44 protein-coding genes (2 of these 44 cut by a window edge) are annotated in these 57,671 nt (G+C 47.4%); 11 read left to right on the forward strand and 33 right to left on the reverse strand.

Translation table 11 applies throughout. The features are described from left to right. The 5 genes from fcl to V7S65_RS13010 all read right to left on the reverse strand — a co-directional run. Window positions 1-847 carry the 5' portion of a GDP-L-fucose synthase gene (fcl, locus tag V7S65_RS12990; RefSeq protein ID WP_079470289.1) on the reverse strand. Its footprint begins 98 nt before the window's first position, so only the first 847 of its 945 coding nucleotides appear in the window; the start codon lies at window positions 845-847; its stop codon lies off the left edge, out of view. A gap of 25 nt (window positions 848-872) precedes the next feature. Next, the gene (locus V7S65_RS12995; protein ID WP_079470290.1) at window positions 873-1,895 is read right to left on the reverse strand and encodes a mannose-1-phosphate guanylyltransferase; all 1,023 of its coding nucleotides are present in this window, start codon (window positions 1,893-1,895) and stop codon (window positions 873-875) included. Between the two features lie 18 nt (window positions 1,896-1,913). Next, on the reverse strand, window positions 1,914-2,423 hold the full coding sequence (locus V7S65_RS13000; protein ID WP_079470291.1) for a transcription termination/antitermination NusG family protein: 510 nt from the start codon (window positions 2,421-2,423) through the stop codon (window positions 1,914-1,916). 107 nt (window positions 2,424-2,530) lie between these two features. Next, the gene (locus tag V7S65_RS13005) at window positions 2,531-4,882 is read right to left on the reverse strand and encodes a GumC family protein (RefSeq protein WP_336386844.1); all 2,352 of its coding nucleotides are present in this window, start codon (window positions 4,880-4,882) and stop codon (window positions 2,531-2,533) included. Between the two features lie 3 nt (window positions 4,883-4,885). Further along, window positions 4,886-5,620, reverse strand: a complete 735-nt coding sequence (locus V7S65_RS13010) for a polysaccharide biosynthesis/export family protein (RefSeq protein WP_227024486.1) — start codon at window positions 5,618-5,620, stop codon at window positions 4,886-4,888. Here V7S65_RS13010 and V7S65_RS13015 point away from each other — a divergent pair. Next, window positions 5,610-5,789, forward strand: coding sequence for a hypothetical protein (locus V7S65_RS13015; protein ID WP_168771290.1), 180 nt, complete (start codon window positions 5,610-5,612; stop codon window positions 5,787-5,789). The two genes, V7S65_RS13010 and V7S65_RS13015, sit on opposite strands and share 11 nt — an antisense overlap. Window positions 5,790-5,854: 65 nt before the next feature. Here the strand turns inward: V7S65_RS13015 and V7S65_RS13020 are convergent, their stop codons facing one another. Continuing rightward, window positions 5,855-6,541 (reverse strand): response regulator transcription factor, encoded by a 687-nt coding sequence (locus V7S65_RS13020; RefSeq protein ID WP_111577624.1) that lies wholly within the window; start codon window positions 6,539-6,541, stop codon window positions 5,855-5,857. A gap of 335 nt (window positions 6,542-6,876) precedes the next feature. Between V7S65_RS13020 and V7S65_RS13025 the strand changes: the two genes are divergently transcribed. Continuing rightward, on the forward strand, window positions 6,877-7,593 hold the full coding sequence (locus V7S65_RS13025) for a sensor histidine kinase (protein WP_111577625.1): 717 nt from the start codon (window positions 6,877-6,879) through the stop codon (window positions 7,591-7,593). Here the strand turns inward: V7S65_RS13025 and V7S65_RS13030 are convergent. Further along, complete coding sequence (locus V7S65_RS13030) at window positions 7,590-8,690, reverse strand: T9SS type B sorting domain-containing protein (protein WP_336386843.1); 1,101 nt, start codon at window positions 8,688-8,690, stop codon at window positions 7,590-7,592. The genes V7S65_RS13025 and V7S65_RS13030 overlap by 4 nt on opposite strands. 172 nt (window positions 8,691-8,862) lie before the next feature. Here V7S65_RS13030 and V7S65_RS13035 point away from each other — a divergent pair, with 172 nt between their 5' ends. After that, entirely contained in the window at window positions 8,863-9,813 is a 951-nt protein-coding gene (locus V7S65_RS13035; protein WP_111577627.1) for a DUF3829 domain-containing protein, read from the forward strand. 55 nt (window positions 9,814-9,868) lie between these two features. Here the strand turns inward: V7S65_RS13035 and V7S65_RS13040 are convergent, their stop codons facing one another. The 10 genes from V7S65_RS13040 to V7S65_RS13085 form a co-directional block, all read right to left on the reverse strand. After that, on the reverse strand, window positions 9,869-10,969 hold the full coding sequence (locus tag V7S65_RS13040; protein ID WP_336386842.1) for a TlpA disulfide reductase family protein: 1,101 nt from the start codon (window positions 10,967-10,969) through the stop codon (window positions 9,869-9,871). Between the two features lie 21 nt (window positions 10,970-10,990). Continuing rightward, window positions 10,991-12,445 carry a PKD-like family lipoprotein gene (locus V7S65_RS13045; protein ID WP_336386841.1) on the reverse strand — a complete coding sequence of 485 codons (1,455 nt, stop codon included), beginning with the start codon at window positions 12,443-12,445 and terminating at the stop codon, window positions 10,991-10,993. A gap of 36 nt (window positions 12,446-12,481) precedes the next feature. Then, complete coding sequence (locus tag V7S65_RS13050) at window positions 12,482-13,180, reverse strand: DUF4843 domain-containing protein (RefSeq protein WP_079470300.1); 699 nt, start codon at window positions 13,178-13,180, stop codon at window positions 12,482-12,484. 30 nt (window positions 13,181-13,210) lie between these two features. After that, on the reverse strand, window positions 13,211-14,641 hold the full coding sequence (locus V7S65_RS13055) for a RagB/SusD family nutrient uptake outer membrane protein (RefSeq protein WP_336386840.1): 1,431 nt from the start codon (window positions 14,639-14,641) through the stop codon (window positions 13,211-13,213). 18 nt (window positions 14,642-14,659) lie between these two features. Further along, window positions 14,660-18,052 (reverse strand): SusC/RagA family TonB-linked outer membrane protein, encoded by a 3,393-nt coding sequence (locus V7S65_RS13060; RefSeq protein WP_336386839.1) that lies wholly within the window; start codon window positions 18,050-18,052, stop codon window positions 14,660-14,662. Between the two features lie 227 nt (window positions 18,053-18,279). Beyond that, complete coding sequence (locus tag V7S65_RS13065) at window positions 18,280-19,329, reverse strand: FecR family protein (RefSeq protein WP_336386838.1); 1,050 nt, start codon at window positions 19,327-19,329, stop codon at window positions 18,280-18,282. Between the two features lie 111 nt (window positions 19,330-19,440). Further along, entirely contained in the window at window positions 19,441-20,022 is a 582-nt protein-coding gene (locus V7S65_RS13070; RefSeq protein ID WP_079470304.1) for an RNA polymerase sigma factor, read from the reverse strand. A 103-nt stretch (window positions 20,023-20,125) separates the two neighbouring features. Continuing rightward, complete coding sequence (locus V7S65_RS13075) at window positions 20,126-21,073, reverse strand: DUF6607 family protein (protein ID WP_336386837.1); 948 nt, start codon at window positions 21,071-21,073, stop codon at window positions 20,126-20,128. 18 nt (window positions 21,074-21,091) lie between these two features. Then, on the reverse strand, window positions 21,092-21,679 hold the full coding sequence (locus V7S65_RS13080; RefSeq protein WP_336386836.1) for an HmuY family protein: 588 nt from the start codon (window positions 21,677-21,679) through the stop codon (window positions 21,092-21,094). Window positions 21,680-21,690: 11 nt separating this feature from the next. Further along, window positions 21,691-23,775 carry a TonB-dependent receptor plug domain-containing protein gene (locus tag V7S65_RS13085; RefSeq protein WP_336386835.1) on the reverse strand — a complete coding sequence of 695 codons (2,085 nt, stop codon included), beginning with the start codon at window positions 23,773-23,775 and terminating at the stop codon, window positions 21,691-21,693. Window positions 23,776-23,943: 168 nt separating this feature from the next. On the opposite strand from V7S65_RS13085, the gene V7S65_RS13090 reads away from it, so the two are divergent. The 3 genes from V7S65_RS13090 (at window position 23,944) to V7S65_RS13100 (ending at window position 27,375) form a co-directional block, all read left to right on the forward strand. Beyond that, window positions 23,944-24,657: a pirin family protein gene (locus V7S65_RS13090; protein WP_079470307.1), complete on the forward strand. Its 714-nt coding sequence runs from the start codon at window positions 23,944-23,946 to the stop codon at window positions 24,655-24,657. A gap of 140 nt (window positions 24,658-24,797) precedes the next feature. Continuing rightward, window positions 24,798-26,339, forward strand: a complete 1,542-nt coding sequence (locus V7S65_RS13095) for a sensor histidine kinase (RefSeq protein ID WP_111577635.1) — start codon at window positions 24,798-24,800, stop codon at window positions 26,337-26,339. Beyond that, the gene (locus V7S65_RS13100) at window positions 26,317-27,375 is read left to right on the forward strand and encodes a response regulator (RefSeq protein ID WP_336386834.1); all 1,059 of its coding nucleotides are present in this window, start codon (window positions 26,317-26,319) and stop codon (window positions 27,373-27,375) included. Before V7S65_RS13095 ends, V7S65_RS13100 begins: the two co-directional genes overlap by 23 nt. Window positions 27,376-27,378: 3 nt before the next feature. Here the strand turns inward: V7S65_RS13100 and V7S65_RS13105 are convergent, their stop codons facing one another. From V7S65_RS13105 to V7S65_RS13115, 3 genes are all read right to left on the reverse strand, one after another. Then, window positions 27,379-27,759 carry a hypothetical protein gene (locus tag V7S65_RS13105; RefSeq protein WP_079470310.1) on the reverse strand — a complete coding sequence of 127 codons (381 nt, stop codon included), beginning with the start codon at window positions 27,757-27,759 and terminating at the stop codon, window positions 27,379-27,381. An 11-nt stretch (window positions 27,760-27,770) separates the two neighbouring features. Beyond that, entirely contained in the window at window positions 27,771-28,457 is a 687-nt protein-coding gene (locus V7S65_RS13110) for a hypothetical protein (protein WP_133256151.1), read from the reverse strand. A 187-nt stretch (window positions 28,458-28,644) separates the two neighbouring features. Then, the gene (locus V7S65_RS13115; protein ID WP_336386833.1) at window positions 28,645-30,138 is read right to left on the reverse strand and encodes an ArnT family glycosyltransferase; all 1,494 of its coding nucleotides are present in this window, start codon (window positions 30,136-30,138) and stop codon (window positions 28,645-28,647) included. 429 nt (window positions 30,139-30,567) lie between these two features. On the opposite strand from V7S65_RS13115, the gene V7S65_RS13120 reads away from it, so the two are divergent. Genes V7S65_RS13120 through V7S65_RS13130 form a run of 3 tightly spaced genes read left to right on the forward strand, consistent with a single transcriptional unit; the run spans window position 30,568 to window position 35,371 of the window. Further along, window positions 30,568-33,069 carry a cation-translocating P-type ATPase gene (locus V7S65_RS13120; RefSeq protein ID WP_336386832.1) on the forward strand — a complete coding sequence of 834 codons (2,502 nt, stop codon included), beginning with the start codon at window positions 30,568-30,570 and terminating at the stop codon, window positions 33,067-33,069. A 12-nt stretch (window positions 33,070-33,081) separates the two neighbouring features. Further along, on the forward strand, window positions 33,082-34,056 hold the full coding sequence (locus tag V7S65_RS13125; protein ID WP_079470314.1) for a 2-hydroxyacid dehydrogenase: 975 nt from the start codon (window positions 33,082-33,084) through the stop codon (window positions 34,054-34,056). 52 nt (window positions 34,057-34,108) lie between these two features. Next, a complete protein-coding gene (locus V7S65_RS13130; RefSeq protein WP_336386831.1) occupies window positions 34,109-35,371 on the forward strand; it encodes an acetyl-CoA C-acetyltransferase in 1,263 nt (420 codons plus the stop codon). Between the two features lie 7 nt (window positions 35,372-35,378). On the opposite strand, the gene V7S65_RS13135 is transcribed toward V7S65_RS13130, so the two are convergent. The 12 genes from V7S65_RS13135 to V7S65_RS13190 all read right to left on the reverse strand — a co-directional run bounded on the left by V7S65_RS13135 (window position 35,379) and on the right by V7S65_RS13190 (window position 54,559). Next, a complete protein-coding gene (locus tag V7S65_RS13135) occupies window positions 35,379-38,396 on the reverse strand; it encodes a PVC-type heme-binding CxxCH protein (RefSeq protein ID WP_336386830.1) in 3,018 nt (1,005 codons plus the stop codon). Window positions 38,397-38,576: 180 nt separating this feature from the next. Then, a complete protein-coding gene (locus V7S65_RS13140; protein WP_111577641.1) occupies window positions 38,577-39,722 on the reverse strand; it encodes a TlpA disulfide reductase family protein in 1,146 nt (381 codons plus the stop codon). A 102-nt stretch (window positions 39,723-39,824) separates the two neighbouring features. Further along, entirely contained in the window at window positions 39,825-40,775 is a 951-nt protein-coding gene (locus tag V7S65_RS13145; protein ID WP_336386829.1) for a quinone oxidoreductase family protein, read from the reverse strand. Window positions 40,776-40,844: 69 nt separating this feature from the next. Then, complete coding sequence (locus V7S65_RS13150; RefSeq protein ID WP_079470319.1) at window positions 40,845-41,384, reverse strand: Crp/Fnr family transcriptional regulator; 540 nt, start codon at window positions 41,382-41,384, stop codon at window positions 40,845-40,847. Then, window positions 41,381-41,938 carry a DUF1543 domain-containing protein gene (locus tag V7S65_RS13155; protein ID WP_336386828.1) on the reverse strand — a complete coding sequence of 186 codons (558 nt, stop codon included), beginning with the start codon at window positions 41,936-41,938 and terminating at the stop codon, window positions 41,381-41,383. The genes V7S65_RS13150 and V7S65_RS13155 overlap by 4 nt, the downstream gene beginning before the upstream one ends. A gap of 61 nt (window positions 41,939-41,999) precedes the next feature. Next, on the reverse strand, window positions 42,000-44,648 hold the full coding sequence (locus V7S65_RS13160; protein WP_336386827.1) for a GH116 family glycosyl-hydrolase: 2,649 nt from the start codon (window positions 44,646-44,648) through the stop codon (window positions 42,000-42,002). A 247-nt stretch (window positions 44,649-44,895) separates the two neighbouring features. Next, window positions 44,896-46,311, reverse strand: coding sequence for a glycoside hydrolase family 30 protein (locus V7S65_RS13165; protein WP_336386826.1), 1,416 nt, complete (start codon window positions 46,309-46,311; stop codon window positions 44,896-44,898). Window positions 46,312-46,403: 92 nt separating this feature from the next. Beyond that, a complete protein-coding gene (locus V7S65_RS13170; protein ID WP_336386825.1) occupies window positions 46,404-47,966 on the reverse strand; it encodes a RagB/SusD family nutrient uptake outer membrane protein in 1,563 nt (520 codons plus the stop codon). A 21-nt stretch (window positions 47,967-47,987) separates the two neighbouring features. After that, the gene (locus V7S65_RS13175; RefSeq protein WP_336386824.1) at window positions 47,988-51,341 is read right to left on the reverse strand and encodes a SusC/RagA family TonB-linked outer membrane protein; all 3,354 of its coding nucleotides are present in this window, start codon (window positions 51,339-51,341) and stop codon (window positions 47,988-47,990) included. 305 nt (window positions 51,342-51,646) lie between these two features. Then, window positions 51,647-52,819 (reverse strand): FecR domain-containing protein, encoded by a 1,173-nt coding sequence (locus tag V7S65_RS13180; RefSeq protein ID WP_336386823.1) that lies wholly within the window; start codon window positions 52,817-52,819, stop codon window positions 51,647-51,649. An 85-nt stretch (window positions 52,820-52,904) separates the two neighbouring features. After that, a complete protein-coding gene (locus V7S65_RS13185; RefSeq protein WP_079470326.1) occupies window positions 52,905-53,495 on the reverse strand; it encodes an RNA polymerase sigma factor in 591 nt (196 codons plus the stop codon). Window positions 53,496-53,596: 101 nt separating this feature from the next. Continuing rightward, window positions 53,597-54,559: a YheT family hydrolase gene (locus V7S65_RS13190; protein ID WP_111577650.1), complete on the reverse strand. Its 963-nt coding sequence runs from the start codon at window positions 54,557-54,559 to the stop codon at window positions 53,597-53,599. 46 nt (window positions 54,560-54,605) lie between these two features. Between V7S65_RS13190 and V7S65_RS13195 the strand changes: the two genes are divergently transcribed. Further along, window positions 54,606-55,427, forward strand: coding sequence for a helix-turn-helix domain-containing protein (locus tag V7S65_RS13195; RefSeq protein WP_336386822.1), 822 nt, complete (start codon window positions 54,606-54,608; stop codon window positions 55,425-55,427). Window positions 55,428-55,506: 79 nt separating this feature from the next. Further along, entirely contained in the window at window positions 55,507-56,931 is a 1,425-nt protein-coding gene (locus V7S65_RS13200; RefSeq protein ID WP_336386821.1) for an amidohydrolase family protein, read from the forward strand. Between the two features lie 199 nt (window positions 56,932-57,130). Here V7S65_RS13200 and lepB read toward each other — a convergent pair whose 3' ends face one another. Beyond that, window positions 57,131-57,671 carry the 3' end of a signal peptidase I gene (lepB, locus tag V7S65_RS13205; protein ID WP_111577653.1) on the reverse strand. Its footprint extends 647 nt past the window's final position, so 541 of the gene's 1,188 nt are visible here — the last part of the coding sequence; the start codon falls outside the window, past its right edge; its stop codon occupies window positions 57,131-57,133.

Here is a 57,671-nt window from a genome sequence, read left to right on the forward strand (position 1 = left end):
GCAGTTTTGATACATCCATCAGCTTACGCGGCGTGCCGTCAGGTTTGGTAGCATCAAAAATGATTTCTCCTTCATAGCAAACCACTTCCCGGATATATTCTGCCAGTTGTTTAATGGTGAGGTCTTCTCCTATCCCGATGTTCACCGGTTCCTTTTCGCTGTAATGCTGCATGAGGAATACGCAGGCATCTGCCAGGTCATCTGCAAATAAAAATTCCCGTTTAGGCATCCCCGTGCCCCATACGGTTACCGATGGCTTCTGATTCACTTTCGCTTCATGAAAACGGCGGATCAGCGCCGGTAATACGTGTGCATTTTCCGGGTGATAATTATCGCCGATGCCAAACAGGTTAGTGGGCATTACGCTGGTAAAGTTGCAGCCATACTGATCGCGGTAAGCTTCGCATAATTTGATGCCGGCTATTTTTGCAATCGCGTAAGGTTCGTTGGTTTGTTCCAGTAAACCTGTCAGTAAGAAGCTTTCTTTGATAGGCTGCGGCGCCATGCGCGGGTAAATGCAGGAACTCCCCAGGAACTGCAACTTGGTAACGTTGTGTTTCCATGCCGAATGAATTACATTGGCGGCAATCATGAGATTATCGTACAGGAACTCCGCGCGGTAAGTATTATTAGCGTGTATGCCGCCTACTTTGGCAGCTGCCAGGAATACATAGGCCGGCTTTTCTTTCGCAAAAAATTCGTCCACTGCTGCAGCGTTCCGTAAATCCAGACTGCCGGATGTGCGGGTAATAATGTTCTGGTAACCTAATGTTTCCAGTCTCCTTTTAATAGCACTTCCTACCATTCCGCGGTGGCCGGCTACATATATAAGATCGTTTGCCTCCATACGTGTTGATTGATTGTGTTTATGTTTAGAGCAGTTCCGGGCGGTTTTCCCTCACCCATTGATGCAGTTGTTTAATATCCTGTCCGCTTCCTTTTTGCATGATCAGCAGTGCGCTTTCCGTGTTCACCACTACCATATTTTCCACGCCCACCAGTGCCACCAGTTTATCTTTCCCGATCACCATACTTTTATGGGGATCGCTTTGAATAAATACCGCCTGGTGATTCCTGTACTGGTAATGTTGTGAAAGTGCGTCTGCCAGTGCTTCATAGCTGCCTACATCGCTCCAGTCCATTTTGCTTGGCACTACTTTTACGATGCTGCTCTTTTCCAGCACCGCGTAGTCGATGCTGTCTGATGGAATGGCTTCCATGCTTTCTTTCGACAGCACGCCGGTTTGTTTCCATTCTTCCGCGGCGATGGCAGCAGCTTCGTAGATAGCAGGTGCATGTTTCTGCAGTTCCTGCAGCATGATGCGTGCTTTGCAACAGAAGATGCCGCTGTTCCAGAGAAATCCTCCGGCGGCCAGCATGGCTTCTGCCACGGGGCGGTCGGGTTTTTCCACAAAGCGGAGCACATCATGACCGGAGTAGCTGATGTAGCCGAAACCCGTATCCGGGCGTGTAGGCACCAGGCCGATGGTAACGATATGGTTGCCTGCAGCCAGCAGACCGGCCGTTTCAATAGCCATGGCGTACCGGTCGGGCGTACCTATGAGGTGATCGGCGGGTGTGATGAGTAATATGGTTTCCGGCTCTGCGGTGAAGGCTGCGAGGGCAATGGCGGCAGCCGTATTACGGCCTACCGGTTCTGCCAGGCATACCGGCGCCGCTGCACCTGCCTGCATTAGTTGTTCCTGAACAATTTCCGATTGTTGTTCATTGACGATCGCCATTACTTTGTTACAGGCAAAACGGTTGCGCCGGAAAGCAAGTTGTAAAAGACTATAGCCGTCGAACAGGGTGAGTAACTGCTTGGGCGTTTGTTGGTTGGACAAAGGCCATAACCGGGTGCCGGAGCCACCGCAAAGAAGAATGTGCTGCATCATAGGATGATTGGTTTATGGTCAGTAATGATGTCCGTTCACCGTTTTATGGCCGGTGATCACCGTCATTTCCCTGGATGGCACGGTTGCTACAAGCATACAGCCCAGGCTATTGAGTTCCACTTTCACGCGGTTACGGCTGATCTGTAAGATCCTGGCGGACGAAGCAGGACGATCCTCTTCTTCCTGTGCTTTTATAGGAAACTTTTCTACAGATACATCTTCATAATCACGGAGAAAATGGCGGATGAGTGCTATTTCGTGATCCGGTATCACCGCCGGTTGTCCCAGCCAGTACACGAAGTTGACCACGTTGTCTGTTTCTTTTACCACCCAGCTCCTGCTTTCAGGAATGTGTACGAATACGTAGGATGGAAAAAGAGGTTCCTGGATGATCTTACGGGCACGCACCAACGGTTTAGCGGGAACGTAGTGTTCCACCTTTTTACGGGTGAAAAGGTCTGCCACTTTTTTTTCGCATTTTGGCCGGGTATATACCGCATACCAGACCGGAGGCTGTTCATTAAACATAGAAGCCGGTTTTAAGGTGATCGGATAGTTTTTGCAGAATTTATAAAGGCAGGAGCGGGCATTATTCGCCCTTTGTTTATTTATATTTCGACTATAGCTGGCGGCAGTTACTTTACACCGCGCCTGAATAATCCGGGTTTCTTTGTTACTTCCGTGTATCCGTATCCGTTAATGTCACCATATCCGGATCCGTAACCGTATCCTGCTACACCTTGTCGTTTGATACCGTTAAACACGATGTTTAGTTTTCCTAATTCTTTATTCTGATACAACTCTTCAATTAATTTAAGATAGTGTTTCGGGGTCCGCTGATGACGTACCACATACAGGGTAGCATCGCAATAGGGCGCTATCAGGCGGGCATCGGTTACCAATCCAACGGGGGCGGAGTCGATGATAATGTAATCGAACCGTTCTTTCAGTTCATTCAGTAATCGCTCCAGTTCACCATTCAGAATAAGTTCACTTGGGTTTGGCGGCATAATACCGGCGGACAACAGATAGAGGTATTCATTGTCTCCTACGGGTTGCAATATCTGCTGCAATGATGCTTTTCCAACGAGATAGTTGCTGATACCCGGATCGGCGCGCATGTTCAGCATTTTGCTGACCATTGGTTTCCTCAGGTCAAATTCCAGCAACACTACTTTCTTTTTTGCGAGTGATAAGCTCATTGCCAGGTTAACGGATATAAAGCTTTTTCCTTCACCGGATATGGAAGAAGTGATCAGTAATGTTTTGCGATCGCCGTTTAAACCGATGTAAGACAGGGATGTTCTTAATGCCCTGAACTGTTCTGCCACGGCGGTTCTGCTGTTATTGGACATCACGATGGCATCTTTGCTGTCGTGGTACATTATTTCTGCTGCAATAGGCGCCGTTGTTACTTTCTCAATATCTGCGCGGAACATTACTTCGCGGTTCATCATATCTTTCAGTGATACAAATCCTGCTACCAGTGCAAGGGCTGTGAGTATTGAAATGCCGAATACCATTGGCTTCTGCGGACTGAAAGCATATGCTGCAGCTTCTCCCGCATCTACCACGCGGCTGTCGGACACGGCAGCCGCGTATGCCAGTGCGGTTTCTTCTCTTTTCTCCAGCAGGAAGGTGTAAATATTATTCTTGATCACCTGTTGCCTGCTTACTTCCAGCAATGCTTTTTCTTTTCCGGGTACGCTGCGGATGATGCCCATGTTGCGACTGTTTTCTGCCTGCAGGCGTGTTAAGCCGGCCTGCAGGTTAGCGCGCAGGCTCCCGATATTTTCCATGATAGCGGGTTTCAGCCTTTCTACCTGCCGGTTCAAACTTGCCAGCAGCGGGCTGTTTTCGCCGGTGGTTTTGCGTAGTCTTTCCAGTTGTAATTCTGTTTCAGATAACTTGCTCACCAGTTCCAGCAATACCGGATCTGAAAGCCCTAATGTACCGGGTACAATATTGCCTCCCGGGTTCTGGCTCGTAACATATCTTTCAATGGCATCCAGTACGGAGATCTGCATGTTGGCTTCACTGATCTTACGGTCGTTCTCCTGCACACCTGCCAGGAATATTTTGCTTTGTTCACTGATGTCTACAATCCCCTGGGAAGTTTTGAAGTGTTCCACTTCCGTTTCCGCCTGGCCCAGTTCCGCACTTACAATACGCAGGCGTTCTTCCACGAAGCGCATGGTGTTGGCAGAAGTTCTGTTCTTATCTTCCACAGCGGCCTGGCTATATACCCGGATCAGTTCATTCACAATATCTTCCCCGCGTTCGGGCGCTGCATCGGTGTATTCAAGATCCACTACGCTGCCGGCTTTTGCGGCGGGCATAATTTTCATGGTGCCAAGGATGATCTGTATCCAGGTTTTTTCATTCATGATATGCAGTACATAACCGGCGGTAGTATCTGTATGCCTGGCTTTTGCCTGGATGAGCATTTTTCCCCAGCGTGTTTGCACGGTATCGTTCAGCGGATATTTTTTACCGTCGATGGCTACACGCTTTTGTACAGGATCGTATGTAAAAGGCCAGTTGCCGGTAGAAGCCAGCTGGATAGATTCCGGTTCCAGGAAGGTAAATTTCACCGGGCTATCTTTATAAAGTACAACGTCTCTTATTTTTCCTTTTTCTATTACTTCTCCATAAAGATTCAGGTTCCTTACCACTTCTTTTGTGAGGGTACGTGATTTCAGGATTTCTATTTCGTTTTCCATCACCGTTTTGCTGCCGCCCATCAGGTCGAGCGACTGCAGCATATCGCTGGCGCCGAGTCCGTTGGTGGCTTCCTGTACCAGGAGCACGCCGGAAATTTTATACAGGGGAGTGGCATAACGGAGATAAAGGAAAGCTGCTAACAGTGCGATTACTACGGCTCCTGCAAAGAAAGGCCAGTATGGCAGATAGCGGGAGCGGATGATAGTAAGCAAACTCTGAGGCGCTTCCGTGTGCTGGGTTTTATGTCCGTTAACTTTTTGCATAACCTAATTATTAATAACTAACCGGTCCAGGATAATAACGAGTAATGAGAGACTGCTGAGAATAATTGGCAGTACCTGCCGCGAACGATCAGCCGTCGCTACTTTTGACTTATTGGGTTCTACATATAGGATATCATTGGGTTGCAGAAAATAATAAGGAGAATTCAGGATACTTTTGTCGTTCAGATCGATGCGTCGTATAATCCGCTGCCCGTCTATCTCCCGGATCAACAGGATATTATTTCGTTTACCGAACACCGTTATATCCCCTGCCATTCCCAATGCTTCAAGGACCGATATTTTTTCGTTGGTTACGTTTACTACAGTTGGTTTATTCACCTCTCCCAGTATGGTTACGCGGTAGTTAAGAAACCGTATGCTCACCACCGGATCTACCAGGAGCTTTCGTTCAATGAGCTGATCATGCAGGTATACGGTAAGTGCTTTTTTGGTGAGGCCTGTTACTTTTACGGGACCCAGTACAGGGTACTGTATAAATCCCTGTTCGTCTACCAGGAATCCTCCCAGCATAGCGCCGGCTCCTGCGTTGGCGCCACCGGCGCCGGAAGCGGAGGTCATGTTGGATACATTATAAATGATCACATCCTCCGGATTAAGACTGCTTACATTAATCTGCAGTATGTCGTTCTTTTGGATACGAGGGTCAAAACTGCTATCTGATGGTAATAGCACCGTATCTCTCACATCATTGAAATAAACAGCATTTTTGGTTGACACGCACGAAGTAAACAAACAACTTAAGCATAGCAATCCCAATCCTATCCAGGTTAAGCAGGCTTTCAATATCATCGATATGGCATTTAACATCATCACTTACACTGACCGTTCCTCTCAATACAATATTACTTCAGAACGGGGTGGTATTCAATTACTCACTACAGTATAAATTGGGATGATTGGTATGGTGTCCTTACTTATTAAAGTAGGTTACCGCTCACAGCCATCGACATATCAAATAAATTTAAAATTTAAATAATTTACTTGGATAAGGATAAAAAATAGAGTGATGAATAAATTATTTGATAAAATTTTTGAGATTAACTCAGATTTGGTTGAAACGTTCAATTTAAAATATACTTTTTTCAGATGTTGGTTCACAGTGAATACTGTCACGAACAGCTTGGCTGCCATTTCCTTATATGAGTAACCCTCCTTCAGCAAAGCCACCAGTTCATACTCCCTGCGGGTAAGCTTGTCTTTGATGCTTTCCAGCGGATCCTTATTGATATGAGTAATGAGCAGGTGTGCTGCGCGCGGAGATAAAGAAGCGCCGCTTTGCACGGTATCCATCACCGACTGATAGATATCGCTGAGACGGCTGGATTTAATAACATAGCCGCTTGCGCCGTTTTTAATGGCTTCAATAATATACTGCTGCTCTTCATGACCAGACAGTACAATCACCTTTGTGTCGGGATACAGCCGCCTTACTTCGCGGAGCCCTTCAATACCGGATATACCAGGTAAAGTGATATCCAGCAGGATTACTTTTACATCAGGATAAGTAACGGGTAAGGCCATGAATTCCTCTATCGATTTACAGGCAAACATAACCTTACACTCCTGGAAGTCTTCCAGGAATTCACGGTAATTACTTAGCAGAAAATGGTTGTCTTCAATGATTCCAATGTTGATCATGGCTAAACGGGGGGTATGGTACTCGAAATGATATGGTTTAATAAAATAATCTGATAGTAAATATAGTCTGAAAAATGATAGCTGGTTAGTATGATTTTTTACACATATGTTATCAGCTTATATACAGACAAAAACAAAATAAGGCATCTTCATAAAACAAATTATAATATATTCTATATAAATAAATTTACAGTCTATGTTAAATAAAAGTAACCAAAACGGACTTTTTTAAAAATATAGATAAGTTTCGTATATTGTGTACATAACCATTTGTGCTCCTAACCCGATATCCTTCGAAATAGAAACCTTATTTAAGAATCAACCAAAAAAAGAGTATGCTGAACCATATCAAAAGGCATGCAGGTGGCCAAAAATCATTACTGGAAATGCGATCGGATTTTATTGCAATGGCTACACATGAATTTAAAACACCGATCAGTGCCATCTCGTCCTCCATAGAGTTACTGGAAACCAAAATGCAGAGAGATGAATTGATGTTACCGTTTTACGAACGCAATTTGTCCCGCATTAAGGAAGAAATAGACATTTTAAGCAGCATGGTAGATGACATCCTCGCTACCGGCAGCATGGTAGCCGGCAACCCCGTAACACAACCGGAAGAAACAGCCCTACCCATTTTTGCCAGTATGATCCGGCAGCAATATTTCAGCAACCGTGCCGACCAGCGGGAACTCCGCATCAAAGTATCCGGACGCCCGCGTAATATCTATATCGACAGAAGCCACCTGGCGGGGATACTCACCAATCTCATCAGCAATGCGTTTAAATATTCTTCCGGGGATCCACTGCTGGGCCTGCATTTCCGGAAAAACCACCTCTGCATCAAAGTAAAGGACAATGGCATCGGTATACCGGAGGCGGATATACGCTTTTTATTCACTCCTTTTTTCCGGGCAACAAACGCCCGCAGCAAAGAGGGCACCGGCCTGGGCCTGGCCATTGTAAAATCGTATGTTGCCGCCAACAACGGACACATCAGCGTAACCAGCGGTAAAAATGGTTCTGTCTTCTCGGTTACCTTTAATTATTAACGGAGCAGCATCACCGTTCCTTTCAATACATGCTGTTCACTACGGCTATCCGTATACGTACATATGTATACATACGCCTGCACTCCCGCCGGCATGCCTTTAAAATTCCCGTCCCAGCCCACTTCGGGCGCATTGCTCATAAACACCAAAGCTCCCCACCTGTCGTATACCCGCAACCGGTAGTCGTGAATAACGTCGTATACTTTCGGACGAAACAAATCATTTAGCCCGTCGTTGTTCGGACTGAAAGCACCCGGCATTACCACCGTACAGTTTTTCCAGGGAGATTCCACCTTAGCAGTTACACCGGCGCTGTAATCATGTGCATCCATTATTTCCGCTATATGCGTACCCGCCGCAAGCCCGGGGAACACGCTGTCTGTTTGCCACAGCCCGTTATCCAGCCGGTACCGGTAAGGCGCCGCGCCGCCGGTTACGTGCAGCATAATGCGGCCATCGGCTACTTCCCCGCAGCTGCAGGGCTTTACACTGGCCTGCACCGCAGGCGGTATCAGCGGATCAATGGCAGAAAGATTGTCCATCAGCAACGCTATTCCATACATACTTTTGTTGCAGGGCGTTGTTGGGTAAGCCCAGAACGAAATATAAGCATGGCTGCGGTGCGGCCTGAATATGGCATGATAACGTTTCCAGTTTTCATGGATAAAATTACCGGACGACCATAACAACTCAGCAGTATCTCCCGGTGCATTACCTCCGAAGATTGCCAGGTTGCCATAACAGGCCGGGTATAAATAGTAAAGTGTAAAGGCCAGGTCGAAGCTCAATATATAAGTGCTGTCCTGTTTTAACGGGGCAGACAACTTCTGGGCAATACCTTCCAGGAATCCTTTTCCACTATGCACACCTATATAACTATTACCTGCCGAAGGAGCCAGCAGGATCTCAAAAACGCCCGGCTGTGTATCCGGCGTACCATTAGCTACCATCCAGCCTGCAGGAACCAAACCTTTCCCGGTACGGCCTTCCAGTGAAGGGTTACTTAAGGGTATCTGCTGCGCCTCCGCCGGGGCGCACACAGCCAAAAACAGCCAGCAGCATAGTATTCCGTATATAACTGTGAGATCTGAAAACATGCCGCTCATTTACCGCATTAAAATTACCGGTTATATAGATGATGACATATACTTATACGAGTAGTTTGTCTTCCTACTTTTCTTTTGTTTTGTTTGCCTGAAAAAATATCTTTGCCCACGAAAAAGCCCCGGCACGCGATTGTGCCATCGTTTAATCCGAAAAACACTTATCATGAAAAGATCCGTACTGTACTTAGCCCTGGGAACCGCCCTTCTCACCACGTTTGTGTCATGTAATGAAACTGGTAAAAAAGACAGCAACGCAGCGTACGAAGATAAATCTGCATCTTCGGCAAATGACGTAATTGAGTACACCAACCTGATTGTAGACCTGTCTAACAAAAATTCCGACTACGTAGAGCGGCTGGTTAATAACGCCGACCGTGTAACCGAATTGCTGTCTCGCAACGGCAATCCTGCCTTCCTCAGCAGTATCATCAAACCCATTATGATCAGTATGATCAGTCATGGAAAGGTGAAAGTGGAAGAACCGGTAGATGCCTTAAATAAGGCAGATCAACAGTTTTTTAAAGAAAAGGTAGCCAGCTTTAAAGGCTCGTTCGACAAGTTAAAAACTACTTACACCCAACTGGATGATTACCTGAAAGCACAGGACTATAAAGACGACAAAGGCGCAAAGGGCCTGGCACTGGCAGATTCTATCCGCAACAACGCCCAGGTATTTTTTGAACAGAAAGCCGTCCTGATGAAAAGAGTAAGTGAAGTAGCAGATGCCAGTGAGGCGATCATTCTGAAAGACAGCCCCATAAAAGAATATGTACTGGCTATGAAAGCAGATATGCAGTCGGTACGCGATTACATTAACCTGCTGGGAGAAGGCGGTGCAGACTTCGCAAAGATCAGCGACAAAGCACAGGCGGCCTATGATGCATTGGAAAAAAGCCAGGCAGCGCATGCCGGCATAGATATGGCCAACGCGGCAAAAGAAAGCAAAGACGGATACTACAAGAACTTCTACGACAGCTTCCATCAGTTCCTGCTGACAGCAAAAAGGATCATGCGTGACGCCAGGGAAAAAGGCGAAATGACCGACAGTCAGCTCGAAAGCCTCGACAGCGCGCTCGATACCATGATTGGCAGGTACAACAGCTTCACAAAATAAAATAACAATGGGTAGATATCCAGCGTGGATATCTACCCATTTGTCTTAGCAGTAACTATTTCTTAAATACTTCTTCCAGCTTCTTCTCTAATTCTTCTCCGCGTAAATTCTGTGCGATTATTTTTCCACTGCCGTCAACAATAAAGTTGGCAGGAATGCCTGAAATACCAAATTCCAATACTGGAGTACTTTTCCAGCCTTTCAAATCTGATACGTGCGTCCACGTTAGTCCGTCTTTACCTACCGCTTTCAGCCAGGCTTTTTTATCAGTATCCAGTGATACACCGAGAATATCAAAACCCTGATCATGGAAGCGCTGATATGCTTTTACTACGTTGGGATTTTCTGCACGGCAGGGCCCACACCAGCTGGCCCAGAAATCCACCAGTACTATCTTCCCTTTAAAGTCGGTCAACTTCACCAGCTTACCGGTGCTATCGGGCAGCGACATTGCCGGACGGGCGCCCACGCTCATTTTAGCGTGTTTAGCCATCGAGGCTTTGATGGCCAGGCCGTAGTCTGTTTTCTTTGCCGCATCGGTCAGCAGTTTATAGGCAGCCGCCGCTTTTTCCGGATAAGAATAATTGATATACCTGTCCACGATCACAAATGCGGCCATTGGCGAACCGGGATAACGCTTTACAAAAGCGGTAACAGCGCTATCCAGTTCTTTATCCAGATCAGCAAATCCGGCTGTTACGGCCTTTTTCTCCACACTGTCTTTGCTTTTCTCTGCCGCATCCGAACGCTGATATAATTTGCCTGCCTTCTGCCGTATTGCTTCCCATGTTTCCAACCATCCGGTGTATAAAGGCTGATTTGCCGAACCGGTTATTTTTGCGGCGCCCATAGAATCCTTATAGGCGGTAATGGTGATAGTGTTGTTTTCCAGGAAAAACGATATCCCATTATATTTTGAAGCGGCCGTCCATATCGAATACAATTGCGGTGAGCCCACCTTTCCTTTAAACGTAAATTTCCCGTTCTTCAGCACAGTGGAATCCGGCTCATGACCGGGCAGCATAAAAGTATTCAGGTATACTTTACCGGTGTCCTCTCCGTGGATAACGCCATTAATCGTATAGCCTTTACCGTTCTGTGCCTGTACCGGCAGTATACCAATAGTGGCTGCCAACAAGGCGATTGATTTCTTCATATTAATAGTGGGTTTTGATGGTTATGCTGCTTTATAGGTCATGCTTACAATTTTGCCAAAACCTGTGAATACCTTTACATTCTGGAAATCGCCCAGGGGACTGATCCTGTAGCGGTACAATTTTCCCTCCGTACCGTTCCAGGTGCCTACCATTACATCGTCGCCGGTACATTGGAAGTAAGTCACCTGCTCTCCTGCTGCAATGGCCTTAATGGCCCTTGCTTTGCCAGAAGGAATATCATACAGGTAGATGTTGCCATTAACGAGAAAATAGATCTGCTGTAATTTTTTGGAGCTGGTCATTTTAGTGAAGGCAGCCAGTTCAGGTGCATCACCCGTAATCAGTTTTTTTCCGACGGTGGGGTCCGAGCGATTGCCATCTATCTGATATAAATAATAATTACTGTTATCCTTAAAGATAGCGTTATTCAGGAAAGGCGCATTTCCCTGGTCCATTGCAAGGAGATCCATCCCGATGTTACGCATATCAAAGTAACTACCCGGCTCCGGTGCGCTGAAAGCCACCAGGGAAGGGATCAGGGAAGCACCCGACAGGTATACAAAGCCTTTGCTTTTTGTATCAAAAAAGATAGCGGAATAAGGTGTTTTTTCACCGGTGTAGGGTTGCGGACCGACCCCTACATAAGAAGAAAAATAATAGTTATCGCCTTTGCCTCCCGGGAAAGGAAGTGTATTCATATATTTTACATCTCCCGGAAAACCTCCGGCAACACGTACATTCAGAAGACCATCGTTAATCATGATATTCGTCCCGTCATCGATTTGCCTGAACTTTTGCGGATGAAACACTGGCGGTGTTTCCCAGAACCAACTGGTGTAGTCTGTGAGTTTTGTCATTTCTGTATACTCCAGTTCTATGGCGTTATCAGCGCCAAACATCCACACCGATTTAGCGCCATAAAAGTTAGTGGTAGCTACCTCCACCGGTGCATTCAGTACATAGTCTTTATTCAGTTCTGTGAAAATATGATGGAAGGAGGTATCTGTGTTCAGGATGATGCTCATATCTGTTTTACCGGCTACATCTTCCATTACCAGCCATCCTTCGCTGAAGCGGTTAATGACTTTCAGGTTGAAGAACTTAAAGTAAGAAACACCGGAGGCTTTCACGGTTACTTTATAAATGAGCCTGTAAATGCCAGGTTTCACACGGATAGCCTGGTGAAGGTAACGGGTGCTGTCCAGGATATATACCGGGTAAGCATCTTCAGAATCATTCTGGTGGATGCTCCATTCATATACCAGTCCATCTTTGTCTCCCGGTACTGCTTCTTTAATATCGGGCCTCACGGTTAATGTATCAAACTGCAGTACGGCATCTACTGCGGTGGTATCAGAGATACTCAGCACATTAATAGGAATAATATCTTTATTGCTCTTGTCTTTCAGGCAACCGGACAGCGTAAGCATTACCAGCATTAAAACACATAACCAATTATATACTGACAATTTCATATTGCAACTTTTAGGATAAAGAAATAAGAATGCAGATTAAATAGCAGGAAAAGTAACCCGGTTGCCATTTTCATCTATCAGCGGTCCGTTTGTATTTTCGTACCTGATCAGTTCTACACGCATCTTTTGCAGGATAGACATGATCTCCGAGAATTGCGCGCCTGTTCCCATTGTGATAGCGGTGGTACCTAACCGCGATACCATGAACTGATGCTTGGTGAGTGAATAGGCGCCGTAGAAGAAATCGCTCCAATCGGCGGGCTTCAGCAGCATATCCGTTATCCTTATCTGGTATTTAAGGCTGTTGGCGAATCCTGCAGCAAAGTCATCGGAAGAGGCTATACGAAAATAAACAGAGAACACTTTATCTTTCATATCCGGAGTACGGAAAAGGTATACCGGGAACTTTATAGCATATTCACCTGCTTTTATAACGGCAGGGCCTATATCAAAATGTTTTCCTTTCACGGCGGTAGAGCTGTCTGCTATTACCAGGTTAAATTTCCTGTCGGCATCGGTGGCCAGCCCGGTGATCCGGATATTGAGGTACACGGTATCTCTCAATACGGTATCTGGTTTTACCACAAATGTGTAATTGATACTGTCGGGCAATACGAAATCCCGGGAGAAGTAGATAGCAGGCGGTTCTTTGTACATCAGCCGCTCTTCCTTGCCACATGCACTTATCAGCAGGTATAATATGGCTGTTGCTATCAGCCGGTTAATATTCTTCATGTTTAATCATTTAAAGAGATGCAGAGATGATTATTTTCCAAACTCGATTTCCTGGTTGGGCAATGGCAGTACGTACTGCGTATTATTGATGGTACCATTGAGGGCACCTTCAATTTTAGCCAGGTTTAACCGTTTGTAATAATAGAAGAGTTGTCCTACACAGATAAAGTCCCTGCGGTACTCTTTAAATATTTCGTGCTGTAAAGTAGCGGCATCCAGCCCTGCCGGCAGTTCTACAATGTTCCTGGCGGCACGGATCCTGTTCAGCCATTTGAGTCCTTCAGCAGGAGCTGGCTCGCTTTCTGCGGCGATGTAATACATTTCTGACAGGGAAAGCACCGGTATTCTTTTCTTTAGTGATTCCCTGTTTTCATCTACCTGCCAGAGTTTACTGGGGAATATAATACCATTGCTTACGCTCCACAGGCTGTTACTAACAAAGCGGATGTCGGTACTGCCACCTGCTGCAGTTTCAAACACGGCTTTTCTGCGTTCTTCCGTGATGGTAAATTTCCTATATATTTTATCACCGGTAGCCATCATGAAATAGTTGCTCACAGGCTCTCTCAGCTTAGATACATAGATAGAGAAAATGTGTTCCGGTGTAAAGGTCCTGTTGAGATCAGCAGCATTGGTTGTTAATTCACCGGAAGTAATAAAGCGGAAATTATTGCTGGCAATTACTTCTTTTGCATAAGCCAGTGCCTGTACTTTGTTGTTATTGTAGAGATACAATCTTGCCAGTAATGCTTTTACCGCCCAATAGTTCATGCGGTTGCTGCGGAAAGCGAGAAAGTCGTCGTTACCGCCGGGGTTGCTCATTTGCGGGTATACTTTCAGCAGCATTTCTGCTTCTTTCAGGTCTTTTTCACATAATGCAATCACCTCGCTTACTGTCAGGCGCGCCTGTGGCGTTACCGTAAAGGCTGTCATATAAGGAATGGCAGTGGCAGTAGCATCTGATTTAGGAGAAGGCGCGTATAAGCGCAGCAGATCAAAGTGTATAAACGCCCGCAACGCCAGCGCTTCACCCTTGATAATATTATAGTTATCTGCTGTAAAGACTGATTTTTTACTGTCGATGTTTTTCAGGATATAATTTGTTTGCGCGATGGTAGCATACATATTACTCCAGATGTTGTTGATGATGTCTGTTATACCGGCATTGCTATACTGGTAGGTAGCGGCATAGAAAAAGTCGTGGTCTATTTTCGTGGTATTGTCGTATCCCTGCGACAGCACTTCCAGGAAACTGAAAGTCAGGTTGCCACCGTAGAGTTGCCCGTCTGCTGCTTTCTGATAGCTGCCATACAGCGCATCTTTGAAACCCTGTTCGGTAGAAAACTGTTCTGATTCCTTGATTTCGGTTTTGGGTCTTACATCCAGCCATTTCTTGCAGGAAGTAAGCGTGAGTGAGGCAACGGAAGCCACCAGGAAAAATATATTGCGTAGATGTTTCATGTTCAGATCCTCTTAAAATTAAAAAGTGGTTTGTAACTGTAAAGTGAAGCTGCGGCTGAAAGGATAATCCAGTCCTCTTTCCCGCTTAATGCTGGACCACCAGAACAGCTGGTTGGTGAAGAGGGTGATTTTGGTATCGTGCAGGCGTAACCGTGCGTTCTGCGCATCACTTAAGCGGTAATACAGCGAGGCGCTTTCGAGGCTCAGCCAGTCGTCTTTCTGTACAAAGCGGGAAGTGGCATAGGTGATAGTGTTAATAGTATACCCGTTATTATCCACAATACCTTTATAAAAAGTTACGTCACCTGGTTTTTTCCAGCGCTCTTCAAATACGCGGCGGTCCACATTAAATCTCATGTCGGCGCTTTCTACCCTGTCAACCAGTGTTTGATTGTAGGTATAGCCGCCAAACCGGTACCGGAAATAGAGATTTACCCCAATGCCTCTTTTTTCAAAATTGGTTCCGAAGGTTCCTTCCAGTGTGGAGCGGGCATCTCCTACTATTACCTGGTCCAGCGGATCATACACGGTAGTAGTGGTCCCGTTGCGGGTACGGAAAATTTCCCTGCCGGTAGAAGGGTCGATGCCCAGCGATGGTACTGCCCAGATGGCCGTGGTGCTGCGGCCTTCGGCAAACCGGGCCAGCGGTGTGGTGCTGAGTGAGTCTGTATTTCTCTTGTTTAACTGTTCGAGGGTATTGGAGATTTTTTCGATTTTATTCTGCACATGGAATCCGTTGGCAAAAACGGACCAGCTGTCGCGGTTGCGCGAATTAGAGAAAATGGTATAGCGCAAATTTACTTCATACCCTTTGCTTACTACGTCGCCCATGTTATCCATATACATGGAAAACCCGGTAGATGGGGCGGTGGTGATAGATACCACGGAGCCTTTTGTTTTCTCTTCAAAATAGTTGGCGCTAATATCCAGTCGTCTGAAAAAAGTACCGTCAATACCGAAGTTGCTTTTGGCAGTTTGCTGCCAGGCAAGATTGGGGTTGCCAAAGCCCAGCAGGGAGGTACCGAGGTGATATAAATAGTCCTGGTCGGTATAATACTTACTGGTAGTAAGACCGAGGTAGCTGGCAAAATTGGAGGAGCCGGTATAACCATACGAGTAGCGGAGTTTCAGCCGGTTGATAGCAGTACTGTTTTCCAGGAATTTTTCTTTATGAAGATTCCATCCGCCTCCTACGCTCCAGAAAGAGGCAAAGCGTTTGTTGGCGCCAAACTGGGAAGAACCATCCAGGCGGTAGGAAACATCCAGCAGGTAGCGGTTATCGTATGCGTAACTCACGTTGGCGAAATATCCCAGCAGGCGGGTAAGTCCTTCTCCGCCGAATGGCCGCGAACCCGCTTTATAGCCGTTTCCCAATGTCACCTGGTCCAGTTTATCATTTGGGAATCCGTTGATAGTATAGGATTCTGAAGTAAGTTTATCCTGGCGCAGGGTAGTACCCACTGACCCGAAAAACATATGTGATCCGAAGGATTTGTTCAGGTCGATGGTGAAAGCTCCATCAATCGTGTTCCTGAAGCCATAACCTTTGGTGTAAGATCCTTTTTCATAATAGCGTTCCACGGGAATACTATCGAAGGCCGTATGCTGGGCCGGGAGGAACCTGTCGCCCCCGGTGGTGGTGCGCTGATAGGCAAAGCGGCCGGTAAAGCGCAGCCATTCTTTTGCCTGCCACTGTGCAAAGAAGTTGTTGGTGATATTTTGCTGCCTGGACTCGTCTACTGTATGCAGCGACACATTATAAACCGGGTTCAGTTGTAAAGCCAGCCGTGCGTCATCAAAGAAGCGGATATCTTCCAGGTAGTATTTGGGATTACCATTCGCATCGTAAGGCGACCAGTAAGGATTTAATTTAGTATAAGTATAAAATGAACCATAGGGTGAGTTAACTGCCTTGTTGAAATTGAGGGTGAGATCATTTCTGAATAAAAAGTTTTTATACCGGTAGGACAAATACGTGTTGCCGGAAATATTCTGCCGGCTGGAGCCCTTCATAACGCCCTCTGTAGTGTTATAAGTACCATTGAGGCCATACATCACCGATTCCGATCCACCTTCCAGGTATAGGTTATGCGTACTGCCGATGCCATTGCGCAGGGGTACATTGAGCCAGTCGGTATTGATACCTTTGGCTACTTCCGCCAGGCGGTAGTTATACAGGAAATCTTTTCTTTCCTGCCAAACGGGGTTGGGATAGCCGTTATAAAGACCGGCTTCTTTTTCCAGCTGGAGTTTTTCTTTGGAGTTTACCAGGTCGTAGCCTTTCAGGTCAGGCAGTTCTGCTACCACACTACCGGTATAGGTTACACGTAAACTGCCTTCGCGGGGCCTTATAGTTTCAATCACAATTACGCCGTTGGCTGCACGGGAACCGTAAATAGAGGTAGCTGCCGCATCTTTTAAGATAGTAACCTTTGCGATGCGGTTCATGTCGAAATCGTTTACCCGTTGCAGTGACACCTCAAAGCCGTCCATGATAAAGAGCGGTGTGTTGGGGCTGGTAGTAAAGTCGTATACGTTACTTTGATTAGTCCCGTTCAGGTTGCCGAGGCTGTTACCCCCTCTTACCACTACATTGGGTAATGCATTGGGGTTGGAGCCGGCACCGATATTTTCCGGCATCTGGAAAGAGGGATCCAGTGCACGCAGTGCGCTTAACACACTATTGCCCGATACCTTGTTCAGTTCTTCTTTTGTATAGGAAGATGCTGCACCGGTGAAGTTTTCCGCCGGCCTGGAAAACAGCCCGGTTACCACTACTGCGTTCAATGACTTCGAGCTGGTACTGAGTTTAACAGTGAGATTAGCGGATCTGCGCACTTCCACTTCCTTTGTTTCATAGCCTACATAGCTGATGAGCAACGTGGCTTTCCCTCCTGATACATTCACCGGTATTTTAAAGGCGCCTACTTCGTTGGAAGTGGTGCCGTTCAGTACCTTATTTCCTTTCTCAATAATGGTGGCACCCACAATGTGGTCACCACTTTTTTCATCAAGGATACGACCGGTAATAACTGCCTGTTGCTGGAATAATTCAGCGGCTTCATTGCCTGAAATGCCGGGATTAACATTAGGTTTTACATACAATACCACGCTGCTGTCCACCTCCCGGTAAGCGAGGTTGGTATTTTCCAATACTGCATTGAGTGTAGCGCTTACGGAGCGGCTGGCGGCAGGGAGCGTAATATGCTTGTACTTCGCTACTGCGGTAGGCGGATAGGCAAAAAGAAATCCGCTGGCCTGCTCAATTTTCTTAATAGCGCTGTGAAGTGATTCATCTTTGAGGCCGAGTGTAATTGTTTTCTTTCCCAGTTCCTGACCCGACACCGGTGAGGCTATCAGTAGCTGAACGGACAATGCCAGCAGAAAAAAATACAAGAAAATTATCTTCATAATAAAACCTGTTTTGCCCTTTTTCTTAATGTATGGTTGGTTGATTCGCATAGGGACATAGCGATCCCTCACGGAGATTAGATCCATAATTCTGATGGTTGATTTAGATAATTACAATTAAAAAAATAGCAGCTACGCGCGGTGCACAACGCGCCTTACCAGATGAAGATCTTCACCGATGTTATATTCCGTTTATTTGATTGACTACTGTTTTGATAAGTGTTTATTTATTGGTTGGCACATCCTTCTCCGTTCAGTACTACTTTATCGTTGGGATAAATGGTATACCCGGCATTTGCCACACTGCAAATAATGGTCAGCACTTTTTCCAAAGGCTGGTTATGAAAAAATGTTCCTGCAATACGGCAATTCTTTAATGACTCATTGGCAAATAATATTTTCACATGATACTTATCTCCTATCATAACAGCTGCTTCTTCCATGCTTACATCGTCGAGTACGAGGAATTCATCTTTCCATTTTACCACTTCTATGCTTTTCACTTCTGCCCTTATTACTGTGCTGGTAAGCATATTTACCGATAACTGCTGATCCGCTACCAGTACACCATAGCTGTTTTTTTCATCATTTACCTTTACCTTACCCCTGGTAACGGTAACCACCACACGCTGCTGATCCGCCGATGCCTTTACATTAAAAGCGGTGCCAAGTACCTGCGTGCTGAGCTTACCCGTTTTCACGATAAAGGGTTTATCCGGCACTTCTTTAATATCAAAATATCCTTCTCCCCATAACCGTACTTCCCTTTTATTTCCTTTGAAATCGCGGTTATATTCCAGGCGGCTGTTGTCCGCAAGTAACACCGTACTTCCATCAGGCAGGCGTACAAACTTCGTTTGTACTTCCACCACTTCTTCCGCGGCAGGTGCTGCTGCGGGTCCGGTGATGGCTACCGGGGACTGCTTTCCGCCGGCATGCCACCACCACCAGCCAGCGAAAGGCAGCACCAGCAAGCCGGTTACAACAGCTGCCAGGGCCAGCCTCCGCACGCTGCGGCGACGGTTCCGTTTAAGCGGGATGATGCTGGCAATATGTGATTCGGCCGACATAATATTGCCGATCATCTCATGATAGCGCTCAAATGAAATGCCTGGTTCTATAATGCCGCTATCCCATTCCGCATCTATCCGGTTCTTTATTTCTTCATCAAAGTTGCCTTTGCTGATCAATCCCCTCAATTCATTCCACTCTGCCTCGCTGGCTTTCCCGGCAAGGTATTTATCCATTAATTCATTGAATCCAGGATCGTTCGTCATAACGATTACAATAACTTTACAGGAACTTACAGGTAGCTTTTCAAAACTTATATAATAACAGACACCCGGCAAATTCCAATGGTGGAGGGTGAAAAAATATATTTTTTATTATTATTTAATAAGAGATATCAACAGGAAGATACTGATGCTGCCGTTCAGGTAGCGGCGGATCGACTGTAATGCCCTGGCCATATGGGATTTCACGGTAACGGCGGAGATATGCATGCGGCTGGCGATGGCTTCATGGCTTAGTCCTTCTTCTTTGGCGAGGCGGTATACCTCCCGTTGCTGGGGCGACAACTGTCCGAGGGCAGCCTGGATAATTTCCTGGTATTGGTATTCCTGTATCCGGTGATCAGTATCGTTTACCATTACCTCCCGGCGGCCCAGCTCTTCCTGGGCGGCGGCTTCGTTGGCCAGTTTGCGGAAACGGTTCAGGACCAGGTTCCTGGTCACAACTTTCAGGTAGGCGTCCAGGTTTTTCACCTCCGGCAGGGTTTCACGTTTCAGCCAGCACTTCAGGAACACATCCTGTACCACTTCTTCAGCGGCAGCCTGCGACCGGAGAAACCGGAATGCCACAGAATACACCTTTGTACGGTAGCGGCTAAACAGCTCCGTAAAAGCATACTCACTGCCCTGTGATAACAGCTCCAGCATTGTGTTCTCATCGTAATTACTCCGGGAAGGCATATCCACGTAATATATGATTACCCGACAAAATAGTTCAAAATATTTTAGCAAAACAAAAAAACCGCAGCCAGGAATGACTGCGGTACTTTTCTTATCCACTCGTTTATCGTTGTAAACTCAACTCTGTATTATGCGAAAACTGTTGTAATGTAGTTGTTATGGTCTTTTCCAGTTCGGCGCCGGAAAGCTCTTTGCGGAAAGCTTTTTCCTCCAGCGCAGACATCACCTTATATAGCGGTTCATTATTTACTTTCTTCTGCAGGTTAATTTCACTGCTTTCACCATAAATTTTATCCCAACTCTTACGTACTACTGTCCAGAAAGCTTTATGTTGTTCCCACCATTCTTTAGCCAGCTGGCATTTGCTTTCGCTGGTGCGGTTATAGGTGTTCAATCCTTTCTCTCCTACAATCACCTTATCCGTACCATTTGCGCGGATCACTTTCTTGTTATCCTGCTCATGTACAGATCCGGTAGCAGTGATTTCATGATGATTTACCCGGTGTAATACATTATAGTCCTTGCGGGTGGTGTATTCGCGGCGGGGCAACGGTGCATCGGACGCAGCTTCCCAGTAGTGGCGGCCATCGGCATGTACCCAGGTAGCAGAGCCTTCATAGCGCGGCTCATCATCCACACCATATACTTTCTGCGACCACTGGCCCTTCACCTGGGCAGCAGGCAGGGTGATCTTCTTCCACTGGTTATCCTGTGCATAAGCAAGCAGTTGCTGATTTTCGTACTGCCAGTCTTCCGTCCAGTGCTTGATCACACTGCTGTCTGCAATAAGCAGATGCTGCAATACAATGCGGCGGGGATCTTCGGATGCAACGGTTACATATTCTATGGCGTCAATAATTTTATGATATCCTTTGGGTTTATAGCTGGTATCTGCCGGGAATGTTTCCGTGTATTCAAAGGTCACTTCCTGGCATCCACACATACTTTTGATAGCTGCTTTATCCTGCGATAGTTTATCGCCGCCCTTTTGCTGGGCTGTTGCTGCCAGCGTCATGAATGCGCCGATGGTTAAAATGGTAATACGTTTCATAAAAATAAAAATGAGTGGTTAGTTGAACTTACGTGTGCCATCCGGCTGATAAGCAAACCGGAAGTTATAGTAACGGCTTATTGAATTCTGATCCGGAGTGGCCGGCGCATCCTTATAATAGCTGGTAACCTCCAGTTTGGCATAATTGCCGTTCGCTGTTTTCAGTACAATCATGGCGCCCGTTACCGGTGAAATCACGTGGGTGGTCATATTGTAGGAATACCAGCCGGTGATGGCTTTCTTTGCGGCAGCATCGGTAGTATAGCCTGTTTCCGGTGCTGTTACCAACTGGCTGAATACGCCGGTAATCACCTGGGCTTCTGCTTTACCCGGTCCGCTGGTACCACCGTTGATGATGATGGTAGTGGCTTTGAAACCAATGTCCCATTTGGTGGTGGCAGAATCGCTGTTGGGGATTACTTTATTGTCTGCAAGACTGTATAAAGTAAAGCTGCCTTTATTCGCTGCGTCGGCGTCGACGTTTGCTACTGTTTTAGTTTCCACTGCAACAACCGGCGGTGTAACGGTATTATCATCATCTTTGCTGCAGGACACCAGTGTAAAAAGCGACAGTGACAGCATACCCGCTGTGAGTATTTGTTTCATATAGTATTTGGTTAATGGTTTACGTGATGATAAAAATTCCAGGTGGCCCCGACAGAATAGATCCTTCCGGGCATGGTGCTGATATGCTGCGCATCCGTGTAGTTAAATACGTTTTCCACAGTGGCCTGCATACGTAGCTGGCGTTTGAACAGGTATTTCGCGGCTGCCAGGTTTACCGTAGCATAACCGGGCACAAACTCGCTGGCCTTATCAGGCGTGTTATTCCCGTTTTCGTCGGTGAAGCCGTATTTGCTGCGGTACAGCACCCGTGCATTCGCATCTATACCAAAACGGGAAAGGCTATACGCAATTTTCAGGTTGGCGGAATGATGTGAGCGGTTAAATAATCCGAAGTATTCCCTGCGGGTAAGTGCGCGTGTTTCCCCGGTAGTCTCATCTTTCGTATATACTTCCCCGTTCTTTACCTTTTTAAAAAGATCATTATCTCTTGAACGAAGGTATTGATAACCGGCAGACAGCTGCAAATGACTACCAATGGCTTGTCCCAGCTCCGCTTCTGCGCCGGCAGTGGTAATGCTGTTGATATTTACGTAACTGTATACAGCGAGGTCATTTGTTTTTACGGCAATAGCACGGGTATCTATCAGGTTTTTCACACTGTTGTAAAAGACATTTGCTTTGACGGTGGTGCGGGAAAATGGTTTCCCTTCCACTCCCAGGTTATAGGACCAGGAGCTTTCGGCATCCAGGTTTTTAAGTTGTTCCGGGGCGATGTTTACCTGTTTGATCTGCCCCTGTTTCTCCATTTCTTTCAGGATGTCTGCCGCCAGTTTGGTACCTACCACGGTATAACCTACTGCTGCATTATTGAAATGCAGGTACAGCTGTCGGAAATCAGGTGCGCGGTAGCCGCGGCCTACGGTGCCCAGCAAGCGCCAGTTGGGCGTTAGCTGGTAGGATACCGACAGCTTGGGACTGAACTGGGAAGGGTATTGATTATGTGTATCAAAGCGGCCACCGAGCAATACATTCCATGCATCTGCCGGTTTCCAGTTTTCCTGTATAAACACATACCCGGTATTAAAGGCCATGCGTTCCTCGTAGCGGGTAGCCTCCAGCGATTCATGCACATACCCCATACCTGCGGTGAGTTGATGTTTCGGGTGCAACTGCCAGTCGGCCTGGTACTCCGGCTTCAGGTATTGCTGGGTAAAAAATGAGGCATCATACAAACTTTTGTCGGCCTGATAATGCATATCCTCATTGGTGGAGTACCGGGAATAATACAGTCGCAACGTTTGCCTGAAATTCTTTGCCGGCGTATGAATGAGCTGTAATGATCCGTTCATGTCTTTCTCCTTTCCGATATCATCCACCATTCCTTTTACGTCGGAGAAATAGCTGTTGTACTTTTGTTCATAGTAGCGACCGGAGAGAACAGTGCTCCATTTTTCCGACCAGTTGTGCTGCCAGCGCGATTGTGCCGTATATGCTTTAAATGGCGACACGGTAGGTGTACTGCCACCTGTTCCGAGCGTGTATCCGTCACTGTTATAGGCATTTAGGCTGGCAGAGAAAGATCCTTTTTTATAAGGAATACGCGTACTGCCATCGAGGGTATAGGTATTATTAGAGCCATACCGCCCGCTGATACTGCTTATTCCTTCCTTACTGTTGTTGCTGGTAATGATGTTAATAACGCCGGCCAGTGCATCGCTGCCATAGAGCGAAGAAACGGGGCCTTTAATAATTTCAATCCTTTCAATATTGCCCACTACAATCCTCGACAGGTCGAAGGTACCGGCAGTTCTGCCGATGAGCGGTTCGCCATCCAGTAATATAAGTGTATATTCTGCTTCCAGTCCCTGCATCTGCACGCCTGTTCCGTGGTTGGAGGTGATGAACAGGCCGGTTTGTTCTGCCAGTACCTGCTGCAGCAGTACCGCTCCCATAGCCTGTATCTGTTGTTTATGGATCACCGTAACCGGTACGGGTACTTTGCTTAACAGTTGTTCATTCCTGGTGGCGGTAACCACTACTTCCTGTAACACTTTACTGCCGGAAGTAGTGTCGGTTTGGGCAAAAAGGGTCCCTACCCGCATGATGCAGGTGAGCAGGAATAAAAATTTATACATCTTAAGGTTTATCTGAAATTGTGAAGCAAAAGTACGGGCATAAACATCAGTACCTTTACGAGTTTGGGAAAGTTATTTACGAGATACGGAAATTTGCATTTAACTTAGTTGGTCCGGAAAAATAACCGGTGTCCAAACAATTTTAAATCATTACCTGTTCATTAATATATGAAAACACAATACTTCCCGGCGGGCGACAGAGGCGTGAAAGACATAGGCTGGCTGAAAAGCAATTTCTTCTTCAGCTTCAGTGATTTTTACCACCCGATGCGCAGCGCTTTTGGTACGCTGTTCGCCTTCAACGACGACTATGTAGAAGCCGGCAAAGGCTTTGGTATTCATCCACATGTGAATATGGAAATTATTTCCGTTTTGCTGAAGGGAAAGATGAACCATAAAGATACAATGGGATACAGTACCGAGATAGAAGCACCCGCTGTACAGATCATGAGTGCCGGCAGCGGGCTACGACATGAAGAGTACAATATAGGTACAGAAGAAGTTAACTTCTTACAGATCTGGATTCTTCCCAAACAACAAAACATTTCACCGCGGTATCAGCAGCGGAGTTTTCCCCTGGAAAAACGAAAGAACAAACTGGTAACCATCGTATCCGGTGAAGAAGGAATGCAGCATTGCTGGATCAACCAGAACGCGAAGTTGTCGCTCGGTTATTATGAGCAACCGGCCAGCGTTACCTATACCTTTAACCAGCTGAATAAATGCCTGTTTATCTTTTCCATTTCCGGCAGCCTGAGAGTACAGGACCAGGTACTGCAGCCGCGTGATGCTATCGGGATATGGGAAACCGGTGAGGTGATCCTGCAGTGTGGAGAGAAAACAGAGTTCCTGATTATTGAAACACCTGTCAATCAGAAGTAAGCATCTTCTTAATACATATTAAATACAAACATATTATTAGTTTTATAAAATAATAACATCCAATTTATTCATACAGGTAATTTATTCCACCGGGAATCATTAAATTTATACAGCACCGCTCCAAAGGGTCAATTACCTGTATGATTAATACCTCTCAAAATAATTACATAGGTTTCGAGGTACTCTTTAACCATGCTACCATCAGCATACTGGTTGCCGACAACCAGCACCGGATCGTAATGGCCAACCCCTTCCTGCTTAACCAGTTTGGCTACACAAAAGAAGAAGTTACAGGTCAGTTAGTGAGCTTGTTGCTTATTCACAATGGCAAAGAACAATATGCAGTACGGAAAAACACCAGCCAGTTCCCGGTAGAGATCAACCAGGTTAACCATAGCACCCCTGAAGGAATACTAACGATCATCTATATCACTGATACCACCGATCGCCGCAATGCTGAGATGACGCTCCGCGAGCTTTCACAGCAACGGAAAGAAGCGGTCGTTAAAGACGGTTCGCTCCAGCGGATGAACAGCTTCCTCAACAGTTTATGGACCAGCACCGGCGCCATGATCATCGTAATCAATACCGATGGTTTCATCAGGTGGTTCAACCCGGCAGCAGAAAGGATACTGGGCTACAAAGCCAGCGAAGTGGTGGATGTGTATACCCCGCTGCTGCTGCATGATCCGGAAGAAGTAGCCCTGCGGGCAGAAGAATTTTCACAACAGCTGAATCAGCCGGTTGCTCCCGGTATGGAAACACTTACGATCAAAGCCAGGCTGAACCTGTACAATGAATACGAATGGCAGTATATCCGGAAAGATGGAAGCAGGCTACCGGTTTCCCTGACGGTATCCGCTATCCGCGATGCCTCCGATATTACCGGGTACATCGGCATTGCCATCGACCTTTCCCGCATTAAACAGGCCGAATCAGAGCTGAGAACTTCCCTGGAGAAAGAGCGGGAGCTGAATGAACTTAAATCCAGGTTTGTATCCCTGGCCTCCCACGAATTCAGAACGCCACTCAGCGCTATTCTCTCTTCCATCTACCTGGTGTCCAAATATGAAGCTGATGATGATTTAGCCAAACGGAGTAAACATATTCAACGTATTATTTCCGCCGTAAATATGCTGACGGATATATTAAACGATTTCCTGTCGGTAGGAAAAATAGAAGAAGGAAAGATACAGGTGCGCCCCGGTACTTTTGACGCCGGCAAACATATCAGCAACATTCTCGGTGAAATGGACGGACTCAAAAAAGCCAAACAGAATATTTACTATGCCCACCACGGCGCTGCTCATGCCTGCATGGACCCTACACTATTAAAACACATTGTTATGAATCTTGTATCCAATGCCATCAAGTTTTCTCCGGAGGGAGCCATCATTTCTATCCGTTCACAATGTAGCGACAGCACTTTTCAGTTATCCGTAAAAGACAAGGGAATAGGTATTTCAGAAGAAGACCGCCAGCATCTTTTTGAGCGTTTTTTCCGTAGTCAGCATGTATCCAATATCCAGGGTACCGGACTTGGGCTGCACATTGTAGCCAAATACGCAGAATTAATGAATGGCACAGTTTCCTGTAACAGCGCTCCGGAAAAAGGTACAGAGTTCATTGTTACGGTTCCCTTTCCCAAAACTGACGCTCATGGAAAAAATATTGCTGATTGAAGATAATGCTGCTATCCGTGACAACGTAGCAGAAATCCTTGAACTGGCCAACTACCAGGTGCTCACCGCCACCAACGGCAAAGAAGGCGTGGCAATGGCGCTGGAACACCTCCCCGATCTTATTGTATGCGATATCATGATGCCCGTGCTGGATGGCTACGGCGTATTACACATGCTGCATAAAAATAAAGCCCTGCAAAAAACGCCTTTTATCTTCCTGACAGCGAAAGCTGAAAGAACGGATATACGAAAAGGAATGGAGCTGGGCGCAGATGATTATATCACCAAGCCCTTCGAAGGCACGGAATTACTCAGCGCTATAGAAAGCCGCCTGAAAAGATGTGCAGAAATTAAACAGGACACCGTTACCGGTTTACACGGACTCCAGGTATTACTCTCTGCCAGTACCGGCAGGGATCAGCTGACCCTGCTCAAAGAAGACCGTAATACCAATCATTATAAAAAGAAACAAAGCATTTACGCTGCCGGCAATCGCCCGGATCATTTGTACTACCTGCTCCAGGGAAAGGTAAAAACGTATAAACGCAATGATGAAGGAAAAGAACTGATCATTGGTTTATATAACGAAGGAGATTTTCTCGGGTATAATGCCCTGCTTGAAGGCGGTAACTATCAGGAGTATGCAGAGGCGATGGAAGACACGCTGGTAGCGGTGATCCCACAAAAAGATTTTGAACAGCTGATCAGCAGCAACCCCGAAGTGCTGGGGAAATTCATCCAGATGTTATCAAAAGAAATGGCGGAAAAAGAACAACAGCTGATCGGACTGGCATATAACTCGCTTCGTAAAAAAGTAGCGGAAGCGTTACTGATGCTCGATAAAAAATACAATACAAAAGGCAGTAAACATTTTACGATTGATATCAGCCGGGAAAACCTTGCTGCAGTAGCGGGGGTGGCAAAAGAATCACTGATACGTACATTGGGCGACTTCAGGGATGAGCAGCTGATTGCATTGAAAGAGGGTCAGATTGCTTTTTTATCTATCAAAAAACTGGCGGCGCTGGTAAACTGATGTCTATACCTTTTCAGCCGCTATAAAAACGAGGAATGCCACCTTTAACCGCTCGTACTCCTGCATCATTCCTTCCATATCATTTTTCAGCACCGCATACGGATGAGGCGCAGGCACGCCCGCCGGCTGCTTATTCAGCCAGTCGAGCTGCTCCCCTATCTCATGCCGCAACAGGACCAACGACTCTTCCCGGTCCAGCATAGTGAGCTGAAACTCCTCTGCCTCCTCAATGAACGACCGCCGCGTTGTTTCTTTCAACGCTGCCGCCAGCCGGTTGATCAGCGAGGCATTATCTTCCCTTAAGGCTTTCAGGGTCCTGATCCAGTTGCTGCATGCTTCCCGGTAGGCAGCAATAGCTGTTTCAGTCAGAGGTTCATAAGACATATTGATAGTTGCTAATTATAATAGGTTTGCTGCATATGCAGATTCTTATCCGCTCCCCATTTCTTCAATAGCTGACATAGATGTTGCTGGTGATGATTCATCTGCCGGATGTTTGACATTAATTCCATCATCTGGCGGAGATATTGTTCGCCTGGTAAATAGTTTTCCTTTCTTGCCACATCTTCCAGTACAGACAACATGCTTTTGCTTTGCAAAACAAATTCTTTTACTACCCTGTATAGTTTAGAGATGTGTTCCTGTCCGGGTTCCACCACCGGCTCCCGTTTTTTTGATTTTCCGGCCGGCTGCAATTCCTGCTTCATATTGCGCAGGATCACATTGTGATAGATGGATGCCTCTCTGTAAAAATGAATGATGAGATCACTGAAATCCAGGTATAAACCCGGCAAATTACCGGCAGCCGCCTGTACCTGCGTATAAAATTCTTCCAGCTTTACCAGCACCTGCGCCGTTTCCGGTGCTGCCTTTTCGGCGATACAGCGCTGTATTTCTTCAGCATACCGGTCGTTGTTCCCCGGCATGCCCAGCTGCATATCCAATAATGCTTTCACACCGGCATGACGTCCGTATTGCCTGAAAATATGATTCCCATACTTACGTAAATGCCTGATGGGAAAAAAGAGGAAACCTTCACAAAATTTCCGCTGACGGGATGTAGGAGTTAATCCGCTGAACATGATTTGCATTTTTTTTAACAGTAGGTAAAAGTACCACCGCTGATAGAACGGTGATACCTTCTCGAACAGCACATCTTCACTTTTATTTACGCCAAGGAATCCAGGTGGATGTCCAAATGCTGATGTAAAACTAAGCCGGAATGCATTGCTGAACAATGACGGGCATTACTCCTTCCGTTGACTGTCATCATTCTTTCGGATGACCGGCGTCATTACCCCGCTGCGGAGGCTGATAGTTCATACAGCGGAAAACGAGGAATTTCCTTACTACGCGGCCCTGGCGGGTAACAACAATAGGGGGCAGCGACCGCACCGAACTAAAGAACGGCGCCAGTTCTTCTTCCACAAACTCCTGTTCATCCACATCATCGTTTACGTCGGTCAATGAATTGATAAACAGGGCATTTTTTCCTTTTAATGCATTGATATCGGTGCCTATAAAATCAAACTGCAGGGCATTTTCACCAATAATATTACGGGAGTATACCATGCGCCCCAGGTAAAGATTGAGCATGGCACTGGTTTTATAATCATCTGCAGAGAAAATAAAATCATCAGGGTATTCTTCAGACAATGTCTTTACACCGTCGCCCAGCCCTTTCCAGCCAATCATCGTATCATCAGAATGAATAGGTACCGGATAGAAAATGATCTCTACAGCCAGCGCCAGGTGTATTACCAATGAGCAAATCCACTGCCAGCGTACATATTTAAACGTGATCCAGGTGCTGATCCATATAATGCCCGTAATATAGGCAGGCATCATCCAGTTGATCTTTACCCAGTAGATAGGAGAAATCAGGAAGAAAATGCCAAAAACGGGGATAAAAAAGCATAACAGGAAAAGCTGCCGGGCAGAGATCCGGCCAATATGCCATCCGTATTTGCGGACCAGCTTATACACATAATACAGCAAGGCAAAGAATAATACCGGCAACAGGATGGCCGCCTGGTGACCAATAACACCGAAAAAATCCAGCGGCCGGAATTCCACGCCCCCTACCCGGTCGGATGACTGGAACCGGAAAGAGGCAAAGTCGTTATCCACATTCCAGATCACTACCGGCAAAATGGTGATACAGAAAACCACGATACTGGCAAAGAACCAGGGCGACCACAAATACCGGCGGTGCTCCCTGGACAGCAACAGGTAAAGCACGGCGCCCGCCGGCAGGAAAATAGCCGTATACTTGCTGTCGAATGCCAGTCCCATTGCAATCCCCGTCCATATCCAATATGCTTTGCGCTGCTCAAATACCGCCCTGTACATAGCAATCAGCGATAATGTCCAGAACAGCAGCAAAGGCACGTCCGGCGTGGATACCAGTGATAAGATAGTGATCATCAGCGTAGCGCCCAGCAACAGCAGGCTATTCCAGGCTCGTTCCCGGGGAAGGAAGCATGCCGACAAGCGATAAAAAGCCAGCAGGGTACCGATGGTCACGAGGGTATCTGCCAGCTTGATCACAAATACATGCCGGCCCAATAAGTCGGTAAAAGCACGCAGGATCCATGCTATTGCCGGAGGGTGATCGAAATATGACAGGGCGAAGTGTTGTCCGTAGAAATAATAATAGGCATCCTGGGGCATAGCTCCCATGATCCCTGTAAATGAAAATCTCATCAACACAATAATCCCGATGGCAACAGCCACCCACTTATTTGCTGTGATATAGGCCATGAAACGATTACTCCCCGATAGATCCCGCATATGTTAGGCTGACAGTTGTGATAGTGTGATCAGAGTCGTTCCTTCCACAATCTCTGTGCCGCTTGGTAATTTTATACCAGTTGCTTAACTATAATTAACACTACTGCACTGGTTATGTTCAGCCTCAAACAGCGGCTAATCCGCGTTCAGGCGTAAGGGTAATGCCGTCTGTTGTTTCAACTACCGGAAGAAATCGCGCGTGGTGGCCAACTTCCTTCCAGCCCGGCAGTGAGGTGAGGGATGTACATTTTCAGGCGGGAAGAGTAGAAATTCCGCATCAGACCGTCCTATCACCGTCAGGCAAATCAATCTTTAAAGATGATAAAAAATTATGAATTACAAATCCTTAATTCATAATTCGTAAATTTAACAGACCTCCTTTCACCAAAACAACCCTGCATGGCTGGACAGATCAATTTACCGGAGCATATCAAAGGTTTGGATGAAGCAGCTGTTACTGCTTCAAGAGAACAACATGGCAGCAATACCCCTCCGGAACCTGTTACCAGTCCACTGAAGGCCGTATTGAAGGAAATCACGGAAGAGCCCATGCTGGTATTACTCATAGCAGTAACCGCCATTTATTTTGTGATGGGAGAACTGGGCGAGGCGTATTTCATGCTGGCTGCCATTGCATTGGTATCGGGTATTTCGTTTTACCAGGATAGCCGCAGCCGTAAAGCACTGGAAGCGCTGGAGAAAATGAATGAGCCACTCAGCACGGTTATCCGCAGCGGGGAACTGAAAAGTATCCCTACCAGCGAAATTGTAAAGGGAGATATGATGCTGGTGTCCGAAGGTAATACGATCAATGCCGACGGCATCATTGTACATAGCAATGACTTTTCTGTCAACGAATCGGCCCTCACCGGCGAAGCCTACGCCGTATTCAAACAAAGCGACAGTGAAGACAATAAAGTGTACAGCGGCACCGTAGTAGTGTCCGGGCTCGCTATCTGTGAAGTACAGGACATAGGCGCGCAAACAAAAATCGGCCAGCTGGGAGAAGCCATCCTCAATATCAAAGAAGAAATAACGCCACTGCAACAACAGATCCGGCAGTTTGTAAAATGGATGGCCGTAGCCGGTGTGATCGTTTTCCTGGGAGTATGGCTGTTTAATTACATCCGCAGCGGGAGCCTTACCGACAGCCTGCTGAAAGGGCTAACGCTGGCCATGTCTATTTTACCCGAAGAAATACCGGTGGCCTTCACCACCTTTATGGCACTGGGTTCCAGGCGGCTGATGCAGATGGGGATTATTGTAAAAAGGATCCGTACCGTGGAAGCATTAGGCAGCGCCACCGTTATCTGCACCGATAAAACAGGTACCATTACTGAAAACAAAATGAGCCTGCAGGCGGTGTATAACGGCGCCGACTACACGATATATGAAGCCGGTCACTTTCCGCCAGCGCTGATCACCAGCGCCATGTGGGCCAGTGAGCCGGTACCGTTTGATCCGATGGAGAAAACACTCCACCGGCTATACGAAGAAATGGTACCGTTGGATGAACGCACCAATTATACAATGGTGCATGAATATCCACTGGAAGGCAAGCCTCCCATGATGACGCATATTTTTGAGAACGCAGCAGGCAAACGCATCGTGGCAGCGAAAGGAGCGCCGGAAGCGATACTACAGGTTTCCCATCTCCCGGAAAAAGAAAAACAAACGATCCTCGACCAGGTAAATATACTGGCAGCAAAAGGCTACCGGGTACTGGGAGTAGCCACTTCGGATTTTAGCGGTACCAACTACCCCGCCACGCAACAGGAGCTGCCGTTTGCTTTTGTGGGTTTGCTGGCCTTCTACGATCCTCCCAAAAGCAATATCGGAAAGGTATTCCAACAATTTTACCAGGCGGGTATTAAGGTAAAGATCATTACCGGCGACAACGCCGTTACCACCCGCGCCATTGCGCAACAGGCCGGGTTACAGCAGGCAGATGAAGCCGTAAACGGTGATACCCTGATGCAGATGAACGAAAAAAAGATGCAGCAAACCTTACAGTCTGTCAATATTTTTACACGCATGTTCCCCGAAGCAAAACTGGCCGCCATCAATGCGTTGAAAGCCGACAATGAAGTGGTGGCCATGACCGGCGACGGCGTGAACGATGGTCCTGCGCTGAAGGCCGCTCATATTGGCATTGCAATGGGCAAAAAAGGAACGGAGATCGCCAAACAGGCCGCCGCCCTGATCCTCGTGAATGATGATCTCAGCAACATGGTGGATGCCATTGCAATGGGACGGAGAATTTATACCAATATAAAAAAGGCGGTGCAGTATATCATCTCTATTCACATCCCGATTATCCTCACTGTATCGCTCCCACTGTTTCTCGGCTGGATCTATCCCAATATATTTACGCCCGTGCATGTGATCTTCCTGGAAGTAATTATGGGCCCTACCTGTTCTATTGTGTATGAAAATGAACCGATGGAAGAAAATGCCATGTTACAACCACCCCGGCCTATTACACAAACCTTTCTCTCTTTCCGGGAAATGAATATCAGCATCCTGCAGGGACTGATCATCACGGCAGGTGTACTAACGGCCTACCAGTGGAGCGTAGCACGGGATTCGGGGGAAGTGCTCACCCGCAGCATGGTGTTCACTACGCTGGTTCTCGCAAATATTTTTCTTACCTTGGTGAACCGTTCATTCTATTACTCCTTTATACACAGTATGCGCAACCGGAACAAACTGATGGTGGGCGTAATTGGTATCACCCTGCTGTTGCTGGCAGCGATGTTATATGTTCCGCCGGTGGCGCGGTTCTTCAGTATTACCGGTCTTTCTGTATATGAACTGCTGCTGTGCACCGCCATCAGCGCAGCATCGGTATTATGGTTTGAAATATGGAAACTGGGGAAGAGAAAATTTCAGCGCAATTAAACTGATGATATTATGAAGGTATTCACAACAAGGGTTATTCCGGAAGAAGGGTTATCACTCCTGCAACGTGCAGGCTTTACCGTTACACAGTGGTCGGAAGAAAAAGAAATGACGCCCGCACAAAGAGTACAATACTGCAAAGACAGTGATGCCCTGCTTTTTGCCGGTGGCGAAAAACTGGACCGGGCATTTTTGGAACAATGCCGCCACCTGAAAGTGATCAGTCTTTTATCCGTAGGATACGATAACGTAGATCTGAAAGCGGCTACAGAACTGGGATTACAGATCACTAACACGCCTGGCGTATTAAGTAACGCCACCGCCGATACCGCCTTTTTACTGATGTTATCCGTAGCACGAAAGGCATTCTATCAACATAAAAGAATTTTAAAAGGCGAATGGGGATTCTCTACTCCTACCGCCAATCTTGGCACCGATATAGAAGGAAAAACACTGGGCATATGGGGACTCGGCAACATAGGTACGGTAATGGCTAAACGCTGCAAGGCTGCTTTTGGTATGAAAATCATTTACTGCAACCGCCATCGCAACGAAGCCGCTGAAAAAGAGCTGGACGCCACCTTTGTTACCTTTGATGAGTTGCTGCAACAAAGCGATGTTATCAGCATACACACCTCCCTTACACCTGAAACAAAAGAAAAGTTTAATAAAGAAGCCTTCCGTAAAATGAAGCCCACCGCCATTTTTATCAATGCAGCACGCGGAGGCATCCACAATGAAACAGATCTCATTGCCGCTTTACAGGAAGGGCAAATATGGGGCGCGGGGCTGGATGTTACCAATCCGGAACCCATGCACCCGGACAATCCGCTGCTGGAAATGCCTACCGTAGCAGTACTGCCGCATATTGGCTCGGCCACACTGGAAACCCGCAACGCCATGTCCAGGATTGCTGCACAGAATGTAATTGCTGCCTTAACCGGCCAACCTGTGCCAAACCCGGTGAATCATATTTATGACCTGTAAACAAGTACCATCGGGCTGATATATTCCTTAACTTTAGTTAAAGCACAGCAGCATGAAAAAGGTCGCTATCATCGGCGGATTACGTATCCCTTTCGTAAGATCCTTTAAAGAGTACAATCATATCAGCAACCAGGAAATGTTAACCACTGTATTGAGCGCATTGGTGGACAAATACCAGCTTTCCGGAAAACGGCTGGGAGAAGTGGCGCTGGGCGCATTGCTGAACCGCTCCACCGATTGGAACTTTGCCAGGGAGTGCGTGCTGGGCACCTCGCTGGATCCGCATACGCCGGCCTATGGCGTACTGAGAGCCTGCGGTACCAGCCTGGATACCACTATACAACTCGGCCTCCGCATTGGCTGCGGACAAATAGATACCGCCATCAGCGGCGGCAGCGATACCAACAGCGATATTCCGTTGCTGTTCCAGCAACAGCTGGCGTGGAAGCTGGCCGATCTGCGGGCCGCAAAAACCTTTTCCCAACGGCTAAAAATACTGGCCTCTATCCGCTTCAAAGACCTGAAACCATTATATCCTTCCATCGTGGAACCCAGAACGGGCTTGTCGATGGGGCAACACACCGAAAAAATGGTAAAGGAATGGGGCATTACACGCCAAGAGCAGGATGCGCTGGCATACCGGAGCCACATGAATGCCGCAAAGGCTTATGAAGAAGGCTTTTTCAATGACCTCATTATTCCTTATAAAGGTGTGAAGAGAGATACCATTGTGCGGGCCGATACCACACCGGAGAAACTGGCTGCATTGAAGCCGGCTTTCGATTTCGGCGGCAAGGGCTCTCTGACAGCAGGTAACAGCACTTTGTATACCGACGGCGCAGCCGCTTTGCTGATGGCCTCCGAAGAGTTTGCGCAGCAACAGAACTGGCCTGTGCTGGCCCATCTTGTAGATGCGGAAACCGCCGCCGTGGATTATGTAAACGGCGAAGGACTACTAATGGCGCCTACCTATGCCGTAGCGCGTATGCTGAAACGCAATCACCTGAAGCTACAGGACTTTGATATTTATGAAATCCATGAAGCCTTCAGCGGGCAGGTACTCTGCACACTGAAGGCATGGGAAGATGCGGCCTATTGCAAAAAACTCGGCTGGGATACGCCGCTGGGAAGTATCGACCGGGACAAACTAAATACAAAAGGCGGCAGCGTGGCTATTGGCCATCCCTTTGCGGCCACCGGCGCACGTATAGTAGCGCAAACCGCTAAAATACTGCAACAGCGTGGCAGCGGCCGGGCGTTGATTTCTATTTGCACCGCCGGCGGCATGGGCGTAACAGCTATCTTAGAAAGCTAAGGACTCCCTACTTTTTTAATGATGCCAGGTAGGTAACCAGGTCAACCAGTTCCTGCTGCGACATAGCTGTAGCGAGGCCGGTGGGCATCAGTGAATGTTCATATGCTTTCCGGGATACAATGGTGCTTTTTTGCAGTTTTACACCCTGACCGCCGGCGGTACGCACATCTACTTCCTCTTTTGTTTCTCCGGCAATATAACCCAATACCTGTGAGCCATCTTTTAGCTTAAAGAAATAGCCTTCAAAGCCAAAGCTGATGCCTGCATCCGGTTCGATGATGGCATCGTAGATAGCGCTTTTAGTAAGCTTACTGCCAATTTCTGTTAATGCAGGTCCGAAGTTCACGCCGGAATTTCCGTCCAGGTGGCAGGTAGCGCAATAAGTATTAAATACTTTTTTTCCTCCGGAGATGTTGCCCGGCAGGGTCACCAGCTTATCTACGGGCAACAGGTCGTGGTGTACTGCTGCAGGCTCATAATGGGCTACGGCTTTGGCTTTGATGTCCTGCCGCCATGCGTGTGTAAGCACCGCCCTGGCTACCGTATCTAAATCGGCGGGGAGCGATTTGCCTTCCACCATATTCCACAGATCTTCAAATCCGTCCCATCCGTGACCAAGATTACGCGTGGCTTGTTGTCGTAACGGTAAAGAGTATACGTTGTTGCGCATCAGTGTAGAAAGCAACGTCCGGCTGGTGCGGTCCTGTGTTTTGCCGACGGCGTTTATCAATGAGATGGCAGATGCCGAATCCTTTTTTGAAATGGTTTTTATCACCAGCAGTTGTCCGCCGCTTTGCAGCAGCGCTTTCATCGCGTATCCCTGGAGATCTTCGCGCTTTGAATCCAACACCATCTGCAAAAGTGTTTCATTCTGATCGCGGACATGGTACTTTAACACGAGGTCAACAAATTCCATATGCCCTTTGAATGCGGCCAGGCTGTTACGGAGCAATGCTGCGATGTCCGGCGTTTTAGGTACTGCTTTCTCATCCAGTTGTATAAATGCCAATGCATTGATATAGGCTTGCTGCGGATGTTGTCCTTTCAGTAATCCCAGCAGCACGGGCGTGCTTGCTGCAGTGGGATAGAAATCAAATGCGCGGAAGTAGCGTTTGTTTTGCAGGGGATCTGCATCCGGTTCCAGGATCAAAGCGGCCAGCAACGGCAGCGCTGCCGGCGTTCTGGCGCGCCAGATAATATCATGGTCCGCTTCGGGGTGTTTTGTATTAGGTGGTAATTTCCGCCATTCATTAAAGCAGGCATCCCAGTTGCCATCTGCTGCAATGCCCAGTGCTTCCAGGTACCACCGGTCATTTCCGTTGTATTGTGCAGCGAGCAATGCCCAGTTGGCAGGCATGTCTTTTTCATGGCTGTGATGCATGGCCAATAGCAACTGGCGGCGCACTGCAACGGAAGTATCTGTTACCAGCATATTGCCGTAGGATACGCCGGTTTCCCTGGCGGCGCGGATGGCCGTGATGCGGATATCTTCATCTTTATCTTTCAGGGCCGCCTGCACATAGCCGTTACCGTTAGGCAGCCTGCTGAGCAGCCACAGGGCGCGGGCCCGGTAGCGGGGGTTGGCGCTGTTATACAGCTCCTGTAGTTCCTTTTCTGCAGCCGCGCCCATGCCGGAGAGTTTTGTCCATGCGAGGTAGCGGGTACTGAGATTAGGATTCTTCAATGCGGCAATGGCATCGGCGGCAGTATTGAACACCGGTGGCTTCACCTTATAGGCGCTACCGGGCGGGGCTATACGAAATACGCGGCCCCGGTTCAGGTCGGCTACCTGGTGACCGCCAACGCCGGGATCGTACCAGTCGGCTACAAACAGGGATCCGTCAGGCGCCACGCACACATCAGATGGCCTGAACCACTGATCGGAACTGCTTTCCAGGATATTTTCAATAGTTGCCGTATAGCCGGCGCCGTATTTTTTTACGGGATAAGACCTTACCACATTATGGCCAGGCTCTCCGTGGATCATCTGGTTACGGAAAGGTGCGGGCAACAGCTCTCCTTCATAGATCACCATACCTGTAGGCGAACCCGAACCCGTTTGCAACAGGTTGGGCACTACACCGGGGTCATTGAGGTGCCAGTGCCGGTATGGAATGGAGTCTTCCATATTCATACGGCGGGATGACCAGCCTGCGCCGGTCATCTCATCCGTATAACCATAGTTGCCATGTTCAAGAATATAGTTGATGCGAACGCCCCTGTTACCATCGTCGTCGTTATCGCTCTGCCACATGTTACCAAAAGCATCCACCGCTACTTCGTAGTTGTTACGGAAGTTATGCGCCATTACTTCCAGGTTGCTGCCATCTTCATTACAGCGGAAAATCATTCCCTGGCGATAAGGCTTCCCTTTGTTGGCGATGAGGTTACCTTCTGCATCCCGGATCACGTTTCCATTCTTGTCAAGTATGCTGTCGCCGGCGTTACCGAAATTGAAATACAGTTTTCCGTCGGGACCAAAGGTGAATGAATGAATGGCATGATCGTGCTGTACGCCACCGATACCGCGGAACAGCAATTCTTTTTTATCTGCTTTATCATCTCCGTTGGTATCTGTAAAAATAAAAACGTTCGGGCTGCAGGACACAATCACTTTATTTCCCAGCACACAAATACCCAGCGCCGCATTTATGCAGGTATCCTGGTAAAATACTTTGGCCGTGTCTGCCTTTCCATCTCCGTTCAAATCTTCCAGGATCATAATACGATCACCGGCAGCCTTATAAGGATGCCCCGGATTTAATTCATTGCGGTAGTTATAGGCTTCCGTGATCCATACCCGGCCCTTTTCATCGATATCCATATTGGTAGGATTCATGATGCTGGGTTCACTGGCAAACAGGGTTGTTTCCAAACCGGAAAGCGTTTTTAGTCCATGTACGGCATTTTCAGGCAGTCGTTGCTGCGCTTCCGTTAGTACAGGTGGCGGCGTTGCCGGCTTGTTGGATTGGCATGCGCTGATAACAACAGTTACCATCAATATCGCCCGGTGAATGTATTTCATATACGCGGAATAATTAATTGTCAATATAACACGTATTAAAAGTAATAAATAAATTCACATTTTTTCATAAAAAAACCCGTCCCGGGAAACCGGGACGGGTGGTCCATTGTCATCCATTTCACCGAATAAATAATTCGTTGCAGGCATAGAGCAGATACCATGCCGAAATGAATGAATAACTTAGTGCAGTATTTTTTCCAGTTCTTTCTCTAATGCCTCCCCCCTCAGATTAGTAGCAATAATTCGTCCTTGCGGGTCGAGCAGAAAATTCTGTGGAATAGAATGGATCATATACAATTTAGCGATATCACTTTTCCACCATTTCAGATCGCTTACATGATGCCACACAAGACCATCCTTTTCAATAGCGGCTGTCCATTTTGCTTCATCGCCGGTTCTGTCGAGGGAAACACCCAGGATATCAAAATTCTTATCCTTGAATTTATTGTACGCCTTTACTACGTTAGGGTTTTCAGCACGGCAGGGACCACACCAGCTGGCCCAGAAATCGAGCAAAACATATTTACCTCTCAGGTCAGACAGTTTCATGGTTTTACCATCCGGAGTAGCTGCAGAAAAATCAGGAGCTACCTGGTTCTTTCCCAGTAATGCAGAGGCTTTCAGCAAGTCTGCTGCTTTTTGACCGAGGCTGGACTGGCGTAACGCCAATGGAAATTTATCAAACATTTTCTGCGTACCTTCTACGTCTTCTACACGGCCACCCATGCTTTCATAAAGCGTAGCGAGGCTTACATAATAATCAGTGTGCGCCAGCATAAACTTTTCCTGCAGCGCCTCTCTCTCTTCTGCCAGTTTTCTGAAAGCCATGCTCATAGCATAGTAACCGGTGGTATCCCTTTCTGCCTGCATCATCATTTTCTGTCCGATAGCGCGGAGGGAATCCATACTTTTTGTAACCGGCGCCAGCACAGCATCCATTTCCAGCTGTTGTCTGGTAATAACCGAACCTTTGATCACCGCACCGGATAAGGCGTTGGGCTCACCGGCGGTTTTGAGTGTGAAGGTTATCTTGTCGTTTGGCGTAATGTACAACGCCTGGTTACCACGCAATGGCTTATCCACTGCTTTGGTGCCTACGCTTAACATCGCGGCTAATGTATCTGTTACTTCATACTGCAGTTTGAAAGCGCCTTTTTCTATCAGTGCAGAATCCAGTTTTTTGTAGCCGTTACCGGATACATTAAAGAGGTAGATGTATTCATTGTCAAAGGCCACGGGTATTTTACCGGTAATGACAGATTTCTTTTGTGCAAATGCACCTGAAACGGCCACTGTTGCCAGGCAGCCGAGAATCATTTTTTTCATACGATGAATGATTGGTTGGTTTTGCCCGAAAGTATAAAAATGCAACAGCCCCTTCAAATGCTTAATGACAGGCGGTTAATGAACCGTGATTACCGGCGGGGCTCAGGGAACAAGCACCAGCCTGCTACCACCGGGGACTTCGCGTGCCCAGGCAGTGGCTACTTCACTCAGTGGCATCTCTATAGTGTTGATCCGCAGTTTTCCTTCAGCGGCCTTTTTCATAATTTCCGGTAATACTTTAAAGATGGCTTCTATAGATACGCTGCCACCGCCACCTCCCATGATTTCCAGCCGCGAACTGCGCAATGCCCCGGAAGGAAGTGAAATAGGATCTCCGGCCATACTGCCCACCTGTACCAGGCGTGTGCGCGGTGCTTCCTTCCTCAAGCTATTACCCGTTAGTGCTGTAATAAGCGTCATTACCGGTTCTCCCCACAGGTAATCTATTACCACATCATAAGGTTGAGCGGCAAAAGCTTTTACAAGGTTTTCGGGAGATTGATCCAGCGGTATACATTCATCTGCTCCAAGCGCGCGCAGTTGTTCCAGCACGGCTTTATTACGACCGGCGGCAATCACTTTGCCCGCACCCAGCAATTTTGCAACCTGTACTGCCAGTTGACCCGATGTGCCGGTGGCGCCGAGAATCAACACAGTTTCTCCGGGTTGCAGCTGCGCCCTGTAGGTTAGTGCCAGCCAGGACGACATAGCAGGATTAAAAATAGCCGCGGCAGTGGCATCCGGGAGGCCATCCAGAAGCGGCATGCTCCAACCCTGCGTGGTGATGCTTAATTCCGCGAAAGTGCCATAAGGCTTACGTACGGCGCCGAAATATACACGTGAGCCATCTGCCAGCAGGCCCACGCCGTCCACACCGGGAACAAGGGATTGATCGCCGCCCGAGGAATAGTGCTTTCCGGCCGCAATGGATTTCACCACGTGGTGTATAGCGGCGGCCTTTACCTGTACGATCTGTTCTTTTTCTCCGGCCACAGGATCAGCGAAATATCCATACTGAGGAACCTGACCGGGAGTTACAATTGCTGCATTCATCTTATTTGCATTTTTGTATCACAAAGGTGCACGACGAAAAAACAGGATCACTTTACATTTGTTAAGAAATTACCGGTGAAGTTTATTCCTGATCCTGCTCAGGGATACAGGGGTAATACCCAGATAAGAAGCGATGTATTGCAGGGGAACTCTTTGCAGGATGTGCGGTTGATCACGGATCAGCGCCTCGTAGCGCTCCTGCGGCGTATCGCGGATCTGGGATATGAACATGCTGGCGTAACGCAGCAAACGTTGAAACATAATTTCTTCCATCTTTGGCCTTAACCCCGGCGTGCTGTCAATTACCAGCTCCAGGTTTTCTTTGGAAATCTTATAGAGCCTGGCGGCAGTAATGGTTTCTATAGTACACATACTCGGCTGACCGGTACGAAAACTCTCAATGGAAGACACCCCTTCTCCTTCAAAGAAAAACTGGAAGGTGGTATCTTTCCCTTTATTGTTAAACCACACACGCACGGCGCCTTCTATGATGAAATAGGCATACCGGGATACTTTGCCTTCCTCCAGCAAAACGGATCTGGCGGGTACGCTGATTTCTTCATAGAGATGCCGGTACTGGGACCAATCAATGTATTCTGATCCTCTCATAAATGTTGCAGCTGAAAATATCCGAGATGAATAGGATCGGCGATCACGTCGGTTGCTGGTGTAATTTCCAATGTGTACTTTTCTTTCAGATGCGCCGGTAAAATATCCTTTACGTTATGCACATCATCTACGTCTACGCCATACTTATCATCAACGTGCGAGGTAGCCTCTCCGAAAGAGGTATGCTTGTAAAAGGCCGTTTGTTTGGATGCCCGGATCAACGCGCCGATATCTTTTTGTACGCTGAGAATTTTATAATGAAACTCTTCCATCTCATCGGGCTTATAACCGCCCAGGTTCAGGAAAAACAATTGCATTTCCTGGTGCAGGGTTTCTTTTTTCTCCACTACCCTGATTCTATAATTATCCACAAAGTTTACTTCCCTGTATCCATCGATGTGCAGTTTGTCTTTGGCCTCCGGCCAGAAGGCCCTCATATCAGGGATAAGATCACGCAGGTGATGCCCGATGCCAAAAAACACATCGTGTTGTTCTGTATGACGCCCTTCCAGTGAACATCCCAACACCAGCATAAACAATTTTAACTCCGCCATTTTTTACTGTTTGCAGTAAGAAAGATACAGCATTTTTAGTTCTTGCATATGCCTTGATAAATTATACGATAGTAAGATGGAAATGCTGACCTGCCTTCAATTGCAGTGATGTGGCCAGTTGAATAGTAACGTAACCATTTTCTTCTTTAAAAGTGGCCGGTGTTTTCTTATCTCCCAACAATACCTGTTTCACACCGGTACGTTGAAAACACAGCGTATTTATTTGCAGCCGGCCATACTTTAGCCGCAGCGTATGACTACCTCCCTGTTGTGTATAAGTGCCCCACCCTTCGGCAGTAACAAAAGGCGCTTTAAAATTTTCCCGGTTGATGGCCGGTGCAAAAGCGATAAAACCTTTAGGACCATGATAACGGAATCCGCTGGCGGTAACAAAAGTGCCATAGCTGGCCATGGCGCGCGCGTAGTGGTCGCTGCATTCTATTTCATTAAACGGGTTGCGCTTCACGGCGTGGTAACGGTCGTGTATAGCGCGGGTAAGCGTAAGCGCTTCATCGGTCATACCTTCCGCCATCATATGCGCTGCCACCTGGTGTTCAAAGCCACTCATGCATTCATTAAAGTACCCGAGTTGCCACGCATCTTTCACACCAAAAGGAAACTCCTCATTGCGGGGATTGGTGTTCAGGATCATGCCTCCTTCACCTGCGAGGGCATAGGGCCGGCCTCCGGGATGAGCGGCAATGTAAGGCCCTACGTCTGCCTTAAAATTATACTTATACAATGCTTTTAAAGCCGACAGTGTTTTTTCGCGGTCAATTACCCGATCCATACCCACCTGGAAAGCCCAGCTCTGACCATATACCTGGTCGATATGACAAGTATTGTAAGAACCGATCACCGATCTTCCTTTCACCTTATCCGGCTGATGAATAAAATATTCGCCATTGAACAACTGCGTTTCCATGTTCCGTTTTCCTTTCTCCGTATAGTCGTTACAGATACTAGCGAATGCAGTATCATTTACTTCAGCAGCCATGAGTGCAGCCGCTTTAACGGCAGCGATGCACAATCCCACAATCCAGGCGATTTCCCCATCCCAAACAGCATCCAGCGTATTTTCCATCGGCGTATCTTCCATGCCGTCGTTGTTGCGGTCCTGGCGGATCAGGAAGAGCGTGGCCTTCTTTATATTGGGCCAGTTTTGTTGCAGGAAAGCATGATCGCTGCTCATCTGGTGTTCACGGTAAATGCGTAATATGGTGCCTGCCTGTCCGTCGATAGCGGGGCGTTTCTCCGCTTCGCCGCGGAACAGGATGCCACCGTCGGGCATCTGGCCAATGCCGAGGTCCACCCGTTGCCGGGTATCGCGCTCCAGCGACGGGAATATGCGGCCTACGGCCTGTGCATACTGCCATACGTGGGTGCAGGTACCTTCACAGGCGCCCACGCCTTCCCATGCATAAAAGCGGCCCGACCTGAAGCGGTGCGCCGTGGTAGTAGCGAGTGTGGATATGTTGAGAAAAGTGCGCTCCATAAACCACCACGGCAACGATGCGTCGTACCAGGTATTCTTCCACAGGCGGCTTTCTCCGGCCAGGCGGGCATAATTTTCCAGTACATATTTCATTACTGCCGCAGCATCTGCAAACTTATTGGCGTAGTAGCGTCCTTCTCCCTGGATGTCTTTGAAATGCAGGTTGGCCGCGTACCAGCTGATGGCAAAATCAGTACGTATAGCCCTTCCCGGTAGTATGGCATGCCTGGTGGCAACGGTACCGGTTAACTTCTCCCCTGTTCCTTTTACTGCCTGCTTTGCAGACATCAGGGAAAAATGTGCGTCCGTTAATTCACCGGTGGGCATGGCCGGGCTTACCATTACTTTATTGCCCGCTGCCGCGATACAAAAATTTCCGTAGTCGTACTGTTGCTGAAAATCTTTATCGTTGCCGCTTTTGGTACGTACCGTTTCATAAATGCCCTGCCAGTTCTTTCCTTTCACAGAAGTATTCACACGTTCGTGAGCATCGCCGGCAGAATAAATAGCCGTTTTGTTTTCCAGCCATCCGAGAATGGTGGCGGTAACAGGCACCCTGTCCTTGTTTTCTATTTTGTAAGATAGAATGGTAACGGGTAACCCGGAATCATCTTCATTCAAAGGAATAAAAGGAGAAAATGCTTCCAGCGTAACCGCTACCGGCAGCGCGGGATCGGTATAACGGATAGTGGCTATCGGATAGGTTGCTTCAAAACTGATTTCAGGCCAGCTTTCCTCATCAAATTTCCGGATAATGGTTTGCCCGCCCCAGCTAAGCTGCAACGCAAATCCCTGGTCCAGTGGCCGGATATTTTTTGATGGCTCAATATAACACGCCCCATCGCGGGAGCGCACTTTTTTGCCGCCATCCAGCACATTGGCACTATAGTTAACTACTTTGGGTTCTATTCCTTCCTGGTTTTTATTAAAAATATCCCAGAGCCACAGGCGGCCATCACCACCGAGATACACGGTACCGCACATGATCCCTCCTACCGGCATACCGATATATTGCAGCTCATTCCTGCTTTTGAGATAAGTGGTAGTATTGCCCCGTTCGTAGAGGGAAGCGATCCAGGCCGCATCCGGCTGCCGTGTAAACAATAGCCGGCCACTTTCTGCCATAGCGCTGCCTAACACCGGCAGGCGCACGGTTAGTGCGCCGGCCATTGTTAAACTAATATTTCTTAAAAATTTTCTACGTTCAATACCCATAAAGAAGTGTTTTATTTCCAGGCAGTACGGGTATAACGCGGGGGTATAACGCCTTACAGGCATTATTCTCATTGTTCAATGTCATATTCTCCTGCCGGATGTTAATCATAACCAGTGGTAAAGCAATATATACAACCTTCCGTAAGGATTACACCGTATGTTAAGGGAGCGTCAGTAAATGTGAATAAATCATCAGCGGGAATTTTGTCTTACTCTGGATTAAACTGCGTAAAACAACCTTCACGTGCTACCAAACAAAAGTAGCTACTTCTCCGCTGCGTAAGGAAGCTGCTGCTGCTTTGTTTTTTACTTTAATCTGGAAATCCTGGGCAGCCGCATCTGTGTTTACTACAATCAGAACGGTTTTACCTCCTGGCGTTAAAAAGGCCACGTTATCAAGCGGCCCTGCAATATTGGAAGCAATCCTTACAGAACCAGCCGGCACAAACTTAGCAGCATGGCCTATTACATAGTAGGAGGAGTTGCGGGAAATGGACTGGCCATCAATGGTAATACCACCCAGGCACTGGGAGCATCCGCCCTGATCGGTATGAGGATTCCAATGTGCATCGGCTGCGAGGTTCCATTGCAATACGTTGCGGCTCCAGTTGCGGGTAGCGCCTACAATCAGTTTGCTGACATTGTTTTTCAGCTCATGAGAGAAACTGCCTTTACCATCAGACCACTGCTCTGTAAAGTAGAGGTGTTTTGCCGGGAACTCGTCGTGTACTTTACTCAGCGCATCAATAGTGCCTCCATACAGGTGAAATGCAGAACCATCTATGTAAGGATAAGCGGCTTTGTCTCTTAAAATAGTGAGCGGGTATTCCGGCTTATCGCAGTTGTGATCATACAGGATGATCTTTGTTTTCACACCGGCTTTTTTAAAAGCAGGGCCCAGGTGATCTTTGATAAAAATGGCCTGGTCTTCCGCCAGCATCAGCATGCTGGGATTATTTTTAGGATGCAGCGGTTCATTCTGGATGGTGATGGCATCGATAGTAATACCAGCGGCTTTCATCGTCTTTACATACTTTACAAAATACTGTGCATAAGCACCGTAGTATTCCGGTTTCAGGCTACCACCAATAAACGAGTTATTTGTTTTCATCCAGGCAGGTGGTGTCCAGGGGGATCCTAATATTTTAATAGCCGGGTTTAGTGCTACAATTTTTTTCAGTACGGGGATCAGGTCTTTTTTTTCTTCGTTGATATTGAAATGCTTCAGCTCCGGATCTGTTTGTCCGTCGGGCATATCATCATAGGTAAATACAGATGCGCTCAAATCGGAAGCGCCGATGCTGAGGCGCAGGTAGCTAATGCCGATGCCATTACCTTTTGTGAGGAACAATTCTTTCAGCAAGGCATCCTGTTGTGTGGCGGGCAGCTGGTTGATCAGCGTAGCGCTGCCACCGGTGAGGGTAAAGCCAAAGCCATCTATCGGCTGAAACTTTGTTGCGGCATCCACTTCAATGGTAGCCATATTTTTATCCTGTGTGGTAAACGGCAGTGTAGTTGCCTGCTGTTGCAGGGCAATGGATTTGTCGGGAGATGTTAACCAGTAACGGATCTCTTTATTTTTTTTCTGCTGACTTATTGCGGGCTGGACACTTCCTGTCAGCAAGGCGAGGCAACATAGCAGTTGTCCGGTTCTCTTCATCATAGCAAAGGATTATTAATCGGTAAAAGTATTCAGGAATTCCCGTATTTTCTTCTTTTTTGAAGAAATACAGGAACTCCTGAATGAAGGGATCGTTACTCCCACTCTTTGCTCTGCTTCAGACTTGTGTTTTGCAGTTCCAGCGCAGGAATCGGCAATATTTCATTCTTAGGTTTAAAGCTTCTTTTATCGATAGCGTTCAGTACAGCGGATGCCTGCCCGGTTCTTACCAGGTCGAGGAAACGGTGTCCTTCTCCGGCCAGTTCAAGACGTCTTTCTTTAAAGATATTGTCGAAAGTGGCATCTATGGGTGTTAGTCCAACGCGGGCGCGTACGGCATTGAGCAACTGATAAGCGCGACTGCCGCTTCCACTGCCTTCTCCTGCTTTCACGCGGGCTTCTGCTTCCATCAGGTAAGTATCTGCCAGGCGTATTTCATACAGGTTTTGCGGAAAGTTCAGTTCCATGTTGCCACCACCTTGGGAGATGTTGGCAGTACGGCCCACAAATTTATTCAGGAAGAAGCCCGTGTTATCAAAACTTTCCGAGTAGGTTGCTTTACCTGCGGTCACGAGGCTTTTCATATCCAGGATGGTGGCGTTATAGCGCGGATCGCCACGCATAACGCTTTCCAGTTCTTTGGATACAAGCAGGAAACCCCACCCGGCCACATACTGGGAAGCCTCACTGGTAGCGGGTGTTGCCACCAGGCTGCGGGGACCGCAAAGGATATTCAGGATATTTCCATCGGTATTGGCTACACCCGAAGTCCAGTTACCACCGGAAGTAGAAGTATAGGATATCTCAAAGATAGATTCGCTGGGGAATTTGTAGGCATCTTCTGATCTCCATAAATCGGCAAAATTCGGCACCAGTGTATAGTTGTATTTAGCACTCGGCTGACCGGGAGTTTCGCCATTCACTTCTTTAAGTTCTGCAGCGGCTTCGGTCCATTTTTTTTCATACAGGTATACTTTCCCCAGCAAAGCATGTGCAACGCCTTTACCTACGCGGCCTCCTTCGGTAAGGCGTGGCGGCACGTCCGGCAGACTGGCTTCAGCGATGGCATCTTTCAGGTCTTGCTCAATCTGTTTGTATACTTCTTCCGGTGTGGCCTGGGTTACCTTTTTTACATCGTCAATAGGAAGTGGCGCTGTCATCAGCGGTACATTCCTGAATAAGCGCACCAGGTCGAAATAAAAATACGCACGCAGTAATTTTGCTTCTGCAGCATATCTCTTTTTCAGATTTTCATCCATTGGTACTCCCGGCAGCTTGGATAACAGGATATTGGCGCGGCTGATGCCTGAAAAGCCTCTTTTCCAGAGTTCATCCTGCGGACCGGTAAGCGGCGTAAGCAGGTCTAACCGGGTCATTACCTGGAACACATTGATATCACTGGGACTGGCGCCACCGGTCCAGTGGTCGTCTGATGCAGCATCCATAGCGCCTATCTTCGTGGTATAGTTGCCGGCCTGGTAGCCCACCATGTCATATACCGCTACCAACCCGTTAAATGCTTCCTGTTGATTGGAGTAGTAAGTACTTTCCAGGAAACTTCCTTTGGGAGGAACGGTAATGAATTTATCACTGCAGCTGCTCATTAACTGCATGCCTGCCGCTATGGCTACTATATATTTTAAGTTTCGTTTTTTCATTTTTGATCAGCTTTAAAATTATCAGAAAGTAACATTCAAACCACCCATAAAGGAACGTGCCTGCGGATATACGCCACGGTCGATGCTCAACGCGTTGGTACCGCCTATTTCAGGATCGTACCCGGTATATTTGGTAATGGTGAGCAGGTTTTCGCTCATCACGTATACACGTATTTTCTGCAACCCGGTTCTCTTCACCAGCGTTGACGGCAGTGAATAACCTATCTGTAATGTTTTAATCCTGAAGTAGCTGCCATCTTCCAGGTAAAAAGAAGAAGGTCTGCTGTAGTTTTTATTTGGATCAGCAGCGGTAAGCCGTGGATAAGTAGTAGAAGGATTTTCCGGTGTCCAGCGTTCCAGGGCTTTGGTTTGCCAGTTTGCTTTTGGAATATCCAGGCGGCGTAATCCCTGGAAAATTTTGTTGCCGTTAACGCCCTGGCCAAATGCGATGATATCAAATCCCTTGTATGCGGCGCTGATGGTTAAACCATAAGTCCAGCTCGGAGTGGGGTTACCGATGAAAGTCCGGTCTTTATCTGAAATGCTGCCATCACCATCGAGGTCTGCAAACTGGAAATCGCCTGGTTTTGCAGATGGCTGGATCTTGCCGCCTGTTTTGTTGGTGTAGGCATCTATCTGTTGCTGGTTCTGGAAAATGCCCATTAATTCATAACCATAAAAAGAGTTGAAAGCATGGCCTATTTCTGTTCTTACAATTTCGGGCATGTTCTGGAACCTTTCTTCCTTATCGTTCAGGCGGGTTACGCCATCACCGAGATAGGTTACTTTGTTTCTCATGTAGGAAGCATTCCCATTGGCAGAAAATTCCACTTCACCGATCTTCCCGTGATAGCCCAGTTCCAGCTCCACGCCACTGTTTTCCATGCTGCCCACGTTGGCCGCGGAGTTGTCGATAGCGCCTACAAATAAGGGCAGGCGGGGCTTCATCAGGATATCTTTTGTTTTTTTGTTGTACCAGTCGAAGCTCAGTGTAATATTGCGTAACAGCGTAGCTTCAAAACCGATATTGGTTTGACTGGTAGATTCCCATTTCAGATTTGGATTGGCCGGTGCATTGGGGCTGTAACCAACGGTATAACCGAGCGGACCAAAATTATAATTCCTGCCGCTGCCGATAGTAGAAGCAAATGCCTGGTCGTCTATTTCATCGCTACCTACCGTACCGTAACCGCCGCGGAATTTGAGGAAGTCCACCACTTTATTTTCCGGCCAGAAACTTTCTTTGGAGGCCACCCATCCCAATGAATAAGAAGGGAAGATACCATACTGGTGGTTGGGGCCGAAGCGGGAGGAACCGTCGCGGCGCAGGATACCTTCTACCAGGTATTTTTCTGCATAGTTGTAGTTGATACGTCCGAAGAGGGAAGATACGCGGTGATCAATATTTTCCTTACCATCGGAGATACGGTTGGCCGCTGACGATTTAAAGTTAAGCGATGCCTCTTCAAAATTTGTGGCCGGGATGTCGTAGAACATTACATTGAGTTCCTTTAAGCGATTATCCATATAAGCGCCCTGCCCTGCGAGCAACGTGATGTTGTGCTTATTGAAACTGCGGGTATAGGAAACGATATTTTCAATGTTCCATGCATAGCTCTGATGCTGGCCGCGGTTAAAAGAGGTACGGGTATTTTTGGAAGAACTGTTCAGGTAATAAATAGGCGTAAATGTTTCATCTCCCCAGAAAGAAATTTTTGCGCCTACAGTAGAGCGGAATTTTAATCCTTTAACCGGCTCCATTTCCAGGAAGGTATTACCTACCACGTTGTGCGACCAGTTGTAATTTCCAAGACGGGTACTGATATAAGCCAGTGGATTGGTAATTTCCTGCGCCACCTGGTCGGAGATGCCATAAAACTGTCCGGCTGCATTTTTCCGGGCGCCTGTTTGCGTATATGCGCCTCCGGCAGATTCTGCCGGATCGGTGATCACGGCTTTGGTAATCGGATCCAGGTTGATGGCGGAACTCAGCGGTCCACCAAATTCATTATTGGTATTACCTATGCCGGTTGATTTCTCATAAGAATAACCAACGTTTTCGCCCCAGGTAAGCCAGGGAGTAATTTTATGCGTGGAATTCAGACGGAAGTTAACCCGTTCGTATTTGGAGATATCGGAAGCCACGATACCTTCCTGCTTCAGGTAACCAAAGGAGGAATAGAACGTAGATTTTTCGCTGCCGCCGCTGATGCTCAGTTCATGATTCTGGCGGATAGCGCTGTTGTTAAATATTTCAGCCTGCCAGTCGGTACCCTTGCCATAAGAAGAAGGATTGGCAAAAGGGGCGGTACCACCATCATTTGTAACCGCTTCATTTCTTAAAGTGGCGTATTGCGTGGCATCCAGCAGTTTCAGTTTATGTGCCGGTGCGGAAGTGCCTAAGTAACCATTATAGCTCACGGATATTTTACCGCTCTTGCCTTTTTTGGTAGTTACGAGGATAACCCCCGCAGCGGCGCGTGCACCGTAAATAGCCTGGGAGGCCGCATCTTTCAGCACTTCCACGGATTCAATATCGTATTGGTTCAGGTAGCCAATGCCACCATTGTCTACCACTACGCCATCTATTACCCACAGTGGGTTGTTGTTATTGAAAGAAGTGATGCCTCTCACGCGGACAGACGACGCCGAACCCGGCTGACCGGAACTGGCTGCCACTGTTAAGCCGGATGTGCGGCCCTGGAGCACCTGCTCCACGCGGGTTACGGGCTGGGATTCAATATCAGCAGCACGCACGCTGGAAATAGCGCCGGTCACCACACTTTTCTTCTGAATACCATAACCCACTACTACCGTTTCTGTGAGCGCAGTATTGGAGGGTTTCAGGCGAATACTCAAAGGACTGTTGGATACCGCTACTATTTTACTGTCATATCCGATAAAAGATACCAGCAATAGGCTTTTATTGTTGGGTACTCTGATACTGAATTTACCTTCAGCATCTGCCGCAGTTCCGGTACCGGCATTCTGTACACGGATAGTAGCTCCCGGAATGGGTTCGCCTGTTTCAGATAACACACTACCGGTAACGGTTATACTGGAATCGGCGCTTTTTCCCGGAAGTATATTTACCAGGGTGATGCGCTTTCCTTCCATGACATAGGCCAGGGGTTGATTTTTCAGGCAGATGTCCAGGGCTTCCTTTACCGATACATTGCTGACATTTACGCTAACGCGCGCAAATGAAGACAATAAGGCTTCGTCATACACCACAGATATACCCGCTTGTCGGGCCACTTCTTTCAGCACTTTTTTCAGGGGTGCATTTTTTTCCGAGAGTGTGATCTGCTGCGACAATCCTTTTGCGCTGATATGCAGGCAAGCTGTAAGAAGCAAAAAGGCGGTCATTTTCATAACGCAGAACATTTTGGTTGATAGTAATTTCCGGGTACAGGAAATTATACCACTAAAGTTTAATTGCATACTTTTGTAGTGTTTGGGAATTCTTGTAATGAAGTTCTTTGATTAAGGGACTGAAACTCAAGGGAATGCCCAGGCCATACCGGGAGTGTTGCGAGCACTTCCGGTTTTTTTCGGACATACCTTCCCCGGTTAACTTGTTTCGGTTGTTGTCATCTGTTTGAAATTTATCAGTTTTTACGTGGATTGCCGCAACGTGGAAGCTGCAATAATTAGCAAATATTAAAAGTGTTGTCTTGTTATTTTATTACGGTTAATTTTCTTCCTTCCAGGTTAAATTTCGCACCACTCGCTTCCAGCAGTTTCAACATTTCCGATAGCGGCAGGTTCCTGTTGATCCTCCCACCGAATAGCCTGTTGTCTGCATTTCTTGTATCTGTCTCAATATCATACCAGCGGGCTAACTGTCTCATAATTACATTTATATTAGCATTGTCAAATTCAAAGAATCCGGTCTTCCAGGCGGTTACACCCGCTACATCTGCAGCGTATACCGACATCATGCCGGTGCTGTTACTGATAGCTGCCTGATCGCCGGGACGCAGGTACTTTTCTGCCTTACCAAGCTTCACTTTTACTGCACCACTGAGCAAAGTGGTTTTCACGGCGTCTTCATCGGCATAGGCCATAATATCGAACGCAGTGCCCAGCACCTGTACTTCTATGGCATTTACTTTTACAATAAATGGATGCTTCGCATCCTGCTTTACTTCAAAATAGCCCTGCCCTTCCATTTCCACGGTGCGGCTATTACCGGTAAAAGCAGTTGGATAACGCAGGCTGGAGGCTGAATTGAGCCATGCCTGTGTGCCATCCGGCAATTCCACGGTGAACTGCCCGCCGCGTGGTACTTTCAGTGTGTTATATCCAACCGATGCATGACCGCCGGACACAGCGTACTCGAGTTTTCCGTTTTGTTGCTTCACTACCGTTGCACCCTGCCGGATCTCCTGTTTGCCTGCACTGTCGAGCGTAACCACCGAGCCATCGGCCAGTGTAAGTATGGCTTTGTTGGTACCCGGCATTACGTCTGTGATGAGCGGAGCAGCCGGTAAAGGTACTGCAGGCTTACGCAGGGTATAAAACAAAGTAATGCCGGATGTTACCAACAAGGCTACTGTAGCTGCTATCGTCCAGTTACGGCGGAAGGATACCCGCATCGGTACAGCTTCTTCCTTACTGGTACTGATAGATTGCAACAACCGGGTTTCTATCCGGTTGCTCAGTTCTTCCGGAACTGCCGGCCGCTCCTGCATGATACGCTCAAAATCCTGTTGCATCACTGACAACAAAGGCTTATGCGCATCAGAGGTCAGCAGCCAGCTATATAAGGTGGCTATTTCCTCCGGGCTGCATTGCCCATCGAGGTATTTTTGCAATAGTGCTTCCTGGTAGTCTTCCGGTAAATTCATTATTATGCCAGAACCTTTTGAATACAGGCCCTGCATATAATATCCGGAAATGAAGAAAGAGGGTACCCCTCCGGGAAAATATTTTTTAAATAATAGTGGTAAGAAGATAGGTAGCCACCAGGATATCGCCATGACGGAAGATATAATCCTGTATAAACCGCATACTGAGAACCATATGCTTCTTTACGGTATCGCGGGAAATACCTAATATGGCGGCGGCTTCATCATATGTTTTGCCTTCCTGCCGGCACAGGCGGAATACGCTTTGCCGCTGGCTGGTCATCCGGCTTAATGCTTCCTGGAAAAGGCGGTCGTACTCCCGCGATCTTACCGTCAGATCAGTTAACCCGGTATCGTGGTGGGAGAGCTGCAAAAACAATTGCTCGCGCATTTGCTCATCGGTAGCCAGTTTGGCGATGGTTTTAAAAACGTGGTTACGGGCAATCCTGTAAAGATAACCGCTGAAAGAAAGCTTTGGGTTAATCCGTTCCCTGATTTCCCATATCTTCAGGAATACATCATGAACAAGGTCCTCCGCCAGGGAAGGCACTTTGCAAAAGCGTAACAGGTAGATATAGAGAGAAGAATGGTAGTGCCGGTAGATACTGGAAAAAGCCAATTCGTCGCCCCCTATCATCCTCAACAACACTTCTTCTTCAGATGGCATTCGCTCCATATGAGTTTAACAGGTTTTAATGATGCACACCGTTCCGGTGTAAATTATAAAAAACCACGGGAAATACAAATAACACGAATTTCATAACACTGGTGTATAGTTTACGCTTCCTGTATAAATGCCAGCGCCCTTTTTTCCGACCAGTAAAAATCGTCCCCGAATTTTACAAATCCCACATGGCCGCCCTGGTGCGGGGTTTCCAGGAAAAGGTATGGACTGTCGGCCGCTATCTCATAAGGATAACACTCCTTCCCCAGGAACGGATCATCTTTCGCATTGATTACCAATACCGGTATCCGGATGTAAGGCAGCAACGGCCGGGAACTGCATTGTTCCCAATAGGTAAGGGCATCTTTAAATCCATGCATGGGCGCTGTATAGCGATCATCGAATTGCCGGAACGACCGGATATCCGCATACCGGTCGAGGCTGATGCTCCCCGGAAACTGCAACTCCTTCAACCGCAGCTTCTCTCCCAGGTCGCGGATGAACCGCTGCATATATATAATATTGTGTCTTTTCTCCAGCTCCGCAGAACCGCTTTTCAGGTCACACGGCACAGAAATAGCTACAGCTGATTTTATAGCACTATCCAACGACGCGCCCCTTTCTCCCAAATATTTTAATGTTACATTCCCTCCCAGTGAAAAGCCCACCAGGTGAATGGCCTTGTACTTTTTCAGCGATACCAGGTATTGAATCACGGTATGCAGATCTTCCGTTTCGCCACTGTGGTAAAAGCGGAGGTTTTTGTTCGGCTCACCGCTGCAGCCCCTGAAATTCATGGACACCGTATCAAAACCGGCGCTATTGAAGATATGCACCATTCCCAGCACATACTTGCGACTCGCATTGCCTTCCAGTCCATGCAGGATCACTACAATACGCTCATGCCCCTTCTCACTGAAATCCAGATCCAGGAAATCGGCATCGGGCGTAGCAATCCGCTCCCTCCTGTACACCGCCGGCCGGATGCTGCGGAATAAAGAGGGATAGATGGTGAGCATATGGCGATTCTGTAATAAAAAAGGCGCCTGGTAATCTGAGTTATGTAATACGGGCATCCCGCAAAATTACGAATTCAAACTCCTTAATCCGTATTTTCGCTACATGTCGCTACCCGTTTTTGGTATAGAGAAAATATTTAATCTTCCTTACAAAAAAGAGGATTTCAAAATAGTATATCATGCGCCGATCAATATGACGGTGATACCGGAAGCGCATAAACATGATTTTTTCATGCTGCTGGTAATTGGACAAGGGAGCGGTGTTCATACCATCGACTTTAACGATTATAAAGTAAGCCCCCGCACTGTTTTTTTCCTGGCGCCCGGCCAGGCGCACCACTGGCAGCTGTCGAAGAACACCACCGGCTACCAGGTGATGTTTTCCGCGGAGTTCATGCTACAGAAAGGGCCCCTCTGGCCTTTTTTTACGCCGGCATCCAAACCACTGCTGAAGCTGGACCAGGCGCAATATGAACAGCTATTCCAGGAACTGCAGCTGATGGAGAAAGAAACCACCGCTGCTATTACGCAACACCGGCTGCAGATTGTATTGCTGTTGCTGCAACGCTGGTATGCTGCCATCCACCCGGAGGAGGTAGCCGCCGCGGGGAATCACCTCATCAACCGTTTCCTGTTGCTGCTGGAAAAACATTATGCACAATATCATGAAGTGGCTTACTATGCTGCAAAACTGCATGTTACGGCCAGTTACATGAACCAGGTATGCAAGAAAGAAACCGGTAAAACCGCCGGCACTTACATCCGGGAACGGCTGCTGCTGGAGTCCAAACGTATGCTCACGCTCACCGACATGGATATAAAGGAAATTGCCTTTACGCTGGGCTTTAACGATACCTCCTACTTCTCCCGGTTCTTCAGAAAATATACCTCCCTTACCCCGATGGATTTCCGCCGCCAGTTATAAAATGTACCCGTGATATTATAACCAGTACCATTTTCCACCTGTATACCGGGATACCTTTGCAGGATAGCATAACATGAGTATGAAAAAAATACTGTTCTCTTCGCTGGTGCTGCTTTGCGGGATATCCGTATTCAGTCAGCAAAAAAAGGCCGATCTGCTGATCAGGTCTGTACGTATCATTGATGTAAAAACCGGTAAGATCACTGCCAACCAGGCCATTGCGGTGCGCAACGACAGTATCATTGCCGTGATGAATAACAAACAGGCCATGCAATACCAGGCCACGCAAACGGTAGACGGTCAGGGCAAATACGCCATGCCCGGTTTATGGGATATGCATATGCACTTTGGTGGCGGCGATACGCTGGCTGAAGAAAATAAGAACTTCCTGCCGCTGTATCTCGCCCACGGTATTACTACCATCCGCGATTGTGCAGCAGACATCAGCATGGACGTTTTAAAATGGCGCGATGCCATCAACAACGGGCAGTTACAAGGCCCCACCATTTTCACCTCCGGTCCAAAACTGGAAGGCTATAAATCCGTGTGGCTGGGCGACCTGGAAATAGGCACCTCCGCGGAACTGCAACAGGCACTGGATTCTCTCCAGAAACTGAAAGTAGATTTTGTAAAAATTACAGAGAATACCATTAAGCCGGATATATACCTGGAAGCACTGAAAGAAGCCAGGAAAAGAGGGATGTTTATTTCCGGGCACGTACCTTATGTACTTACCATGCAACAGGTAACAGACGCGGGCCTCAGCTCTGTAGAACATTTAACCTATGCGTGGAAAGCCGGTGTGAAAGATGATGCAGCTTTTGCACGCGCCATCGCCAACGGTGAAATAAAAGGAAAAGATATCAATAAATATATCCTCAACAACTTTGATACCGCCGCTGCGATGAGCACCTACCTCCACATGGCAGAGAAAGGTACCTTCATAACGCCAACGCTTACACTGGGAAATGTAATGGCGTATTTCGACCAGGATAACCACGCACACGATCCCTACCTGCAATACATTGGCAAAGGACTTCAGCGTACTTATGAAATGCGTGTAAAGCGCGTAATAGCAGACGACAGCGCCGCCATTGCCTGGCGTAAAATGATCTATGAAAAATCATCTTCCATCCTGCCGCTGCTGCAGAAAGCCGGTGTTACCATTATGGCCGGCACCGATGCGGGTTACCTGAACTCATTTGATTATCCGGGTATAGGTCTTCACCAGGAACTGGCCCTGATGGTAAAATTCGGACTTACGCCACTGGAAGCATTACAGGCGTCTGTGATTAACTCGCCGGCCTACCTGCATAAAACAAGTTATGGCGCCATCGCTCCCGATAAAAAAGCAGACATCCTGTTACTGGATGCCAACCCGGTAGCGGATATCCACAATACGCAGAAAATTTATGCGCTCGTAGTAAAAGGCAAGCTGCTTAACAGGGCCGCACTGGACAGGCTGTTACAGGATGTAAAAGCTAAAACTGCGCGAACAAAGTAGCCGATTTTGTCTTTTTCAGGATTAGACTGATTTTACTGATTTAGGGATTTGATCACTTTTGATTTTAAAGGATTTTGGGAGATTTAAGCGGATATATTCGCTTAAATCTCCCAAATTTTTTTTTAATCCTTTATAAAATCCTAAAGTAAAATCAAAGTAATCAGTAAAATCAGTCTAATCCTGAAAAAGACAAATTCCGCTATTTTATCGCTGAGAACAGCCGCCCCCAACGGATGCGGTTATGATGAATACTCATCCAGATGATCCACGCTTTTCCCACAATATGATCTTCGGGAACATAGCCCCAGAAGCGGGAATCCATCGATTCGCGGCGGTTATCCCCCATCATCCAGTAATAATCCATTTTGAAGGTATAGGTATTGGTTTCCTGGTTGTTGATATAAATTTTCCCATTCACCACCCGCAGCGTGTTGTGTTCATACGTATCTATGATGCGGCTGTAGAAAGGCAGGGTAAGCGTATCCAGCGTTACGGTGGACCCTTTCCGGGGAATGTATAAAGGTCCGAAGCAATCCTCGTTCCAATCGTAGTGTTTTGTATCAAAGGGGAACACCCGCGAATCTGCGAAAGCATCATACACATAGCGTTGTACGGTAGCGCCCATAGCTTTCAGGGTATCTATATTTGCGGTGGTGAGGTTGTAAATAAACATGCCCGAATCGCGGGTAGCCCGCTGGATATGATCTGTTCCCAGTACATCCCTCATAGAGTCGCTGAGT

Origin of the sequence: Chitinophaga sp. CCNWYY40 (genome assembly GCF_037483205.1) — a bacterium.
In the GTDB taxonomy this organism is placed as follows: domain Bacteria; phylum Bacteroidota; class Bacteroidia; order Chitinophagales; family Chitinophagaceae; genus Chitinophaga; species Chitinophaga ginsengisegetis.

What these genes read in the sequence shown, in the direction of transcription:
- V7S65_RS12995 (WP_079470290.1), bottom strand. Translation starts at nt 1,895, where the DNA reads ATGATGCAGCACATTCTTCTTTGCGGTGGCTCCGGCACCCGGTTATGG.
- V7S65_RS13000 (WP_079470291.1), bottom strand. Translation starts at nt 2,423, where the DNA reads ATGTTTAATGAACAGCCTCCGGTCTGGTATGCGGTATATACCCGGCCA.
- V7S65_RS13005 (WP_336386844.1), bottom strand. Translation starts at nt 4,882, where the DNA reads ATGCAAAAAGTTAACGGACATAAAACCCAGCACACGGAAGCGCCTCAG.
- V7S65_RS13020 (WP_111577624.1), bottom strand. Translation starts at nt 6,541, where the DNA reads ATGATCAACATTGGAATCATTGAAGACAACCATTTTCTGCTAAGTAAT.
- V7S65_RS13025 (WP_111577625.1), top strand. Translation starts at nt 6,877, where the DNA reads ATGCTGAACCATATCAAAAGGCATGCAGGTGGCCAAAAATCATTACTG.
- V7S65_RS13030 (WP_336386843.1), bottom strand. Translation starts at nt 8,690, where the DNA reads ATGTTTTCAGATCTCACAGTTATATACGGAATACTATGCTGCTGGCTG.
- V7S65_RS13035 (WP_111577627.1), top strand. Translation starts at nt 8,863, where the DNA reads ATGAAAAGATCCGTACTGTACTTAGCCCTGGGAACCGCCCTTCTCACC.
- V7S65_RS13040 (WP_336386842.1), bottom strand. Translation starts at nt 10,969, where the DNA reads ATGAAGAAATCAATCGCCTTGTTGGCAGCCACTATTGGTATACTGCCG.
- V7S65_RS13045 (WP_336386841.1), bottom strand. Translation starts at nt 12,445, where the DNA reads ATGAAATTGTCAGTATATAATTGGTTATGTGTTTTAATGCTGGTAATG.
- V7S65_RS13050 (WP_079470300.1), bottom strand. Translation starts at nt 13,180, where the DNA reads ATGAAGAATATTAACCGGCTGATAGCAACAGCCATATTATACCTGCTG.
- V7S65_RS13055 (WP_336386840.1), bottom strand. Translation starts at nt 14,641, where the DNA reads ATGAAACATCTACGCAATATATTTTTCCTGGTGGCTTCCGTTGCCTCA.
- V7S65_RS13060 (WP_336386839.1), bottom strand. Translation starts at nt 18,052, where the DNA reads ATGAAGATAATTTTCTTGTATTTTTTTCTGCTGGCATTGTCCGTTCAG.
- V7S65_RS13065 (WP_336386838.1), bottom strand. Translation starts at nt 19,329, where the DNA reads ATGACGAACGATCCTGGATTCAATGAATTAATGGATAAATACCTTGCC.
- V7S65_RS13070 (WP_079470304.1), bottom strand. Translation starts at nt 20,022, where the DNA reads ATGCCTTCCCGGAGTAATTACGATGAGAACACAATGCTGGAGCTGTTA.
- V7S65_RS13075 (WP_336386837.1), bottom strand. Translation starts at nt 21,073, where the DNA reads ATGAAACGTATTACCATTTTAACCATCGGCGCATTCATGACGCTGGCA.
- V7S65_RS13080 (WP_336386836.1), bottom strand. Translation starts at nt 21,679, where the DNA reads ATGAAACAAATACTCACAGCGGGTATGCTGTCACTGTCGCTTTTTACA.
- V7S65_RS13085 (WP_336386835.1), bottom strand. Translation starts at nt 23,775, where the DNA reads ATGTATAAATTTTTATTCCTGCTCACCTGCATCATGCGGGTAGGGACC.
- V7S65_RS13090 (WP_079470307.1), top strand. Translation starts at nt 23,944, where the DNA reads ATGAAAACACAATACTTCCCGGCGGGCGACAGAGGCGTGAAAGACATA.
- V7S65_RS13095 (WP_111577635.1), top strand. Translation starts at nt 24,798, where the DNA reads ATGATTAATACCTCTCAAAATAATTACATAGGTTTCGAGGTACTCTTT.
- V7S65_RS13100 (WP_336386834.1), top strand. Translation starts at nt 26,317, where the DNA reads ATGGAAAAAATATTGCTGATTGAAGATAATGCTGCTATCCGTGACAAC.
- V7S65_RS13105 (WP_079470310.1), bottom strand. Translation starts at nt 27,759, where the DNA reads ATGTCTTATGAACCTCTGACTGAAACAGCTATTGCTGCCTACCGGGAA.
- V7S65_RS13110 (WP_133256151.1), bottom strand. Translation starts at nt 28,457, where the DNA reads ATGTTCAGCGGATTAACTCCTACATCCCGTCAGCGGAAATTTTGTGAA.
- V7S65_RS13115 (WP_336386833.1), bottom strand. Translation starts at nt 30,138, where the DNA reads ATGGCCTATATCACAGCAAATAAGTGGGTGGCTGTTGCCATCGGGATT.
- V7S65_RS13120 (WP_336386832.1), top strand. Translation starts at nt 30,568, where the DNA reads ATGGCTGGACAGATCAATTTACCGGAGCATATCAAAGGTTTGGATGAA.
- V7S65_RS13125 (WP_079470314.1), top strand. Translation starts at nt 33,082, where the DNA reads ATGAAGGTATTCACAACAAGGGTTATTCCGGAAGAAGGGTTATCACTC.
- V7S65_RS13130 (WP_336386831.1), top strand. Translation starts at nt 34,109, where the DNA reads ATGAAAAAGGTCGCTATCATCGGCGGATTACGTATCCCTTTCGTAAGA.
- V7S65_RS13135 (WP_336386830.1), bottom strand. Translation starts at nt 38,396, where the DNA reads ATGAAATACATTCACCGGGCGATATTGATGGTAACTGTTGTTATCAGC.
- V7S65_RS13140 (WP_111577641.1), bottom strand. Translation starts at nt 39,722, where the DNA reads ATGAAAAAAATGATTCTCGGCTGCCTGGCAACAGTGGCCGTTTCAGGT.
- V7S65_RS13145 (WP_336386829.1), bottom strand. Translation starts at nt 40,775, where the DNA reads ATGAATGCAGCAATTGTAACTCCCGGTCAGGTTCCTCAGTATGGATAT.
- V7S65_RS13150 (WP_079470319.1), bottom strand. Translation starts at nt 41,384, where the DNA reads ATGAGAGGATCAGAATACATTGATTGGTCCCAGTACCGGCATCTCTAT.
- V7S65_RS13155 (WP_336386828.1), bottom strand. Translation starts at nt 41,938, where the DNA reads ATGGCGGAGTTAAAATTGTTTATGCTGGTGTTGGGATGTTCACTGGAA.
- V7S65_RS13160 (WP_336386827.1), bottom strand. Translation starts at nt 44,648, where the DNA reads ATGGGTATTGAACGTAGAAAATTTTTAAGAAATATTAGTTTAACAATG.
- V7S65_RS13165 (WP_336386826.1), bottom strand. Translation starts at nt 46,311, where the DNA reads ATGATGAAGAGAACCGGACAACTGCTATGTTGCCTCGCCTTGCTGACA.
- V7S65_RS13170 (WP_336386825.1), bottom strand. Translation starts at nt 47,966, where the DNA reads ATGAAAAAACGAAACTTAAAATATATAGTAGCCATAGCGGCAGGCATG.
- V7S65_RS13175 (WP_336386824.1), bottom strand. Translation starts at nt 51,341, where the DNA reads ATGAAAATGACCGCCTTTTTGCTTCTTACAGCTTGCCTGCATATCAGC.
- V7S65_RS13180 (WP_336386823.1), bottom strand. Translation starts at nt 52,819, where the DNA reads ATGAATTTACCGGAAGACTACCAGGAAGCACTATTGCAAAAATACCTC.
- V7S65_RS13185 (WP_079470326.1), bottom strand. Translation starts at nt 53,495, where the DNA reads ATGGAGCGAATGCCATCTGAAGAAGAAGTGTTGTTGAGGATGATAGGG.
- V7S65_RS13190 (WP_111577650.1), bottom strand. Translation starts at nt 54,559, where the DNA reads ATGCCCGTATTACATAACTCAGATTACCAGGCGCCTTTTTTATTACAG.
- V7S65_RS13195 (WP_336386822.1), top strand. Translation starts at nt 54,606, where the DNA reads ATGTCGCTACCCGTTTTTGGTATAGAGAAAATATTTAATCTTCCTTAC.
- V7S65_RS13200 (WP_336386821.1), top strand. Translation starts at nt 55,507, where the DNA reads ATGAAAAAAATACTGTTCTCTTCGCTGGTGCTGCTTTGCGGGATATCC.